We start from the raw sequence: 55,502 nt of genomic DNA on the forward strand, positions 1-55,502 counted from the left end.
AGCAGATCATGCATGCCTCGCAGGTCCGGATCACGCACATTCCCTACAAGGGCGGCGGGCAGCAGCTCAATGACGGCCTGAGCGCGCAGTTCGAAGTGCTGTCCACCAATGCCGGCCCGGCCGTTTTGCAGCACATCAAGGCGGGCAAGTTCAAGGCCCTGGCCGTGGGCGCACCCCAGCGCCTGGAGTCGCTGCCCGGCGTTCCCACGCTGGCCGAACTGGGCTACAAGAGCGCCAACATGACCTCGGTGTTCGGCATCTTCGCGCCCGCTGGAACGCCTGCGCCCGTGCTGCAAAAGCTCAATGCCGAGATCAACCAGGTGCTGGCCCAGCCGGACATGCGCGCCAAGCTGGAGGCCACCGACAACGTGGCCATGGGCGGCAAGGCCGAGGACTTTGCACGCCAGATCGAGGCCGAGTCCCAGTCCAACGCGCGCATCATTCGCGCAGCCGGCATCAAGCTCAATTGATGGAGCGCAGGGTGCCACCGGCGCCCATGCAAAAAGGGCTTGCAGCCGTCATGGCCGCAAGCCCTTTGTCTTTGGTGCCGGATGTGCGGGGCCCGCCTATGCCATGGGCTCGTCCGCCGTGAGATTGTCGGCCCAGGCCAGGGCCTGCAGATGCGCCCAGTTGACCTGGTGGTTGGACAGCTGCAGTGCATTGGCTGCGCGCGCAAAGCCTTCGTCATCGCCGCTTTCGCAGGCACGCGTCAACTCCAGGAAGGGCGCGAACACGCCCTTGTTGTGCACCAGCGCATCGATCACGGGCTGGGGCAGGGCGATGGACTCCAGCGCCTTTTCCATGGGCTGGCCCAGCATCACGTCCAGCAGCGAGAACACGCCGACCACGAAGGCGTTGTCGCACTCCTCGGGCGAGAGCAGCTCGGCCGTCAGCAACTCCATCAGGCGCCCGCGCACCACGGCGGTCTGGCCCACGGCCGGCGGCGTGCCGCCCGCGCGCGAAGTGGTCAAAAGCAGGGCCGCCCAGCGGAACAGCTTCTTGAGACCCAGGATCATCACCGCGTGGCGGAACGAGGTGATCTCGCACGACAGGCCGAAACCCGAGGAGTTGATGAAGCGCAGCAGGTTGAAGGACAGCGTGGGATCCTTCTTGAGCAGGGCTTCGATCTCGTCCGTGCTGGCCTGCTGGCGTACCAGATTGATCAGCTGGATGATGGTGGCCTGCGTGGGGCGGATGGTGCGCGCCTGCACGAGTTGCGGCTGGGCGAACCAGAAGCCCTGGAACAGCCGCACGCCCAGGTCGCGCATGCGCTCGAACTGCTCGGAGGTCTCGACCTTTTCGGCCACGATCTGGGCATTGGTATGGGCGCGCGCGAACTTCACCAGGGTCTCGGCATCGGCCAGTGCGAAGGTCTGCATGTCCAGCTTGATGAAGGCGGCCGCAGGCAGCCAGCTGGCATAGGCGCGGCGCAGCAGGTGCTGGTTGAAGGCCAGGCGGAAGCCGCGCTGGCGCAGGGCCTGGAAGGTGGGCAGGCGTTCCTCGATATCGGCAGCCGTGGCGTTCTCGCCCAGCGTGGGTACCTCCAGCACCACCTTGTCGGGGTGGATCAGTTCCAGGTGGCCGCCGGCCAGGCTGTCATGCGTGCAGTTGATGAAGACTGTCTTCTTGCCCACCAGCGCTTCGGCGCCCGCATACGACAGCGCGTTGAAGAGCAGGGCGGCATCGGAGGCAGCCGTGTGCGCATGCTGGGCCGTGGAGCGGTCGAAAAGCTCATAGCCGAAGACATCGCGCGCCTCGTTGACGATGGCCTGGCGCGCAATGACGGCCACCTGCCCGTCCTCCACCCCGGCTGGCAGGGGGGGCGGCGGAGCGGAGGAGTTGTCGTTGGTAGTCATTTGAAAGCTGAGAAAGATGGATGAGCGATGGCTTTCGATGGCGTTCTATAGCTTATAGCTATAGCGAGCTGTCTGCCAGTTGGTCGGTCCAGGCCAGGGCCTGCAGATGGGCCCAGTTGATCTGCTGGCTGCTCAGGCGCAGCGCGCCTGCGCTGCGGTGGAAGGCTGCATCGTCGCTGGCTTCGCAGGCCTGGGCCAGGATCAGCAGCTCGCCCAGCACGCCTTCGTGGCGCAGCACGGCGGCGGAGACGGCATCGGGCACGGGGATCAGGCTCATGGCCACGTCCTGCGGCAGGTCCAGCATGCTGCCCAGCAGCGAGAAGATGCCGACGACGAAGGCCTGGTCGGAGTCTTCCTCGCTCAGCGATTCCTGGGCCAGCAGCTCCATCAGCCGCCCGCGGATCACGGCGGTCTGGCCGATGGCCGGCGGCGGGCCGCCGTTGCGCGATGCGGTCAGCAGCATGGCCGCCCAGCGGAACAGCTTCTTGAGGCCCATGAGCATCACGGCCTGGCGGAACGAGGTGATCTCGCGCTGCACGCCGAAGCCCACGGAATTGATCAGGCGCATCAGGTTGAAGGCCAGGCCCGCATCTTTCTTGAGCACATCCTCGATGGCATCGGTGCTGGCCTGCTGGCGCACCAGATTCAGCAGCTGGACAATGCTTTGCTGCGAGGGCGACAGCAGCTTGGTGCGCACCACCGTGGGCCGCGCGAACCAGAAGCCCTGGAACAGCTGTATGCCCAGGCGGCCCACCTGCTCATGCTGCTGGGCGCTTTCCACCTTCTCGGCGATCAGCTCGGCGCGCGTGTGGCGGCCGGCAAAATTGACCAGCACGGCCAACTGGTCAGGGGCCAGCACGGACAGGTCGAACTTGATGTAGTCGGCCAGGGGCAGCCAGGCTGCATAGGCGGACTCCAGCACCGTGTGATTGAAGGCCAGGTTGAAACCGCGTGCGCGCAGATTGCTGAGGATGGGCAGGCGGGCCTGTACCTCCTGCTGGGCGGCCAGGCCCAGCGGCGGTATCTCCAGCACCACCTTGTCGGGGTTGAGCAGCTCCAGATGCCCGCCGGCCAGGCTTTCATGCGTGCAGTTGACGAACATCAGCTTGGTGCCAACCAGATCTTCTTCGCCCGCATGCGACAGGGCCGTGAACACCAGGGACACATCCGAGGCCGCCGTATGGTCCGGGTAGGCGCGCGAACGGTTGAAAAGCTCATAGCCGATGATCTGCTGCACCCCGTTGACGATGGCCTGGCGCGCAATCATTCCCCGATCCGTGGACGCGGGGCTGGCCACAGGGGCATCGTTGAAGAGATGGACAGGCAATTCGGTCATGGAGTGTTCGGTCGAAGGGACACGGGAAGCAGCAGATCTGATTGTAGGAATGTTCTGAATAAATATGCCGACAGGCAGTGTCTGCTGGGACAAGTCCGATTGCGGAGTCGGACCCATCCTAGTTTGTAAACCATTGTGTGGCTTCACGAGCGGCCTGGGCCTGTCCGCACGGCGCAGGCAGGCTTTCTTCAGACCTGCTGCAACCAGGCCAGTTCAGTATCGGTGAAGCCTGCGGCGCGGCGTGCGCGTTCGTTGAAGGGCGGGCGCAGGCGCGGCGCCTCGTAGCGCAGGGTCAGCGCCTGGTAGTGGGCCTCGGGCTCCAGGCCTTCGCGCTCGCACAGCCAGCGGTACCAATGATTGCCTATGGCCACGTGGCCCACTTCCTCGCGCAGGATGATGTCGAGGATGTCCACCGCCGCCAGCGCATCGGGCGCGCGCGTGTTGCGCAGCTTGTTCTGGATCTGGGGCGTGGCGTCCAGGCCGCGCGCCTCCAGCGTGCGCGGCACCAGGGCCATGCGGGCCACCACGTCATGGGCGGTCTTCTCGCACATGGTCCACAGGCCCTGGTGGGCCGGGAAATCGCCGTAGTCGTGGCCCAGGTGCGCGCGCAGATGCTCGCGCAGCAGGCGAAAGTGCCTGGCCTCCTCGGCGGCCACCTGCAGCCAGTCCAGGTAGTACTGCTGCGGCATGCCGTCAAAGCGCCAGACGGCGTCCAGCGCCAGATTGATGGCGTTGAACTCGATGTGGGCTATGGCGTGGATCAGCACGGCCCGGCCTTCCGGCGTCGCCGGCGAACGCCTTGCAACGGCGGTGTGGTGGCGCAGCTCGGGCCGCAGCGGGCGGCCCGGCAGGTCCGGCGCGGGATCCGGCAGGGCCGGTGCCTGCGGTGCTATTGAATAAAGCGCCTGCCGCGCATACATGTCCAACGCGGCGGCGGCCTTTTCTTCGGGGTCCGTGAGGCACAAGACCTCAAGGGCGCGGTGACGTAACTCCATCCCTACAATTCTAGGTTTCCTGCCATCACCAATAATTGACGGAGACAAAGACCCATGGCGATCTATGAACTGGATGGAGTGGCCCCTGAAGTGGCGGCGTCGGCCTGGGTGGCCGACAGCGCCGAAGTGGTGGGCAATGTGCAGCTGGCCGAAGACGCCAGCATCTGGTTCGGCGCCGTGCTGCGCGGCGACTGCGAGAGCATCACCATCGGTGAGGGCAGCAACATCCAGGACGCCAGCGTGCTGCATGCCGACCTGGGCAAGCCGCTGGTCGTGGGGCGCCACGTGACCGTGGGCCACCAGGTCATGCTGCATGGCTGCACCATTGGCGACGAGTCGCTGATAGGCATCGGTGCCGTGGTGCTCAACGGCGCGAAGATCGGCCGCAACTGCCTGGTCGGCGCAGGCGCCCTCATCACCGAAGGCAAGGAATTTCCCGATGGCTCGATGATCATCGGCAGCCCGGCCAAGGCCGTGCGCCAATTGACGCCCGAGCAGATCGAGGGCTTGCGCCGCAGCGCCCAACACTATGTCGACAATGCGCGACGGTTCAAGACCGGGCTGCGCAAGCTGGGCTGAGCGAGGCCCGGCACTTTTTTACGGAATCCATCAGCGTGTCTGAACTGCATAAATTCATCTTCGAAGGCCTGCCCGTGCGCGGCTCCATCGTTCGCCTCACCGATGCCTGGCAGGAAATCCTGCAGCGCCGCGCGGGCAACGGCGAGACCGGCGCCTACCCCGCTGCCGTGAGCGAACTGCTGGGAGAAATGGCGGCTGCGGGCGTGCTCATGCAGTCCAATATCAAGTTCAACGGCGCCCTGGTCTTCCAGGTCATGGGCGATGGCCCGGTCAAGCTGGCTGTGGCCGAGGTGCAGTCCGATTTCGGCCTGCGCGCCACCGCCACCCTGATCGGCGACCCTCCCGAAGGCGCCACGCTGGAACAACTGCTCAATGTGCACGGCGGCGGCCGCTGCGCCATCACGCTGGACCCCAAGGGGCGCCAGCCGGGCCAGCAGCCCTACCAGGGCGTGGTGCCGCTGCAGGATGCGCAGGGCCGGCGCTTCACCAAGGTGTCCGACGCGCTGCAGCACTACATGCTGCAGTCGGAACAGCTGGACACCGTGCTGGTGCTGGCGGCCGACGACCAGGTGGCCGCCGGCCTGCTGATCCAGCGCATGCCGGTCAAGGGTGAGGCCAACCTGGCCGCTGCCACCGAAAGCGAGCAGTCGGGCCAGGATGCCATCGGGCTGAACGAGGACTACAACCGTATCGCCACGCTGGCCTCCAGCCTCACGCGCGACGAGCTGCTCACCCTGGATGTGGAGACCATACTGCGCCGCCTGTTCTGGGAAGAGAAGCTGATGCGCTTCGTGCCCCAGCAGGACGAGGAGCATCCGCGCTTTGCGTGCACCTGCAGCCGTGACCGTGTGGCGTCCATGCTGGTGTCGCTGGGCTCCGAAGAGGTGGAGAGCATCCTGGAGGAGCGCGGCAGCATCGAGGTGGGCTGTGACTTCTGCGGCAAGCAGTACGAATTCGATCCCATCGACGCAGCCCAGCTGTTCACCGAGGCCGGCAAGCAGCCGCCGACCTCGACGAACGTCCAGTAAATACGCCCGGCTTCAGTCTCGCCCGCTGCGCAGCGCGTCGAACAATCGCCGCTCGCAGTCCGGGTCGCTGCATTGCTCGCAGCCGTAGGGGCGAAGGCGCGCGCTGCCTTGCGCGGGGCTTGCGGGCAGCCAGGACCAGTCCATTTGCGGAGCCTTGAGCCTGAGCGACTCGGCCAGCTGTTGCCATTGCCGGGCGGTATTGCCGTAGAGCACCACGTAGTCGCGTGACTGGCTTTGCAATTGGTCGCGCCAATGCTGGAGCTGTGCGGCAGGGCCATCGCTCACCCCTTCGTGCTCGGTGACGGAGGCTCTCCAATCCAGTCCCAGCAGGTAGACGGCCCCATGTTCCGGCAGAGACTGCCCCGGCTCGGCCGCCAGGCATTGCCAGTCGGCAGGAGATGCTCCGTGGTGCCGCCAGGCCTGGCGCAGTGCATGGGCCATGGAAAGCGCGAGCGCGGGTGGCGATCCCAGAAGAATCACCGGGGGCGGGGGCAAGCGGTCTGTGTCCAAGTACCTGTCTCGGCTTGCGCGCAGGCCCGGGCAAGGGGCGCAGGCGCCTTGTTGCAAAAGCACAAGGCCGGCATGAAGCCGGCCTTGGTGCAGGAAATCCCAATCCTCAGCGCCGCACGATCTGCACGAAGATCTCGTTGGGCTTGACCATGCCCAGTTCGCTGCGGGCCTTTTCCTCGACCATGGCCAGGCCGTCCTTGAGGTCGTTGACCTCGGAGGCCAGGCGGTCATTCTCGGCTTTTTCCAGCGCGTTGGCCACGTTCTGGTCGTGGATCTGCTGCTGCAGTTCCTTGACGTAGGCCACGCTGCCATGGCCCAGCCACAGCTGCGCGTGCACGGCAGCCAGCAGGGCGAGCAGGACAATGGGGACGACGCGGTTGACCATGGGGGCAGATATCGCTGACAGGAAAAAGGCTTGCAGGCCCGATGGCTTGCAAGCCTAACGCTTTTCAGCGCAGGTTGTAGAAAGCCTCGCGGCCGGGGTAGTGGGCGATGTCACCCAGGTCTTCCTCGATGCGCAGCAGCTGGTTGTACTTGGCGATGCGGTCCGAACGGCTCAGCGAGCCGGTCTTGATCTGGCCGGCATTGGTGCCCACCGAGATGTCGGCAATCGTCGAATCCTCGGTTTCACCGGAGCGGTGCGAGATCACGGCCGTGTAGCCTGCGCGCTTGGCCATTTCGATGGCGGCGAAGGTTTCGGTCAGCGTGCCGATCTGGTTGATCTTGATCAGGATGGAGTTGGCGATCTTCTTGTCGATGCCTTCCTTCAGGATCTTGGTGTTGGTGACGAACAGGTCGTCGCCCACCAGCTGGACCTTGGCGGCCAGGCGGTCGGTCAGGATCTTCCAGCCATCCCAGTCGCCTTCGGCCATGCCGTCCTCGATGGAGATGATGGGGTACTTGTCGCACCAGCCGGCCAGCATGTCGGTCCACTGGGTGGCGGTCAGCGTCAGGTTGCCTTCACCGGCCAGCACGTACATGCCGTCCTTGTAGAACTCGCTGGCGGCGCAGTCCAGGCCCAGGGCGATCTGTTCGCCGGCCTTGTAGCCTGCGTTTTCGATGGCCTGCAGGATCAGCTGGATGGCGGCTTCGTGGTTTTCCACGGAAGGCGCAAAACCGCCTTCGTCGCCCACGGCCGTGCTCATGCCCTTGTCGTGGATGATCTTCTTGAGCGCGTGGAAGACTTCGGCACCCCAGCGCACGGCTTCGCGGAACGAAGGCGCGCCCACGGGGATGATCATGAATTCCTGCAGGTCCAGGCTGTTGTTGGCGTGCGCGCCGCCGTTGATGACGTTCATCATCGGCACGGGCAGCTGCATGCCGCCCATGCCGCCCAGGTAGCGGTACAGCGGCAGGCCAGCCTCTTCGGCAGCGGCACGGGCCACGGCCATGGAGACGGCCAGCATGGCGTTGGCGCCCAGGCGGCCCTTGTTGTCCGTGCCGTCCAGGTCGATCAGGGTCTTGTCCAGGAAGGCCTGCTCGGAGGCGTCCAGGCCCAGCACGGCTTCGGAGATCTCGGTGTTGATGTGCTCGACGGCCTTGAGCACGCCCTTGCCCAGGTAGCGGCTCTTGTCGCCGTCACGCAGCTCGATGGCTTCGCGCGAGCCGGTGGACGCGCCCGAAGGCACGGCCGCGCGGCCCATCACGCCCGATTCCAGCAGCACGTCGCACTCGACGGTGGGGTTGCCGCGGCTGTCCAGCACTTCGCGGCCTACGATGTCAACGATTGCACTCATGGCATTTCCTTTGCGGTTTTTGAAATCGGTGTGCAGGCGGGTTCCGGTGAGGTTGCGCCCTGGTGCTTGCCGGGCAAGCGGTACGGGTGGTCGGTGGCGTGGCAGGCTGCCGCGCCACCGTGCACAGCCATGCTCCGCGGCGCAGTATCTGCGATCGGGCGGCGGCCATTGTGCACAAATTGGGTGGATGGCTTTGTATGCGCTGCGCTCTTGACGGGCCGGGTATCGCTGGCCGCGGTCAGACGCCCTCGACGCAGACCATGCGCATGATGGCCGCGCCTTCGCGGGCTTCGCGGGCACGCAGGTACTCGGGCGTGTCGTAGAAAGCCTTGGCGGCTTCGAAGCTGGGGAACTTGAGGATCACGGTGCGGCCGGGATTCCAGTCGCCTTCGAGCACTTCGACCTTGCCGCCGCGCACGCAGACTTCGGCGCCATGCGCGCGCATGGCCTCGGTGCTCCACTTGCGGTACTCCTCGTACTGCTCGGGCTTGGTGACGGTGACGGACGCAATGATGTAGCCGCTGGCCATGGGTCAGACTCCAAAATCGTTTTCGAGGAAGCCGTTCTTCTTGGTCACGTCGTCGAGCGCGACCAGGGTTTCGAGCAGGGCCTTCATGTGCTTGAGCGGCACGGCGTTGGGGCCGTCGCTGAGGGCGCAGGGAGGATTGGGATGGGTTTCCATGAACAGTCCGGCCACGCCCACGGCCACGGCCGCACGCGAGAGCACGGGCACCATCTCGCGCATGCCGCCGCTGCTGGTGCCGTTGCCGCCGGGCAGCTGCACGCTGTGCGTGGCATCGAAGACAACGGGCGCACCGGTCTCGCGCATGATGGACAGGCTGCGCATGTCCGAGACCAGATTGTTGTAGCCGAAGCTGGCGCCGCGCTCGCAGGCCATGAAGCTGTCCTCGGGCAGGCCGGCCTCCTTGGCGGCGGCGCGGGCCTTGTCGATGACATTCTTCATGTCATGCGGGGCCAGGAACTGGCCCTTCTTGATGTTCACCGGCCGGCCCGACTGGGCCACGGCACGGATGAAGTCGGTCTGGCGGCACAGGAAGGCCGGCGTCTGCAGTACGTCCACGACCTGGGACACGGCCGGTATCTCGGCCTCGGTGTGGACGTCGGTCAGGATGGGGACCTGCAGGTCCTTCTTCACCTTGGCGAGGATCTCCAGGCCCTTGTCCATGCCCGGGCCGCGAAAGCTGGCGCCCGAGCTGCGGTTGGCCTTGTCGTAGCTGCTCTTGAAGATGAAGTGGATGCCCAGGGCCGCCGTGATTTCCTTGAGCTGCCCCGCCACGTCCATCTGCAGCTGCTCGGACTCGACGACGCAGGGACCTGCAATGAGAAAGAAGCGCCGGTCGAGGCCGACGTCGAAGCCGCAGAGTTTCATGGTGGGGATTCCTTGGGAAATGGTGGGCGGCGTTGCGGGGCTCAGGACTTGCGCGGTGCCTTCTGGCGCTCGATCGCGGCCTTCACGAAGGCATTGAACAGCGGGTGGCCGCTCCACGGCGTGGACTTGAACTCGGGGTGGAACTGCACGCCGATGTACCAGGGGTGAACTTCCTTGGGAAGTTCGACGATCTCGGTCAGCTGCTCACGCTGGGTCAGCGCCGAGATCACCAGGCCCGCTTCGCGCAGCTGGTCCAGATACTGGACGTTGGCTTCATAGCGATGGCGGTGGCGCTCGGTGACCACGTCACCGTAGATGCTGTGGGCCAGCGTGCCGGCCTGCACGTCGGAGGACTGCGCGCCCAGGCGCATGGTGCCGCCCAGGTCGGAGTTCTCGTCGCGGGTCTTGACCGTGCCGTCGGCATCCTTCCACTCGGTGATCAGGGCGATCACGGGGTTGGCGGACTTGGGATCGAACTCGGTGGAGTTGGCGCCTTCGAGGCCGGCCACATGGCGGGCGTACTCGATGGTGGCCACCTGCATGCCCAGGCAGATGCCCAGGTAGGGCACCTTGTTCTCGCGGGCGTAGCGGGCCGTGGAGATCTTGCCTTCCACGCCGCGCGAGCCGAAGCCGCCGGGCACGAGGATGGCGTCGTACTGCGAGAGCTTGTCGCGCGCATTGGCGTCGCTGATGGTCTCGGAGTCCACATGGGTGATCTTCACGGCTACATGGCTTTGCATGCCGGCGTGCTTGAGCGCCTCGTTGACGGACTTGTAGGCGTCCGACAGCTCGACGTACTTGCCGACCATGGCGATCTTGACCTCGCCCTGCGGGTGCTCGGTCTCGTGGACCAGGTCATCCCAGCGCTTGAGGTTGGTGGGCGGCGTGTTCAGGCGCAGCTTGTCGCAGATCAGGCCGTCCAGGCCCTGCTCGTGCAGCATGCGGGGCACCTTGTAGATGGTGTCCACGTCCCACATGGAGATCACGCCCCATTCGGGAACGTTGGTGAACAGCGAGATCTTTTCCTTTTCCTCGTCCGGCACGCGGTGCTGGGCGCGGCACAGCAGGGCGTCGGGCTGGATGCCGATCTCGCGCAGCTTCTGCACGGTGTGCTGCGTGGGCTTGGTCTTGAGCTCGCCAGCCGTGGCGATCCAGGGCAGGTAGGTCAGGTGCACGAAGGCCGTGTTGTTGGGGCCCTGCTTGAGGGCCAGCTGGCGCACGGCTTCGAGGAAGGGCAGGGACTCGATATCGCCCACCGTGCCGCCGACTTCGCAGATGGCCACGTCCACGGCATCCGGCGTGCCGATGCCGGCGCCGCGCTTGATGTACTCCTGGATTTCATTGGTCACGTGAGGGATCACCTGCACGGTCTTGCCCAGGTAGTCGCCGCGGCGCTCCTTCTCCAGAACGCTCTGGTAGATGCGGCCGGTGGTGAAGTTGTTGGACTGCTTCATGCGCGTTTCGATGAAACGCTCGTAGTGGCCCAGGTCCAGATCGGTCTCTGCGCCATCGTCGGTCACGAACACTTCACCGTGCTGGAAGGGCGACATGGTGCCCGGGTCCACGTTGATGTACGGGTCCAGCTTGATGAGAGTGACTTTGAGGCCGCGCGATTCGAGGATCGCAGCAAGGGAGGCTGAGGCGATTCCCTTGCCCAGGGAAGACACCACACCGCCTGTGACGAAGACAAATTTGGTCATGTCTTTTATTGGTGGTGGTAAAGCAGGATTATAGATGCGCCGCCGAATTCGCCGCGCCGCGCGGGGCTGCTCGGACGTTGCGGCTCTGCTAAATTGCGCGCCATGACTGAAGTGTTCGCTGGTAAACATCTGGTGCTCGGCCTCTCCGGAGGCGTGGCTTGTTACAAATCTGCCCAGCTGGTGCGCCTGCTGGTACAGGCCGGGGCCACCGTGCAGGTGGTGATGACCGAGGCGGCCGAGCAGTTCATCACGCCGGTGACCATGCAGGCGCTGTCGGGCCGCCCTGTCTACGGATCGCAGTGGGACGCGCGCGAGCCCAACAACATGCCCCACATCAACCTCAGCCGCGAGGCCGACGCGATGCTGATCGCGCCCTGCAGCGCCGACTTCATCGCGCGCCTGGTGCAGGGCCGCTCCGACGAGTTGCTGAGCCTGATGTGCCTGGCGCGCCCCATGGACCGCGTGCCCCTGCTGTTGGCTCCGGCCATGAACCGCGAGATGTGGGCACACCCGGCCACGCAGCGCAACCTGGCGCAGGTGGCCGCCGACGGCGCACTGGTGCTGGGCGTGGGAACGGGCGACCAGGCCTGTGGCGAGGTGGGCGACGGCCGCATGCTCGAGCCCGAGGAAATCATGGAGGAGCTGGCCGCCTTCTTCACGCCCAAGCTGCTGCAGGGCCGCCAGGTGCTGGTCACGGCGGGCCCGACCTTCGAGGCCATCGACCCCGTGCGCGGCATTACCAACCATTCCAGCGGAAAGATGGGCTTTGCCATTGCGCGCGCCGCACGCGAGGCGGGCGCCCAGGTGACCCTGGTGGCCGGGCCCGTGCACCTGCGCACGCCGCGTGGCGTGCAGCGCATCGACGTGCAGTCGGCGCAGCAGATGTTCGATGCCGTGCAGCAGCAACTGCCCCAGGCTGGCGTGTTCATCGCCACGGCGGCCGTGGCCGACTGGCGCCCGGCCACGGCGTCAGACCAGAAGATCAAGAAGGACGGCTCGGGCCAGACCCCCACGCTGACCTTCGTCGAGAACCCCGACATCCTGGCGGCCGCCGCGCAGTCCGAGCCCGCACGCAGCGGACGGCTGTACTGCGTGGGCTTCGCCGCCGAAAGCCATGACCTGCTGCAGCACGCCAGCGCCAAGCGCCTGCGCAAGCAGGTGCCGCTGCTGGTGGGCAATATCGGTCCCGCAACCTTTGGGCGGGATGACAATGCCCTGCTGCTGATCGACGAGTCCGGCACCCAGGAGTTGCCGCACGCCTCCAAGTCCCTGCTGGCGCGCCAGCTGGTGGCCGAGATCGCCCGGCGCCTGCCGCCCGCCCCTTGACACCATCGAAGGCCCGCATGTCACAGAACACCTACGAAGGTCCCCGCCACGGCGACTATGTGCGCTATGTGGATGAGCTGCTGCGCGCCAGCCCCCTGTACCGCTCTGCGGCCCATGGCTGGATGGCGCAGGGACGCAGCGATTTCACCGACGCGGTGGCCACGCCGGGCGCGCAGTCCCAGTCCGTGGTCGAGCGCGTGCGCGAGCAGGTGCAGGCTGCGGCCGAGAAGGCGCGCATCGCCGCGCAGCAGGCGTCGGTGCCTGCCCTGCCGGGGCGCCAGCCGTCTGCAGGCGACAGGAATGGTGGGAGGGCCGATCGCGGCCGGCAGGCGGCGCGGGCACAGCAAGCCCAGGCGTCCTCCGCCGCCAAGGCCGTCAAGAAGACGGTCTTCAAGATAGGTCCGGGCCAGTTGCTGGGTATCGTGATCGGCCTGATCCTGGCCGTGGTGATTCCGGGCATCGGCCCCTTCATCCTGCTGCTCACCATCATCAATGCCATCGTCAAAGGCTTTCGCAGCGGGCTCAAGTCGTCCGGGTGACGGCGCGGGGCACAATGCGCGCTTTGCTTTTCAAGAGAGCCTGCCGTGAGGCGCTCCCCAGATTGTTTCCATGAACGTTGATATCAAGATCCTTGACGCGCGCCTGCGCGAGAACATGCCCGCCTACGCCACGCCGGGAAGCGCGGGCCTGGACCTGCGCGCCTGCATCGATGCGCCGCTGACGCTGGAGCCCGGCCAATGGCAACTGGTGCCCACGGGCATGGCCATGTACCTCAAGGACCCCGGCTACGCCGCCATGATCCTGCCGCGCTCGGGCATGGGCCACAAGCACGGCATCGTGCTGGGCAACCTGGTCGGCCTGATCGACAGCGACTACCAGGGCCAGCTCATGGTCAGCGCCTGGAACCGCTCGGCCACGGCCTTCACGCTGCAGCCCATGGACCGCCTGGCCCAGCTGATCATCGTGCCCGTGGTGCAGCCCAGCTTCAATGTGGTCGAGGAGTTCGAGTCGGCTTCCGAGCGCGGTGCGGGCGGCTACGGCTCCACCGGCAAGCAATAAGGCTTTCCGCCAGACATCGCCCGCAGCTGCGCTGCCAGGGCATCGCTTCAGGGAGGAGTCCGCATGGCCAGGCCATCCCGGCGCACGCGCCATCGCCCATCCGCGTCGTGGACGCGCGTGGTGCTCACGCAGGAAGACCGCATGCGCCGCCGCCTGCAGCAGCGCCACTGGCTGCGACTGCATGCGGCGTTGACGGGCGGCCTCAGCCTGGCCGGCATGTCGCTGCTGAGCCTGGCCTTGCTGCATGCGGGCGTGCACAGCATGGCGCTGCGCTACGGCGTGGCCCTGGTCTGCGGCTATCTGCTGTATCTGCTGCTGGTACGCCTGTGGGCCGAGTGCATGCTGCGCCGCGACTGGGATGGGCCGGATGTGCCCGATGCCGCGCCCGGCGGCAGCGGTTCTTCACCGGCCCGCACGCCCGAGGCTGGCGGATTCGAGAGCGGGCAGGGCGGCTCTTATGGCGGCGGTGGCTCCAGCGGCAGCTGGGACGACGGCGGTGCCATGTCCGAGGCCGCTTCCTCGGCGTCGCAGGGCTTTGACGTGCCCGGCATCGATGGGCTGGACGAAGGCGCTGTCGTCCTGGTGCCGGTGCTGCTGGTGTTTGCGGCGCTGCTGGTCGCGGTCACGGGCGCCGGGTCGCTGCTGTGGCTGGTCTTTGGGGCCGACCTGTTCCTGGCCGTGGCGGTGGAGGTGGCCTTTGCGCTGCTGATGGCGCGCACGCTCTACGTGGTGGAGCGCGAAGGCTGGCTGCTGGCCGCGCTGCGCCTGAGCTGGAAGCCGGTGCTGGGCGCGCTGGTGGCCGCCGTGGCGCTGGGCGCTGCGGCCGACTGGCTGTTTCCCCAGGCAGACACCCTGGTGCAGGTGCTGCGAGCGCTGAGAGGGGGGTGAGCCGCTGCCCTGCGGCCTCCCGCGCTCATGCCTCTCGTCGCGCTCCGGGCAGGTGCAGCTGCATGCGCAGGCCGCCCAGCGGCGAGCGGCTGGCTGCGATGCTGCCGCCATAGGTCTGCACCAGGTCACGCACGATATCCAGGCCCAGGCCTGCGCCGGGCCTGCGCTCGTCCAGGCGCTCGCCGCGCTCGAAGATGCGGCCAAGGTCGGCGTCTTCGATGCCGGGGCCGTCATCGTCCACCGTCAGCAGCAAGGGGCAGCCGGCCTGATCGGGCTCCAGGCCCTGTACTTCCAGGCTCACGGCCTGGGCCGCCCACTTGCCGGCGTTGTCCAGCAGGTTGCCCAGGATTTCCATCAGGTCCTGGCCGTCGCCCAGAAAGTCCCAAGGCTGCGCATCGCCCTTCAGCGCGAAGCGGATGCCGCGGCCGGCGTGCAGCCGCTCCATGGTGCGCACCAGCGAGGCCAGCGGCGGCTCCAGCGGCGTGCGCAGGCCTGTGGCCTGGCGGGCCGCAGCGCGGGCGCGTGCCAGATGGTGGTCCACCTGGCGGCTGGCGCTGGCGACCTGCTCGCGGACCAACTCGGCCAGCGTCCCGCCTTCCTGCGCGGCGGCATTGCCGAGGATGGACAGCGGCGTGTTCACGGCATGGGCCAGATTGCCGGCCTGCGTGCGCGCGCGCTGGACCATGTCGGCGTTCACATCCAGCACATGGTTGAACTCCTGCACCAGGGGGCGCAGTTCCTGCGGAAACCGGCCTTCAAGGCGCGGCGTGGCGCCCTTGCGCACGTCGGCCAGGCCTGTGCGCAGCAACTGCAGCGGCCGCAGCGCCAGGCGCAGCTGCAGCACCACGGCCAGAGCCAGCCCGGCCGCCAGCGTGCCCAGTGCGGCGATCAGCATGGTGGTGAAGCGCTGCATGGGCTCGGCCAGCAGGGCGCTGTCGGCCGCAACGATCAGGCGCAACGGCGGCGCGTCGGCTTCGGGCAATTGCAGGGGGCGTGCCACGGCCACGAGCGGGTGGCCCTGGCCATCGGGCAGCATGCCCGTGCTCAACGCCGTGTCCTCGTGGTGCTCATCCGGGCGACCGGCATCGGCACGGAACTGGCGCCAGTCCAGTGTCTGGTCCCACAGCGAACGAGAGCGCAGCAGGCCGGCCTTCTCGGGCGGACCCGCGCCATCGCTCACCTGGTCGATCTGCCAGTACAGGCCTGACAGCGGCTGCGCCAGGCGCGGATCGCCCACGGCCAGTCCGACTTCGATGCGCCCGCCGGGCAGGCTGTTGACGGCTGCGCTGAGCTGGTCGAGCTGCAGCACCAGCTGCGCCTGCAACTGCTGCGCGATGTGATCGCGGAACAGTCCGCGCAGTCCCCAGCCGGCCAGCAGCACGGCCGCCAGCACCCAGGCCAGCGTGCCGGCCAGCAGGCGCAGGCGCAGCGAATCACCGAGCCGGGATACCTGTCTTTCCTGTGGTGCGTTCATGCAGCGGGCGCGCCTTCCACCAGCCGGTAGCCCAGTCCGCGTACGGTCTCTATGCTGCCGGCCGGCAGCTTCTTGCGCAGGCGGCCCACGAAGACCTCGATGGTGTTGGAGTCGCGGTCGCTGTCCTGCGGGTAGATGTGTTCGGACAGCTCGGTGCGCGATATCACCTGGCCCACGCGCTGCATCAGCAGGGCCAGCACCTTGAATTCATGGCTGGTCAGCGTGAGCGGCTGGCCCGCCACGCTCACACGCGCCTGGCGCGAGTCCAGCACGATGGGGCCGCATTGCCACTGGGCGCTGGCGTGCGGGCTGAGCCGGCGCAGCAGGGCGCGCAGGCGGGCCATCAGCTCTTCCATGTGGAAGGGCTTGGCCAGATAGTCGTCGGCGCCGGCATCCATGCCGGCCACCTTCTCATGCCAGGCGCCGCGCGCCGTGAGGATCATCACCGGCATGACCCGCCCTTGTTCGCGCCAGGCGCGCAACACCGTCAGGCCATCGCGCACGGGCAGGCCCAGGTCCAGCACGGCGGCATCGAACTCCTCGACCTCGCCCAGGTACTGGGCCGTTGCGCCGTCGGCCGCCGTCTCCACCGTATGCCCGGCCTGCTGCAGCGCCTGCACGAGCTGGCTGCTCAGCGTGGGCTCGTCTTCCACCACGAGGATTCGCATCTTTTTCCTAGTCCTTGCGCTTGAAGCTCAGCACCTTGCCATCGCGTGCATCGATCTTGAGCTTGGCCACGCGGCCGCCCGATTGCAGCAGCCGGATCTCGTAGATGAAGCGGCCGTCGTCATGCTCGAACTCGACCTTGATGACCTGGCCCTGGTAGTCGCGCTCGACCTGGTCGAGCACGGTGCGCAGCGGCAGCACGCGGCCTTGCTGCAGGGCCTGGCGCGCGAGTTCATGGTCGCTGTCGCCGGCATCCGAGGGCGTGGTCCAGGAGGCCAGTGCCGCCGCCATCAGCAGCAGCGAGGCCAGCAGCATCCAGGACCTGCGAGGGGTGGAGAAGGATGGAGTGGGCATGGAAAACTTTATAGCCCAGCGTGGATGAACCTCGAATGAACGGCTGCTTCAGCTTGCGTTCATGGCCTGCATCGAACAATGGCTGCACGCCGTCGCAATCCACCGGAAACGAAGGCGCAGCAGCCGGCAGATGCGGCCTTTTCAGATGCATCGCCAGCCCAATCGCCGACCCAATCGCCGGCCCAGTCGCCGGCCCAGTCGCCGGCCCAGACGCCGACCTTCACATGCCAAGGAGAACCTCATGCCTTCCATCCGACAACTGATTTCCCGCGCTGCACGCCATGGCCTGACGGGCCTGGGCATTGTTCTGATCGCCACTGCCGGGCTGGTCGCCCAGATGCAGGCCCAGGCCGCCGCCACGGGCGGTCCTTCGGTGACCGTGCAGGCCGGCGAAGCCGTGGCCACCACGGTGGCCTCCGTGCGCGGCGCCTTCCAGGGGCCGGGCCTGAGCATCCGCGAAGTCTTCGAGCGCATGGAGGTCCTGGGCTACCGCGACCTGCGCGAGATCGAGTGGGAAGACGGCCTCTACCAGGTCAAGGGCCAGACCGGCGATGGCCGTCCCGTGAAGCTCTATGTCGATGGCAACAACGGCAACGTGCTCAGCATTCGCGCACGCAATTGAGGCCGGGCCGGCGGGCTGATTTTTGTCAGCAAGTGTTCAGTCCGGTCGGCGTACATGCAGCCTGGGGCGTTGGAGTGGTATGCAGCCGCAGGCAAGGCCGGCGGCTGCCCTTGATCGATCCACGGACAGTACACAGGAGATTTCCATGCCCCCTTCCATTCATCGCTTGGGCGCCATCGGCACCGGCTGCATTGCAGCGCTGATGCTCAGCGCCTGCGCGGGCTATCCACAGCAGGGCGGATATCCGGGTGGCGGCTACCCTGCAGGTGGCTATCCCGCTGGCGGATATCCCGTCGGGGGCTACCCCAGCGGGGGCTATCCCGCCAGCGGCCAGCCCGGCACGGCCTACCCGGGCGGCGGTGGCTATGTGCAGCAGGGGCGCGTGACCAATGTGCAACTGGTTCAGATCCAGCAGCCCAGCGGCATCGGTGGCTCGGGCATAGGTGCCGGGGCAGTGGTGGGTGGCGTGGTCGGCGGCGTGCTGGGCCGTCAGGTGGGCAAGGGCAGCGGGCGCGACATCGCCACCATTGCGGGCGTGGTGGGCGGTGCCATGGCGGGCAATGCCATCGAGAAGAACACCGGCCCTGGCGACCTGCGCGATGTCTACCGTGTCACCGTGCAGTTGAACGATGGCAGCACGCGCGTGTTCGACTACCAGAGCAATCCGCAGCTGCGCGTAGGCGAAAGCGTGCGTGTGGACAACAACCAGCTGCTGCGCTGAGTACCAGGCTCGCTCCATGCAAAAGGGCTCCCCGAAGGGAGCCCTTTGCCATTTCAGCGCGGCAATTTCAGTGCAGCGTGTCGTTGCCCGGTGCCATGGGCTGGATGCGGAAGAAGCCGGTGCCGGCCGAGCCGCGGCCGATTTCCTCCTCGGTGGCTTCGCGCACGCCTTCGACCTTCAGGTGCAGGCGCAGCGCGATGCCGGCCAGCGGATGGTTGCCGTCCAGCACCACATGCTCGGGATAGATTTCGGTTACCGTGTAGAGCAGGTCGGGCGGCACGGCGCTGCAGCCCTTGGGCAGGGCGCTGGCCTCGAAGCTCATGCCTTCCTCCAGCTCGGCCGGGAACAGGGCGCGCGGCTCCAGGAAGATCAGGCTTTCGTTGTAGTCGCCGAAGGCTTCCTCGGGCTCCAGGTGCAGGTCCAGGACCTTGCCCTGGCCGTGGCCCTGCAGGGCTTCCTCGATGCGCTTGAGCAGGTCGTCGCCGCCGACCAGGAACTCCACGGGCTCATCGAGCACGTCCAGTTCCTCGCCCAGGGTGTCCTTGAGGGTCCAGGTCAGAGCGACCACGCATTGTTCTGTGATTTCCATGGTGTGCAGCTTGTGCGGCCCATGCCGCGGTGGGGAAAAAGAAAGACCGCCGCGCGCGCCCTTGTTTGACGAAGGCATGCCGGCGGCCGCGTTGGCGCGATTTTCCCACGGCGGCCCGGCTGCTGCGCAGGCCGGGCGGCGAGTCCTGCCGATCAGAACGGATAGTGGCGGGGCGCGGTCTGCATGGTGATCCAGCGCGTCTCGGTGAAGGCATCGATGCCTGCCTGGCCGCCGAAGTGGCCGTAGCCCGAGTTCTTCACGCCGCCAAAGGGCATCTGTGCCTCGTCATGCACGGTGGGGCCGTTGACGTGGCAGATGCCGGCCTCGATGCGCGCGGCCACGCGCCAGCCGCGTGCGGTATCGCGGGTGTAGACGGACGAGGACAGGCCGAATTCGTTGTCGTTGGCCATGGCGATGGCCTGCTCCTCGCCGCGTACGCGCACGATGGCCTTGACGGGGGCGAAGGTTTCCTCGCGGAAGATCTCCATCTCGGGCGTGACGCCGTCGATCAGCGTGGCCGCCATCAGGGTGTTGGTGGCCTTGCCGCCGCACAGCAGTTTTGCGCCCTTGGCCAGCGCGTCGTCGATCAGGCGGTTGGCGCGCTCCACGGTGGCCATGTCCACCACCGAGCCCAGCACCACGGGACCCTTGCGCGGATCGCCCAGCGGCAGCGAGGTGGCACGGGCCACCAGCTTGTCCAGGAAATCCCCGGCCACGGCCTCGTCCACGATGATGCGTTCGGTGGACATGCAGATCTGGCCCGAGTTGGCGAAGGCACCGAAGGTGCAGCCGGCCACGGCGGCGTCGATGTCTGCATCGTCCAGCACCACGAAGGGCGCCTTGCCGCCCAGCTCCAGGATGGCGGGCTTGAGGTACTTGGCGCAGGTCTGGCCGATGATGCGGCCCACGCGCGTGGAGCCCGTGAAGTTCACGCGGCGCACGGCCGGGTGGGCCACCATGGCCTCGACCACGGCGCCGGCATCTTCGGGCGCATTGGTCACGAAGTTGACCACGCCGGGCGGCAGGCCGCCTTCCTGCAGGGCCTCGATGATCAGGCCGTGCGTGGCGGGGCACAGCTCCGAGCCCTTGAGCACCACGGTGTTGCCGCAGGCCAGCGGCGTGGCGATGGCGCGCACGGCCAGGATGACGGGCGCATTCCAGGGCGCAATGCCCAGCACCACGCCAGCGGGCTGGCGCACGGCCATGGCCAGGCTGCCGGGCACGTCCGAGGGAATGATCTGGCCATTGATCTGGGTGGTCAGCGATGCGGCCTCCAGGAACATGTTGGCAGCCAGGTGCACGTTGAAGCCGGCCCAGATGCCCGAGGCGCCCGTCTCGGCGGCCATGGCGGCGGCAAAGGCCTCGGTCTTGGCCTCCAGCGCCTGCGATGCCTTCATCAGCATCTGGCGGCGCTCGGTCGGGCCCAGCGCGGCCCAGGCGGGGAAAGCCTTTTGCGCGGCTTCGACGGCGCGCACGGCATCTTCGGGCGTGGCGGCCGGGGCGCACGTGGCCACCGATCCGTCCAGCGGATTGCGGCGCTCGAAGGTGGCGCCATTGCCGGCCTGTGCGGCCTGGCCTGCGATGAGCATGGTTTGTTCGATCATGACTGTCTCCTTGGTATGCGGTTGTGGCCTGGGCGTTTGCGTAGCCGGGCGTGCCGGTCATCGTAGAAGCAGGCGATGGCGCAGGCAGCCCGCTGCGCGCACAAAGCGCATGACGGATCGTGCACAGGCTCCGGGGTTTACCCTTGTCCTGGCTGTCCGCGGGGAAAGCCATGGGGCGCGACGGGCCTGCACTTTCCCATAATCACGTCCATGGCCGCACACAGATCCTTCACCCGTGCGGCGAGCAGGAGAGACCGCACATGACCGATGCCATGGTGTTGAGCACCGACGGACTGCCGCCCGGCGAGACGGCGTCGGCCTGGCACGCCTGGATGTCGCGCCTGTTTGCGGGCCTGGATACCGATGTCTATGGCGATCACCTGTTCGAAGGCCATGTGCGCGTGGCCAATGCCGGCGATGTGGTGCTGACCCGGCTGGAGGCGGGCCGCCACCGCGTCATGCGCAGCATGCAGGGCCTGCGCGCCCATGAGTCCCCCTATCTGAAGATCGTCGCGCCCTGGGAGGGCGTGGCCAGCGTGCGCCAGCACAACCGCGAGGCCAGCGTGCGCAAGGGCAGCTGGGTGATCTATGACACGGCGCAGGAGTACGAGGTCACCAACCCCGAATGGTCCGAACACCTCATCGTGATGCTGCCGCGCCAGGCCATCGTGGACCGGGGCATCCGGCTGGAAGGGCTGATGGGGCGCAATGTGGGCGGCAGCTCGGGCATCGCCCGCATCGCGCTGGAGACCATGCGCAGCACCTACCAGGAGCTGCCCGGCATGGCACCGCACCTGGCGCGCCGCGCGGGCGAGCTGCTGGTGGACATGGTCCACCTTTCGCTGCAGGAGCTGGCCGGGCAGGGCACGGCAGGCACCCAGCAACTGGCGCTGCAGGACCGCATACGCGCCCATGTGGTGGCCCATCTGCGCGATCCGGGCCTGTCGGTGGAGTCCGTGGCTGCCGCGCTCAACTGCAGCAAGCGCCATTTGCACAACGCCTTTGCGGACAGCCAGACCAGCCTGGGCGCCTTCATACAGCACAGCCGGCTGGAGCTGTGCATGCGAGAGCTGCTGCTGCCCGAGCACGCGCAGCGCACCATCACCGAAGTCGCCATGGACTGCGGCTTTGGCAGCAGCGCGCATTTCAGCCGGGCCTTCAAGGCCTATACGGGCCTGGCGCCCTCGGATTTCAGGGCCATGCGCAAGCCGGCCGGCTGACTGCCAAGAAGCCATTGCGGGGCAGCTTGCGCTGGCGCCAGGACAGGGCAATGCCCGCATAGGACAATGCCGCCCTGTCTCTTCGCTCACTTCGGACCATTTCATGGACACCAACACACCGCTTGCCCTGCTGGGCGGGCTTACCGCTTCCCAATTCATGCGCCGCCACTGGCACAAGAAGCCCTTGCTGGTGCGCCAGGCAATCCCGGGCTTCAAGCCCCTGATTCCCCGCGCCAGGCTGCTGGCCATGGCAGGCGAGGACGGTGTGGAATCGCGCCTGATCCAGCAGCAGGACGGTGGCCACTGGAAGCTCAGCCACGGCCCGCTGTCGCGCCGCAGCCTGCCCTCGCTGCAAAAGCCCGGATGGACCGTGCTCGTGCAGGGCGTGGACCTGCACGACGACGGCGTGCACCAGTTGATGCAGCAGTTCCGCTTCGTGCCCGAGGCGCGGCTGGACGACCTGATGATCAGCTTTGCCACCGACCAGGGCGGCGTCGGCCCGCATTTCGACAGCTACGACGTCTTCCTGCTGCAGGCCCATGGCCGCCGGCGCTGGCGCATCGGCCGCCAGAAGGACCTGTCGCTGCAGCCCGATGTGCCGCTGAAGGTGCTCTCGAATTTCGAGCCCGAGGAGGAGTTCGTGCTCGAGCCCGGCGACATGCTCTACCTGCCGCCGAAGTGGGCCCATGACGGCATCGCCGAGGGCGAATGCATGACCTACTCCATCGGCTTTCGCTCGCCCGCGCGCGACGAACTGGCCCGCGAGCTGCTGCTGCGCATGTCCGACGAGCCCGATGAGCCCGAAGTGCCGGTCGTCTACCGCGATCCCGACCAGCCGGCCGTCGAAGCCCCGGGCGAGATTCCCGCCAGCCTGCACGATTTCGCCCGCAAGTCGCTGGAACGCGCGCTGGCCGAGCCGCTGGCGCTGGAGCGCGCTCTGGGCGAGTACATGACCGAGCCCAAGGCCAATGTGTGGTTCGAGCATGGCGAGGAAAACGGCATGTTCGAGAGCGTGGTCCTGGACCGCCGCACCCGCATGATGTATGACGCCAGGCACATCTTCATCAACGGAGAAAGCTATCTGGCCGGTGGCCGCGATGCCACGCTGATGCGCAAGCTGGCCGACACGCGCGCGCTGTCGCGCACCGATCTGGCCAAGGCCAGCGACGATGCGCTGGAGTTGCTGTCCTCATGGTTTGACGCAGGCTGGGTGCGTGGCGGCAAGCTGTCCTGAAGCGGGTAGACGCTGCGCCACAGGCATGCTAAGTTCGGGCATTCACTGTTGACAGCGTGCTGCTGAACAAGGGCGGACTTCGTTAGATTTGTAAAGAATTGTCTTGAGTCCGTCAGTAAATTGACAGTCACCTGCTTTTGTTACACAGTGCATGTCAAGGCAGTCAATTCACTGCCCCATCCGGACTTTGCAAGAGGATTTGTGCGGAATTGTTTTGAAGCTGTCAGTTTCGGTCAGCTTCTGGAAAACCTCCCTATAATCTGACGCGAGTCGAATGAATGTTTTGACGCGGCTTGGCCGTAGCGCTCCGGTTGCCTGCATCCGGTGTCGCAATGGCGGGGCCCTCCTGTTTACTGTCTTCTTACCTACTCTCTAGGAAACTGTGATGAAGAACTCTCTGATCCTGGCTACCGTGATCGCTGCTGCAGCTCTGGCCGCTTGCGGCAAGAAGGAAGAGGCTCCGGCCCCCGCTCCCGCTCCTGCTGTTGAAGCTCCCGCACCGGCAGCTCCCGCTCCCGCAGAAGCCGCTCCTGCTGCTCCCGCCGCCGACGCAGCTGCTCCCGCAGCGCCCGCCGCTGACGCAGCTGCACCTGCCGCTCCCGCTGCTGACGCTGCTGCTGCAGACGCCGCCAAGGCTGCTGCCGACGCTGCCGCCAAGGAAGCCACCAAGCAGTAATCCGGCCTTCGCCGATGGCACAGGCTTAGGCTTGTGCTGCGAAAAAACCGCATCCTTCGGGCTGCGGTTTTTTTTCGTCCACCAGGGCCCGGTCATGCATATCCATGGTCTATGCACGACGGCCCGGATGCAAAAAAGCCACCGGCAAGTGAATGCGCGGTGGCTGCAGGCGAGGGCGGCGGCTGCCGCCTCAATCCCGACGTGAGGATCGCCTACTTCATGTCGTCGGTGATGACGCGCACGATGCGCTGGGCATTGGCCGAGGTCTCTGGCTGGCCCTGGGTGTTGAGCACGGTGACCGTGGACTTGTCGCCCTCGCTGCGCACCTGGATCTGGTACTTGACCGGCGCGGCCGCGTCGGGCGAGCGGCTGAACAGCTTGCTGAAGAATCCCTTGGGCTCGACCTTGGCATCGGGCGCCACATAGCGCACGAAGTAGATGCCGCGGCTGCGGTCGCGGTCTTCCACGGTGAAGCCCGTGCGGTCCAGGGCCACGCCGACACGGCGCCATGCGCGGTCAAAGCCTTCGTCGATCTGCAGCACGGGCTGTCCGTTGGCGGATTCCATGCGCACGCTGCCGGTGGCGGCTGCCGTGGTGGTGTTGGCCTTGGCCACGGCGTCGGCCTGCTCCTGGCTCACGCCGAGCTTGACCATCAGGCGGCGCAGGAATTCGGTTTCCAGTTCCGGATCGGAGGGGCGCGGCTGCCATATGGTCTGGTCCTTCTGGGCGCTGGTGTACACCTCCTGCATGCCGCGGTGCGTGATGTAGACCTCGGTGGAGCCGTCGGCCGAGCGCTCCAGGCGGGTGCGGAACCTGTCGCGCTCGCTGGTGGAGTACAGGCCGTCGAAGACCTTGCCCAGCGTCTTGCGGATCACGTCCTGCGGGATCTTGGCGCGGTTCTCGGCCCAATCGGTTTCGATGATGCCGAGCTGGCGGTCTTCGGTGGTGAAGATGAAGCCGTTTTCCAGCCAGAAGTCGCGCACGGGCTCCCACAGCTGGTCGGCCGGACGCTTGATCACCAGCCAGCGCTGCTCGCCATTGCGCTCGATGCGCACATCGCCCAGGGCGGCGGTGGCCGTTCGGCCCTCTGCCGGCTTTTGCGCCTTGGAGTTGGCTTCCATGGCGGCGGCGGAGACCACGCCGCCGGGCACGGCGTAGCGGGAGTCCGTGGACAGCTGTGTCAGGTCTGGCGGGACTTCCAGGGTGGGCGCCTGCTGCTTGCCGGCGCTCTTGTAGTCGATCTTGCTCTCTTGGAACGTGGTCGTGCAGGCTGTCAGGCCGATGGCCAGGCTCAGCAGGCTCAGACGTGCAATGGGCTGTTTCACGCGAATATCCTTGGTGCGTTCGTTCGGTGGGGCGGGGCGCCTCACAGCAGGCCAGCGGAGCTCAGGGCGGCTTCCACGGTGGCTTCCAGATTCTTGCTCAGGGGTGTCATCGGCAGGCGCATGGCCGGGCCGCAAAGGCCCAGGCGGGCTGCGGCCCACTTGACGGGAATGGGGTTGGCCTCGACGAAGAGGTTCTTGTGCACAGGCATCAGGCGCATCTGGATGTCCATGGCGGTGCGCACGTCGCCGGCCAGGGCCGCCTTGCACAGATCGCTCATCAGGCGCGGCGCCACGTTGGCCGTGACGCTGATGTTGCCGTGGCCGCCGCACAGCATCAGTGCCACAGCGGTCGGATCATCACCGGAGTACACGCCGAAGCCTTCGGGCACTTCACGGATCAGCCACTGGGCGCGTTCGATGTTGCCCGTGGCTTCCTTGATGCCGATGATGGCGGGAATCTGTGCCAGGCGCAGCACGGTGTCGTGCTGCATGTCGGCCACCGAGCGGCCGGGCACGTTGTAGAGCACCACAGGCAGGTCGCCCACCGCTTCGGCAATGGCCTTGAAATGCTGGTACTGGCCTTCCTGCGTGGGCTTGTTGTAGTAGGGCACGACCTGCAGCTGGCTGTCGGCACCGACCTTCTTGGCGTAGCGGGCCAGCTCGATGGCCTCGTGCGTGCTGTTGGCGCCGCAGCCTGCCATCACGGGAACGCGGCCCGCAGCCTGCTCGACGGACACGCGGATGATTTCGCAGTGTTCCTCCACGTTGACGGTGGGGGATTCGCCTGTCGTTCCCACCACGCCGATGCAGTCCGTGCCCTCGGCCACATGCCAGTCGATGAGTTTTCGCAGCGCCGGGTAGTCAACACTACCGTCCTCGTGCATGGGCGTGATGAGGGCAACGATGCTGCCAGTGAGAGCGACGGAGGAGGATGTCATGTCCGCAAGAAAAAACGGGAAAGGATCATTCTAACGAGTGTCGGAGGCAGGCCCAAGGCGGTCGCCTGTAGGGATTCAGGCGATTGCAGCCCCCGACGCCTTCTGATGCGCCAGCATGGCCACGGGTTCCCGGCCTGTTGCATCGGGGCGCAGTGCCGCGATGCGCTGGACCATGCGATCGGGCTCGCCCAGCTGGCCGTGCTCGTAGGCCACGATGTGCCAGCCCGCGCAGGCCTGCAGCAGCTCGCCGGGCGCCAGCAGGAAATCGGGTCGGGAAGGCTTGCCGAAGGCCTCGTTGCCCTGGGCAAAGGTTTCGTACAGCAGCACACCGCCGGGGGCCACGCTGTCCAGCAGCGCCGGCCACAGCGGGCGCCACAGATAGTGGGTCACGACCACGGCGCCGAACTGCCTGCCGGGCAGGGGCCAGGGGCCGTTTTCAATGTCGGCGCACAGCAGCTCGCCCACGCCCTGCAGGCCGGCCAGGGCCTGGGCGTCGCGGTCCACGCCCGTCACTGCATGGCCGCGTGCATGGAACCAGCGCATGTGGCGGCCAGGGCCGCAGGCCACGTCGAGCACGGTGGCCTCGGGTGCCAGAAGATGCGACCAGCGTTGGATCCAGGGTGAAGGCGGCGTGGCTGCGTGCATGTGAAATTTCGGAAATGAATTGAAAGCGGCCGCCATTGTGCCGCCAGGCCTTTGCCGCGCTTCAATTTCAGAAGCAGGCCCAGAGCTGGTCGGCCATGCCCAGCATGAACTCGGGCTGCAGATAGAGCATGAAGACCAGGCCCAGCACCAGCAGCACGGCGGCCCACAGCGCCAGCCTGCGCAGCAGCTGTGGGCGGGGCGTGGTGGCTGTCGTCATGTCAGGCCGCCGCCTGCGCCGCACGCGGCCTTGCCACCGGGGCTTCGCGTATCGGCAGGTTCAGCAGGCCGGCGGCCACGCCCAGGCCGATGGCCAGGTACCAGACCACCTGGTAGCTGCCGGTGTGGTCATACAGATAGCCGCCCAGCCAGACGCCCAGGAAGCTGCCGACCTGGTGGCTGAAGAACACCATGCCGCTCAACATGGACAGATGCTGCACGCCGAAGATCTGGGCCACGGTGGCATTGGTCAGCGGCACGGTGGACAGCCACAGCAGTCCCATGGCGGCCGAGAAGATGTAGACCGACCAGGGCGTCAGCGGCGCGAGCAGGAAGAGCACGATCACCACCGAGCGCGTGAAGTAGATGGTGGACAGCAGGTAGCGCTTGGGCAGGCGCTGGCCCAGGTTGCCGGCCACATAGGTGCCGACGATGTTGAACAGCCCCACCAGCGCCAGCGAGATGCTGGCCACCTGCGGTGCCAGGCCGTAGTCCTTGAGGTAGCTGGGCATGTGCACGCCGATGAACATCACCTGGAAGCCGCAGACGAAGTAGCCAGCCGTCAGCAGCACGAAGCTGGGTGTGCGCAGCGCTTCGGCGACGGCCTGGCCCGCGCTCTGGTCGCGCACGGGCCGGGTATTGCCGGCCGTGAAGCCCGGCTCGCGCAGGCCGAAGGCCAGCGGAATGATCATCAGGGCGCACAGCGACAGCAGCAGCAGGGCGTTGGACCAGCCGAAGTTCGAGATCAGGCTGCCTTCCACGGGCACCATGAAGAACTGGCCGAAGGAGCCCGCCGCCGCCGTCACGCCCATGGCCCAGCTGCGCCGCGCCACGGGAATCTGGCGGCCCAGCACGCCGTAGATCACGGCATAGGTGGTGCCGGCCTGGGCTGCGCCTATCACCACGCCGGCCGTCAGGGCGAACCAGGTTGTCGTGGGCGCCATGGCCATGCCGGCCAGGCCCAGCGCATACAGCAGCGCGCCCACCAGGAGCACGCGGAAGGCGCCGAAGCGGTCGGCCAGCATGCCGCCGAAGATGCCGAGCACGCCCCAGGACAGGTTCTGGATGGCAATGGCCAGCGCGAAGGACTCGCGCGTCCAGCCCATCTCCTGGGTGATGGGCTGCAGCCACAGGCCGAAGCCGTGCCGGATTCCCATGGACAGCGTCACGACTGCGCCCCCGCACAGCAGTATCTGCACCATGGACATGGGTTGGTTGTTTTTGTGCATGCGGCAAACTTTAGCGAAACTCCGGGTTTTGCGCTGCGACGCGTGGGTCGCCCATGCGCCAGCGCGGCACTTCGTAGCCCTTGGCGGCACTGGCCTTTTCGGGATAGTCAATGTCAATGACTGTGAATGTATCCAGCACTGAGCCGGGCCGCGCACTACAATCCGCCCCCATGGCAGTCAAACCATCTCCTACTTCCGCCAGCGAATACTCCGAAGGCTCGATACGCGTGCTCAAGGGCCTGGAGCCCGTCAAGCAGCGTCCCGGCATGTACACGCGCACCGACAACCCCCTGCATGTGCTGCAGGAGGTGATCGACAACGCGGCCGACGAGGCGCTGGCCGGCTTCGGCAAGAAAATCCGCTTCACCCTGCATTCCGACGGCTCCTACAGCGTCGAGGACGACGGCCGGGGCATCCCCTTCGGCATGCACCCCGAGGAAAAGGCGCCCGTGGTGGAGCTGGTCTTCACCCGCCTGCATGCGGGCGGCAAGTTCGACAAGGGCAAAGGCGGCGCCTACAGCTTCTCGGGCGGCCTGCATGGCGTGGGCGTCTCGGTCACGAATGCGCTGGCCACGCGCCTTGAGGCCTGCATCCACCGCGAGGGCAAGGTGGCCACCATCGCCTTCTCGGGCGGCGACGTGGTCGAGCCCCTGCAATCGCGGCCGCTGGCCGCGGGCGAACGCAAGCAGGGCACGACCGTGCGCGTGTGGCCCGATGCCCGCTACTTCGAATCCTCCCAGCTGCCCATGGGCGAGCTGATGCATCTGCTGCGCAGCAAGGCCGTGCTCATGCCCGGCGTGTCGGTGACCCTGGTCAACGAGAAGACGCGCGACACCCAGACCTGGCAGTTCAAGGGCGGCCTGCGCGACTATCTGCAGCAAAGCCTGCATGGCGAGGCCGTCATCCCCCTGTTCGAAGGCGAGGGCTTTGCCGACCGCAACCACGACAGCTTTGCCGAAGGCGAGGGCGCCGCCTGGTGTGTGGCCTTCACCGAGGATGGCGCGCCGCTGCGCGAAAGCTATGTCAACCTGATCCCCACCACGGCCGGCGGCACGCACGACAGCGGCCTGCGCGACGGCCTGTTCCAGGCGGTCAAGGCCTTCATCGAGATGCATTCGCTGCTGCCCAAGGGCGTCAAGCTCATGCCTGACGACGTCTTCGCGCGCGCCAGCTACGTGCTCAATGCCAAGGTGCTGGACCCGCAGTTCCAGGGCCAGATCAAGGAGCGCCTGAACTCGCGCGATGCCGTGCGCCTGGTCAGCGGCTACGTTCGCCCTGCGCTGGAGCTGTGGCTCAACGAGCATGTGGAATGGGGCCGCAAGCTGGCCGAGATCGCCATCAAGGCCGCCCAGACCCGCCAGAAGGCGGGCCAGAAGGTCGAAAAGCGCAAGGGCTCGGGCGTGGCCGTGCTGCCCGGCAAGCTCACCGATTGCGAAAGCCGCGACCTGAGCCTGAACGAGGTCTTCCTGGTCGAGGGCGACTCGGCCGGCGGCAGCGCCAAGATGGGACGCGACAAGGAAACCCAGGCCGTGCTGCCCCTGCGCGGCAAGGTGCTCAACACCTGGGAAGTCGACCGTGACCGCCTGTTCGCCAACAACGAGATCCACGACATCTCGGTGGCCATCGGCGTGGACCCGCATGGCCCCCATGACACGCCCGACCTGTCCGGCCTGCGCTACGGCAAGATCTGCATTCTTTCGGATGCCGACGTGGACGGCTCGCACATCCAGGTGCTGCTGCTCACGCTGTTCTTCCGCCACTTCCCCAAGCTCATCGAGGCCGGCCACATCCATGTGGCGCTGCCGCCGCTGTTCCGCGTCGATGTGCCTGCGCGCGGCAAGAAGCCAGCAGCCAAGATGTACGCGCTGGACGAGGGCGAGCTGACCGCCATCCTCGACAAGTCCGCCAAGGATGGCGTGCCGCGCGAGAAATGCCAGATCAGCCGCTTCAAGGGCCTGGGCGAGATGAATGCCGAGCAGCTGTGGGAAACCACGCTCAACCCCGACACGCGCCGCCTGCTGCCCGTGCAGTTCATGAATCTGGACTTTGCGGCGGCCGAGCAGGTCGTCACCAAGCTGATGGGCAAGGGCGAGGCTGCGGCGCGCCGCGAGCTGATGGAGTTGCACGGCGACGCCATCGAAGTGGATATCTGATCCCCATGCCCCTGCGCCCGGCTGCCCCACAGCACCTTCCGCACCGCCCGCACCCTGCGCGCGCCGCTGCCGCGCGCGCGCTTGCAGCGCTGGGCGCGGCCCTGGCGCTGGGGGGGGGGGCGCAGCCCGCGCATGCCGATCTCTGGGCCTTCGTGGACGAGCGCGGCATCACGCACTTCGCCGCGCAGGCGCTGGACGAGCGCTACAAGCTCTACTTCCGCGGCTCGCTGTATGACAGCACCGAGCAGGGACTCAAGCCCCCGCTGGTGGAAGCCGAGGCCGCTGCCGACGATGACGGCGGCAGCGATGCCGGGCGCAGGCTGCAGGCGAGCACGCGGATGCAAAGCTTCTTCGACATCTCGCCGCGCTACAAGAGCGTGCGCGGCCACCTGCGCAAGGCGGCGGACCACACGGGGGTGGACTACGACCTGCTCAAAGCCGTGATTGCCGTCGAGTCGGGCTTTGACGCGCAGGCCATCTCGCCCAAGGGCGCAGTCGGCCTGATGCAGCTGATGCCGGCCACGGCCCAGCGCTTCGGCGTGGAGGCCAGCCGCCAGCGCAGCGTGCAGCAGCAACTGGCCGACCCGGCCGTCAACGTGCCGGCCGGCGCGCGCTACCTCAACCATCTGATGGGGCTGTTCCCCGGGCGGCTGGACCTGGTGCTGGCCGCCTACAACGCGGGCGAGGGTGCCGTGCGGCGTGCGGGGCAGGCCATTCCTCCCTATCAGGAAACCCGCAATTACGTGAAGGCCGTGCTCGGTATCTACGAGCAGCTGCAGGGCGGGCGCCAGCGTGCGGGCCAGGCAGCGCCGGTGGCGGCACAGCCTGGCACAGCGCCCCGGATACGGATGACCTTGTCCACAGGGCTGCCATCGCCGCGATGAGCGGCCTTCACTGCATTTATTGAGATCACGAATTTCTTCATGAGCGATCAAAACACTCTGGATCTGGCCCAACAGGCGGCCGGCGATGCCCTGGACCTGGGCCAGTACGCACAGCGCGCCTACCTTGAATACGCACTGTCTGTCGTCAAGGGCCGGGCACTGCCCGATGTCACCGACGGCCTCAAGCCCGTGCAGCGGCGCATTCTGTACGCCATGGACCGCATGGGCCTGAGCTACAGCGGCCCCAACCACAACACGGCGGCCAAGCCGGTCAAAAGCGCGCGCGTGGTCGGCGATGTGCTGGGGCGCTTTCACCCGCACGGCGACCAGTCGGCCTACGACGCGCTGGTGCGCATGGCCCAGGACTTCAACCAGCGCTATCCGCTGGTCGATGGCCAGGGCAATTTCGGCAGCCGCGACGGCGACGGCGCAGCGGCCATGCGCTACACCGAGGCGCGCCTGTCCAAGATCACGGGCCTGCTGCTCGACGAGATCGACATGGGCACGGTGGACTTCGTGCCCAACTACGACGGCAGCACGCAGGAGCCGCAGCAGCTGCCCGCGCGCCTGCCGTTCGCCCTGCTCAACGGCGCCAGCGGCATTGCCGTGGGCCTGGCCACGGAAATCCCCAGCCACAACCTGCGCGAGGTGGCCGACGCCTGCGTGGCCCTGATCAAGCGGCCGCAGCTCAGCGACGAGGAACTGTTCCAGATCATCCCCGGCCCCGACTATCCGGGCGGCGGGCAGATCATCAGCAGCGCCTCCGACATCCAGGATGCCTACCGCACGGGGCGCGGCAGCCTCAAGCTGCGCGCGCGCTGGAAGATCGAGGAGCTGGCGCGCGGCCAGTGGCAGATGGTGGTGACCGAGCTGCCGCCCGGCGTCTCGGCGCAGAAGGTGCTCGAAGAGATCGAGGACATCACCAATCCCAAGGTCAAGACCGGCAAGAAGGCGCTGAGCCAGGAACAGACCCAGCTCAAGGCCAGCATGCTGGCGGTGCTCGATGGCGTGCGCGACGAGTCCAGCAAGGATGCGCCCGTGCGCCTGGTCTTCGAGCCCAAGACCGGCAAGGTGCCGCAGCAGGAGCTGGTCACGGCGCTGCTGGCGCACACCAGCCTGGAGTCGTCCAGCTCCATCAACCTGACCATGATCGGCCTGGATGGCCGGCCGGTGCAGAAAAGCCTGCGCCTGATGCTCGAGGAATGGATCGCCTTCCGCCAGACCACGGTCACGCGGCGCAGCCAGCACCGGCTGGCCAAGGTGCTGGACCGCATCCACATCCTCGAAGGCCGTCAGGCCGTGCTGCTGAACATCGACAAGGTCATCGCCATCATCCGGGCCAGCGACGAGCCCAGGCAGGCGCTGATCGATGCCTTTGCGCTGTCCGAGCGCCAGGCCGACGACATTCTGGAAATCCGCCTGCGCCAGCTGGCGCGGCTGGAGGCCATCAAGATCGAGCAGGAACTCAAGGAACTGCGCGTCGAGCAGGGCAAGCTCGAAGACATCCTGGGCAGCGAGAGCGTCATGCGCCGCCTGATCTGCAAGGAGATCGAGGCCGACGCCAAGCAGTTCGCCGATGCGCGCCGCACGCTGATCCAGGAAGAAAAGAAGGTGGTCGCCGAAGTCAAGGTGGTCGATGAGCCCGTGACGGTCATCATCTCGGACAAGGGCTGGGTGCGCACGCGCCAGGGCCATGGCGTCGATGCGGGCACGCTCAGCTTCAAGGCCGGCGACAGCCTGCACGGCACCTTCGAGTGCCGCACGGTGGACCAGCTGCTGGCCTTCGGCAGCAATGGCCGGGTCTATTCGGTGCCGGTGTCGCAGCTGCCCGGCGGGCGCGGCGATGGCCAGCCTGTGACCACGCTCATCGAGCTGGAGGCCGGCACCCAGATCCTGTACTACTTCGCGGGAGCCGAAGGAACGGCGCTGCTGCTGTCGGGGTCGGGCGGCTACGGCTTCGTGGCCATGGTGGGCGACATGGTCTCGCGCCAGAAGGCGGGCAAGGCCTTCGTGACGCTGGCCGACGGCGAGACGCTGTGCGCCCCGTCCACGGCCTACGGCGTGCCCATGGGCGCACGCGCCGAGCCGCAGGAAGGCGAGCAGGGCGCGGGCCTGCTGCTGCCGGCCACGCATGTGATCTGCGCCTCCACGGGCGGCCGCATCCTCACCTTCGAGATCGCCAGCCTCAAGCACATGGCCAAGGGCGGTCGCGGGCTGATGCTGCTCGACCTGGAGGACAAGGACACCCTGGCGGGCGCTGCCGCCTACACGCGCAGCATCCGCATCGATGGACTGGGCCGCGGCGGCAAGGAGCGCAGCGAGACGCTGGAGATCCGCAGTCTCAACAATGCCCGTGGCACGCGCGGCCGCAAGGGCAAGTCGGCCGACCTGGGCTTCAAGCCGCAAAGCGTGACGCGCGTGGAGTAAAGAGCGCAGCTGCCCCTGCAATGCCTTTTGCGAAAGGGGCGGATCAGGGGTTTTCTCTGGGTTTTTCCGGCCTCCGGGCCCTGCTGCAGGCCTCAACATGGAGTCTTCCAACATGAGGGAGACTGGATATGCTGCGACTTCGCATGGCACACAAGCTGTGGCTTGCCGTGGCCGCCATCGTGGTGGCGCTGGTGGGCGTGGTCGGCTTGTCGGGTTATCGCTCGGCCCAGGTCCAGGCCCGGTCCGAGGCCGTCACCCAGGAGATGCAGGCGCGGGTCCAGGCCGCCGTGCGCTGGATGGGGCTGACCGAAACCAATGCGGCCCGCACCCAGGCCCTGGTGGTCAGCAGTGATGCTGCCGTCGAGGCCGAGTTCAAGGACGTGATCAGCGCCACCTCGGCGCGGATCACCGAGGTGCAGAAATCACTGGAAGCCATGCCCCTGTCCGACGCAGACAAGGCGCAGATGGCCAGGATTGCGGCAGCCCGCAAGACCATGATCGAACTGCGTGCCCAGGCACGCCAGCTCAAGGCCGATGGCCGGCAGGAGCAGGCGTTGGCCCTGGTCAAGCAGTCCTACAACCCTGCCGTGGATGCCTATCTGCAGACGCTGCGCGACTTCGTGCAGATGCAGGAGCAGGTGGTGCGCAGCAGCCAGGAAGAGACGGCAGCCTCGCGCAGGCTCACCGTGGGTTTTGCCGCTGCGGCCGTGGGCGTGCTGCTGCTGTGCATCGTCATCGGCGCCCATTTCCTGATTGCCAGCATCCGCCGTCCCCTGGCCCAGGCCAGGGAACTGGCCGAACGCATTGCCGCAGGCGACCTGAGCGCAGCGGCGCAGGGACAGACACAGCGCGCTGACGAATTCGGCGACCTGCTGCGCTCGCTGCAGGCCATGAGCGAATCGCTGTCGGGCATGGTGCAGCAGGTGCGCCAGAGCACGGACAGCATTGCCATCGCCAGTGCCGAGATTGCCACCGGCAACCACGACCTGTCCGTGCGCACCGAGCAGACCTCCAGCAACCTGCAGGAGACCGCGGCCGCCATGGAGCAGTTCACCAGCACGCTGCAGCAAAGCGCCAGCAGTGCGCAGCAGGCCAGCAGCCTGGCGGCGGGCGCGTCACAGGTGGCCCAGCGCGGCGGCGAGGTCGTGGCCCGGGTGGTCGAGACCATGAAGGGCATCAACGACAGCAGCCGGCAGATTGCCGACATCGTCGGCGTCATCGACTCCATTGCCTTCCAGACCAATATCCTGGCGCTGAACGCCGCCGTGGAGGCGGCCCGCGCCGGCGAGCAGGGCCGGGGCTTTGCCGTGGTGGCCAGCGAGGTGCGCACGCTGGCCCAGCGCAGCGCGGCGGCTGCCAAGGAGATACGCCAGCTCATCGGCGCTTCGGTGGAACGGGTGGAGGACGGCGCCCGCCTGGTGGGCGATGCCGGCACCACCATGGAGGGCATCGTGCAGTCCGTGCAGCGCGTGGCCGACACCATCGGCGAGATCACGGCGGCCTCTTCGGAGCAAAGCGCGGGCGTGGCCCAGGTCAATCAGGCCGTGGGACAGCTGGACCAGATGACGCAGCAGAACGCGGCCCTGGTCGAGCAAAGCGCGGCCGCGGCGCAAAGCCTGCGTGAGCAGGCCGAGCAGCTGTCGCGGACGGTGGCGGTGTTCAAGGTGGCGCACCTGGCGCCCTCGCCGACGACGCTCGCAAGGCAGGCTGCGCCGGCGGTGCGCACTGCGCACAGCGCGGCCGCAGCGCCAAGGCGGCCGGCAGCAGCCGTGGCGCCTGCGGCTGTCGGGCCGGTTGCCGCGCGGCCTGCCGCAGCAAGGGAGGCGGCGCCCAAGCTGGCCTCGGCGCCCCGGCCCGCCGCACCGGCAGCCGAGGATGGCCAATGGGAGAGTTTCTAGCCGCCTGCGAGCACGGCGGCGCCGTGCGGCAGCATGCCGATCAGGCCAGTTCGGCGATCAGCTCGATTTCCACGCAGGAGCCCAGCGGGATCTGGGCCACGCCGAAGGCGCTGCGCGCATGCGTGCCGGCATCGCCGAAGACCTGGCCCAGCAGCTCGCTGCAGCCATTGGCCACCAGGTGCTGCTCGGTGTAGTCGCCCGTGGAGTTGACCAGGCACATCAGCTTGACGATGCGGCGCACGCGGCCCAGGTCGCCGCCGGCGGCGTGCTGGAGCGTGCCCATCAGGTCGATGGCGATGGCGCGCGCGGCCTGCTGGCCGTCGGCAGTCTGCAGATCACGGCCCAGCTGGCCTGCCCAGACCTTGCCGTCCTTGCGTGCGATATGTCCGCTCAGGAACACCAGATTGCCCGTCTGCACATAGGGCACGTAGGCTGCCGCCGGGATGGCAGGCGACGGCAGTTCGATGTTCAGGGCCTTCAGTTGTTCGTAAACGCTCATCGTTGATTCCTTCGAGACAAGAAAAATCCGGCGCCAGTGCCGGGGTGGCGGACAGTGTGACACAGCCCCCGTGCACCCTGGCATGTCAGGGCCTGGGCTTCCGTCAGTCTGATTGTTGTCTGAATCCGAGGCGGTGCATGGTGGCTGCGCGGCATCCGCTCCTAGCATGTGTGGATGCACCCTGCGGCAGCTGCCCAAACTCTCTCGCCGTCTTCCTGGACGCCCCTGCTGCTCGGCTGCGTGGCCGGTGCGGCCTGGCAGGTCACGCAGCCGCGCCTGTGGCCGCTGTGGATGTATCTGCTCTTGGCGTGCATGGGGCTGGCAGGCCTGGCATGGAGGGCGTGGCGGGCATGGGCAGGCCGGCGCTGCCGTGTTGTGCAAGGCCTGTGGGCCGCTGTCTGCGCCGCCTTGCTGGTAGGCGGGTTGACAGGCTGGCGTGCCCAGGACTTTGCGGGCCACGCGCTGTCGCCGCAGCTGGAAGGGCGTGACCTGCGCATCGTCGGCGTCGTGGCATCGCTGCCCCAGAACATGGCCCAGGGCGTGCGCTGGCGCATGGCCGTGGAGCAGGCGCAGATCGCGGGCAGCGAAGAGGCCCTGGCGCCGTTTCCCGGGTTGATCGAGCTGTCCTGGTACGCAGCCCGGGGCCGGGCGTCCAAGGGCGCCGCAGCGTCGCTGCCCGTCCTGCGCCCGGGCCAGCGCTGGGACCTGACCGTGCGGCTCAAGCGCCCGCATGGCGCGCGCAATCCCCACGGTTTCGACTATGAGCTGTGGCAGTGGGAGCAGGGCGTGCAGGCCACGGGCTATGTGCGCGAACAGCCAGCGGCGAGCCTGCTGGCCGACACCGGCGCCTACGCCCTGCAGCGCTGGCGCCAGCAGATGCGCGAGGCCATCGTGAACCGGGCAGCCGCACTCGCGCAAGCCATGCAGCGCGTAGGCATGGACCCCGCGCAGTCGCCGCGCATGCTGGGCGTGGTGGCCGCCCTGGCCATGGGCGATCAGCAGGCCATTGCGCGTGACGATTGGACGCTGTTCCGCCATACCGGCGTGGCCCATTTGATGAGTATTTCCGGACTGCATATCACCCTGTTCGCATGGCTGGCTGCGCTGGTCGTGGGGCGACTGTGGCGTTGCAGTGCCCGGGCCTGCCTGTGGTGCCCGGCGCCGCAGGCGGCCCTGCTGGCCGGCGTGCTGCTGGCGGGCGGCTATGCCCTGTTCAGCGGCTGGGGTCTGCCGGCGCAGCGCACGGTGTGCATGCTGGCAACGGTGGCCGCGTTGCGCGTCACAGGGCTGCGCTGGCCCTGGCCCGCCGTGTGGTGCCTGGCGCTGGCCGTGGTTGTCGTGCTCGATCCCTGGGCCCTGTGGCAGGCGGGCTTCTGGCTGAGTTTTGTCGCCGTGGGCGTGCTGCTGGCGACCGATGCACGCATGCAGGGCGCGGTGCGGCCGTCGCTGCCCGCCCGTGCCCTGGCGTTGTGGGGTGAGCAGTGGCGCATCACTCTGGCGCTGGCGCCGCTGGGGCTGATGCTGTTTGGCCAGCTGTCGCTGTCGGGGCTGCTGGCCAATCTGGCCGCGATTCCCTGGGTGACTTTCGTGGTCACGCCACTGGCCTTGCTGGGGGCCTTGTGGCCCCCGTTCTGGACGGGCGCGGCGCTGGCGCTGGCGCCGCTGCTGGAGCTGCTGCAGTGGCTGGACCGGTGGGGCTGGGCCGTGTTGCAGCTGCCGCAGCCGCCGCTGTGGGCGGGGCTGGCTGCGCTGGGTGCAGGCCTGGCGCTGGTGGCTCCGGTGCCGGCCGGATGGCGTTGCTGGGGCCTGGCCATGTGCCTGCCGGCCCTGTGGTGGCCGCCGGCCGCACCGGCACATGGCGAGTTCGATTTGATGGCCGTGGACATAGGCCAGGGCAATGCCGTGCTGCTGCGCACGGCCCGGCACGCCCTGCTGTATGACACGGGTCCGCAGTACGGCATGGACAGCAATGCCGGCGAACGGGTGCTGGTGCCGCTGCTGCAGGCCCTGGGGCTGCGCCTGGATGCGCTGTGGCTCAGCCACCGCGACGGCGACCATACGGGCGGTGCCTTGGCCGTGCATGCCGCGCAGCCGCAGGCCGAGGTCTGGGGATCGGACTCCGTGATCCTGGACCCCGCTCTGGCCGGCCTAGGCGCCGTGCGCCGATGTGAGGCCGGCCAGCAGTGGGAGTGGGATGGCGTGCAGATGCAGGTGCTGCATCCACCCGCGGGCGAACCGCTGCCGGCCGCGCAGGCCCTGGCCCACGCCAATGCGGGCAGCTGCGTGCTGCTGCTGCGTTCGGCATCCGGGGTGCAGGCCTTGCTGGCCGGCGATATCGAGGCTGCACAGGAAAGGGCGCTGGCGCAGGCCGGCGCCCTCACGCCCGTGCAGTGGCTGCTGGTGCCGCACCACGGCAGCCGCACCTCATCGAGCACCGCTCTGGTGCAGGCCCTGGCACCGCGCTGGGCCATGGTGCAGGCGGGATACCGCAGCCGTTATGGACACCCGGTCCCCGAGGTGGTGCGGCGCTATGAGGCCAACGGCTCCAGCGTGGTGCAGTCGGCCCGCTGCGGCGCAGCGCATTGGCGCTCTGCCGATCCCGCACAGCTGGTCTGCGAGCGGGAGCTGGCGCGCCGTTACTGGGACATGCATGTCACGCACGTCAGGCACATCACGCAGAGGCAGGGCGGATAGGACGGGTGCCGATGGCCGCGCAGCCGGCATATGCTGGATACCGCTTGTCCGGATTGAGGTTACCTATCGCTACACTGGTGCGATACGAGGGCTGGCCCGCAGCTTGCTTTACCTCGTACACATGCAGCGACAGGAGGTGACGAATGCATCCATTTGACGAGATGTACACGATGACGCCGTTCGACGGCAGCGATGTGCGCCTGCACTACAAGGACTATGCGCAATGGCTTGCGCGCCAGTCCGAACAGACGCTGCGAGCGCGCAGCGCCGAGGCCGAGATCATCTTCCGGCGCGTAGGCATCACGTTCGCCGTCTACGGCGACAAGGATGAAAGTGGCGCCGGCACCGAGCGCCTCATTCCCTTCGACCTGATTCCGCGCGTCATCCCGTCCCATGAATGGGAGCGCATGCAGGCAGGCCTGGTGCAGCGCGTGACGGCGCTCAACCGCTTTCTGCACGACGTCTACCACGACCAGGAAATCCTGCGCGCGGGCCTGCTGCCGCGCGAGCTGGTGCTGAACAACAGCCAGTACCGCCCCGAGATGCGGGGCCTTGCCGTGCAGGGCGGCATCTACGCCCACATCGCCGGCATCGACATCGTGCGTGCCGCCAATGCCCAGGGCGAGGGCGTGTACTACGTGCTGGAGGACAACCTGCGCGTGCCTTCGGGCGTGTCTTACATGCTGGAGAACCGCCGCATGATGATGCGGCTGTTCCCCGACCTGTTCTCCCGTCATCCCGTGGAGCCCGTGGCCCACTATCCCGACATGCTGCTGGAGACGCTGCGCGCCAGCGCTCCGGCCGGCACGCCCGAGCCCACGGTGGTGGTGCTCACGCCCGGCATGTACAACAGCGCCTACTTCGAACACGCCTTCCTGGCCCAGCAGATGGGCGTGGAGCTGGTCGAGGGCCAGGACCTGGTGGTGGACAAGGACGTGGTCTACATGCGCACCACGCGAGGCCTGCAGCGCGTGGACGTGATCTACCGGCGCGTGGACGATGATTTTCTGGACCCCGAAGTCTTCCGTCCCACCTCCACGCTGGGCTGCCCCGGCCTCATGCGCGCCTACCGCGCGGGCAACGTCAGCATCTGCAATGCGGCGGGCACGGGGGTGGCCGACGACAAATCGGTCTATCCCTATGTGCCGGAGATGATCCGCTTCTACCTGGGCGAGGAACCCATTCTGCAGAACGTGCCGACCTGGCTGTGCCGCAAGCCCGACGACCTGCGCTACGTGCTCGACCACCTGGATGAGCTGGTGGTCAAGGAAGTCCATGGCGCCGGTGGCTACGGCATGCTGATCGGGCCTGCCGCCTCGCGCGGCGAGATAGAGGATTTCCGCCGCGCGCTCATCGCCAATCCCGGCGGCTACATCGCGCAGCCCACGCTGGCGCTGTCCACCTGCCCCACCCTGGTGGAGCAGGGCATCGCGCCAAGGCATATCGACCTGCGTCCCTTCGTGCTCAGCGGCAATCAGGTACGCATGGTGGCCGGCGGCCTCACACGCGTGGCGCTCAAGGAAGGCTCGCTGGTGGTCAATTCATCACAGGGCGGTGGCACCAAGGACACCTGGGTGCTCGGGGCCGGTGAGTCAAACGAGGGAGGACATTGAATGCTCAGCCGTACTGCCGATCATCTGTACTGGATGTCCCGCTACACGGAGCGTGCGGAGAACACTGCCCGCATGCTCAACGTCTCCTATGACACTTCCATGCTGCCCCAGGCGCCTCAGGCGGCGCGCAAGGCCTGGCAGGGCGTGCTGTCCATCAGCGAGCTGATCCCCGCCTATGCCTCCCGCCACGGCGAGGTGCAGCGAGAGGCCGTGCTGCACTTCATGGTGCGCGACGAGAGCAACTCCTCGTCCATCGCCTCCTGCCTGCGCGCTGCGCGGGAGAATGCGCGTGCCGTGCGCGGGGCGCTGACCACCGAGGCCTGGGAGACCCAGAACCAGACCTGGCTGGAACTCAAGCGCCTGCTGGCCGAGGGGGACTGGGAGCGCGATCCGGGCCAGTTCTTCGAATGGGTCAAGCACCGCTCGCACCTGTCGCGCGGCGTGACACTGGGCACCATGCTGCAGGACGAGGCCTTCCACTTCCTGCGCCTGGGCACCTTCATCGAGCGCGCCGACAACACGGCGCGCCTGCTGGACGTGAAATTCCACGCCATCGAGCGCGACTACCATGGCAGCGCGCGCAACGGAGCGTCGGGCAAAGGGGCCACGCCCTTCGACTTCTACCACTGGAGCGCGCTGCTGCGCAGCGTCTCGGCCTTCGAGGTCTACCGCAAGGTCTACCGCGACGTGATCACGCCCGAGCGCGTGGCCGAGCTGCTGATGCTGCGCAGCGACATGCCGCGCTCGCTGCTGGCCAGCATGCTGGAAGTGGTGGCCAACCTGGAAAGCGTGGCCAACGACCAGTCGCGCGAGACCCAGCGCAAGGCGGGCCGCCTGCTGGCTGACCTGCGCTATGCGCGCATCGACGAAATCCTGGCCACGGGCCTGCACGCCTATCTCACGCAGTTCCTGGATCGCGTGCACGACCTGGGTCAGGGCATCAGCCGCGACTTCCTGGTGCCTGCCTGAGCCGCCGTCGCCCAATGAACAAAGCCGCCCTCGGGCGGCTTTGTTCATTGGGGCAGGGCCATTCAGTCCTGCGCGCTGTCCAGCTCCAGCACAACGCCTTCGGCATCGCCGATGGGCAGCACGTCGCAGTTGTCGCCAGGGCCTCCCCGGTCCACCACGATGAAGCGCGCGGGCGCGTTCAGGGCAATCAGCGAGTGGTGCCAGACGCCGCGGCGGTAGTTCACGCCCTGGCGTCCGTTGGTGATGAAGGCGCGCAGGTCGCCGGGCGCCACCTGCTCTCCCAGGGGCGCAACCACCACGATGAAGGGCTGGGCGTCCAGCGGCATGAAGGCCTGGCTGCCCAGGGGATGGCGCTCCATGCTCGTCAGCTGCAGGGGCAGCGCATAGGGGCGGGCGTGGAACAGGTTGATCAGCGCATGGCCCTCGCTGCCGCCCGTGTCCACGCGGGCCAGGGCATGGTAGCGCTCGGTCATGCCGTCATTGATCAGCAGCGGCGTGTGGCCTGCACTGTCGATGACCTCGCCAAACTCGGCAAAGGCTTCGGCGGTCAGCGGTTGGACGCGCAGGCGAAGGCGGGCGGGGCGGGTCTCTGACAAGGTATTCACGAAGTACTGCCTCTTGTTTTCATACTGGTATTACCAGTTTGCTGTTGCCTGGGGATTTTGTCAAACCTGAGTGACGCCAGCCGATGTCCTGTGCATCATTTGCGGTGGTTCGGGTAAATGCGAGTGTGCATTGGCCGGCGGGAAGGGCAACATTCGCTCCGTATTTTCAGACCGGTCATACCAGTTGATCGCAACCCTTCAACCAAGGACTTCCTGATGTCATCACTTCCCGCATCCGCCGAGGCCGCCGGCGCGGCCCCGGCGCTGTCCAGCGAAACGCCGGGCGAGGCAGCCGTCTACCGCAAGGTGGCCTGGCGCCTGCTTCCCTTCATCATGGCCTGCTACGTGGCGGCCTATCTGGACCGGGTGAACGTGGGCTTTGCCAAGCTGCACATGCTGGCCGACCTGCAGTTCAGCGAGGCCATGTACGGCCTGGGCGCGGGGCTGTTCTTCATCGGCTATTTCTTCTTCGAGGTGCCCAGCAACATGCTGATGCACCGCATAGGAGCCAAGGCCACCATCTCGCGGATCATGATCATGTGGAGCCTGATCTCGGCGGCCATGATGTTCGTGACCACGCCCACGCAGTTCTACGTGCTGCGCTTCCTGCTGGGCGCGGCCGAGGCCGGTTTCTACCCCGGCATGATCCTGTACATGACCTACTGGTTTCCCTCGTACCGGCGCGCCCGCATGGTGGCGCTGTTCATGTGCGCGATCCCGGTCTCGGGCATCCTGGGCGGACCGCTGTCGGGCGGCATCATGGACCTGATGCAGGGCGTGGCGGGGCTGCGCGGCTGGCAATGGCTGTTCCTGATCGAGGCCATTCCCTCGCTGATCCTGGGCCTGGCCGTGCTCTGGTACCTGGACAACAGCATCCGCGCAGCGCGCTGGCTGACCGAGGCGGAAAAGACCCTGCTGGAGCGCAACATCGCCCGCGAGAACGCCAGCAAGAGCGATAGCCATGTGACGCTGCGCGCGCTGTTCTCCGACCCGCGCATCATCAAGATGGCCATGATCTGCTTTTGCACCGTCATGGGCCAGTACGGGCTCACGTTCTGGCTGCCCAGCCTGATCCGCCAGTCGGGCGTGGAGGGTGCCTTCCAGATCGGCCTGCTGACGGCCGTGCCGTTTTCGGTGGCCGTGGTGTCCATGAACCTGGTCAGCCGCAGCTCGGACCGCATGCGCGAGCGCCGCTGGCACCTGATCGTTCCGTTCTGCGTGGGCGCGGCGGGCCTGATGCTGTCGGCCATCTTCAGCGGCAACGTCTACGTGTCGCTGGCCGCCCTGGCGCTGGCCGCGGGCGGCAGCCTGGCAACCTCGCCACTGTTCTGGAGCCTGCCCACGGCCATCCTGTCCAGCGCAGGCGCTGCGGCCGGCATTGCGCTGATCAACTCCTTCGCCAACCTGGCCGGCTTCATCAGCCCCTACATGATCGGCCTCATCAAGGATGCGACGCAGAGCACCAATGCGGCCATGTTCGTGCTGGCCGGCGTGCTGCTGTTCGGGGCCTTCCTGACCTATACCGTGCCCGCCAAACTGGTCAACAAGTAGCGCCGGACAGGGCGCGTGAACCGGCGGGCGAGGCGCGCAGTCGCTAAGATCGGCGCACCGCCCCCGGGCCAGAGATCCGCCAACGCATGGAACCCAGCACCGCCATCAGCACACCCGCCGGCAACCCTGCCAGCACCGCCGTTGCCGGCAATGCCGCCCGCGTGATCCGCGAGTGGATCGAGGGCGGCGTGTATCCGGTGGGCTCGCTCCTGCCTTCGCAGCGCGACCTGTCGGAGCAGTTGGGCATCAGCCGCACCTCGCTGCGCGAGGCGCTGTCCACGCTGCAGGGGCTGGGCCTGGTCGTGGCCCGGCCTGGCAAGGGCATGTACGTGACCGAGGCGCCCGAGGCTGCGGCCGCAGACGCCTGGCGCTTTGCCGACTCGCATGCGCTCACCGATGTCTATCAGCTGCGCTACGCGCTGGAGGGCTTTGTGGCGCGCCTGGCGGCCCTGGTGGTGCAGCCTGAGGATGTGCAGGCCCTGCAGGCCAATCTGCAGGCCATGCAGCAGAGCATAGAGCGGGCCGATTTCGTGCAGGCCACGCGACTGGATTTCGAGTTCCACCTGCAGATCGCCACCATCTCGGGCAACCATGCCATCGCCGACGTGCTGCGCGGCAGCGGCGAGGTCATGCAGGAAAGCCAGCGCCTGCCGTTCTACAAGCGGGGCGCACGGCATGCGACCACCGAGGAGCATGCGGCCATCATCGATGCCCTGTCCCGCGGCCATCCCGAACTGGCCCAGCAGGCCATGGCCACCCACATCGTGCAGGCGGCCCAGCGCGCGGGCGTGCACTTTCCCACCGGCCTGTAGGCACGCCAGCCCGTGCCTGATCGGCCGGGTTTTTGGCCTTACCATCATCGGCACAGCGCATTTTTTCCCTATCTACAGACCGCCCGGATGCCGATCCATGACAAGCCAAGGAAATGAACTCTGCATACTGGCAGACGCCCTAGAGGCGCAGCGCGAAGGACTCTTGCAGACATGGCGCAAGGCCGTCAGGCGGGACCCGGCGCTGACCGCTGGTGAGGCGCTTCCCCGAACCCAGCTGAACGATCACATCCCGGCTGTGCTGGCCGCGTTCGAGCAGCAACTGCGGACACTGGGCGGTGCACCGGCAGACACCACCGAGCCGCCGGGCGATGGCGAGCAGGCCGCCGCCCACGGCCTGCACCGCTGGCAGCAGGGCTATGACCTGCATGAAGTCGTGCGCGAGCTGGGGCTGCTCAACGAAGTCATGGTGGCGCAGCTGGAGGACTATGCCCAGGGGCGCCCTGATGCGCACGTCGCCATGCCCGTTGCGCGCAAGGCCTGGGCCGCCACCTATACCCGCGACGTTCAGGACAGCAGCACCCAGTATTTCCGCCTGCAGCAGCAGGAGGCCGAGGGCCATGTCCGGGACCTGGAAGCGGCGCTGCATGACCTGAGCGCGCTGGACCTGCAGCGCTCGCAACTGTGGGAGCAGGTTGCGCATGACCTGCGCAGCAACGTCGGCGTGGTGGCCAATGTGACGCATGGCCTGGGCATGCAGCATGCGCCGGCGCAGTCGCGCGAGAAACTCCTGCGCATGCTGGACCGCAACGTCCAGTCGCTGCGACATCTGCTGGATGACGTGACGGAGCTGGCCAAGCTGCACGCCGGGCGCGAGCATCGCCAGCTGACCTCCTTTGACGCAGCCCAGGTGATCACCCATCTGTGCGAGGGACTGCAGGCCCTGGCCAACGAGCGCGGCCTGTACCTGCACCTGCAGGGGCCGGGGACGATGCCGGTGGAGGGGGATGCCTTGAAACTGCGCCGCATCGCGCAGAACCTGGTGCTCAACGCGCTCAAGTACACCCAGGAGGGCGGCGTCACGGTGAAGTGGGCCCTTGGTGATGGGGAGGACCAGCGCCGCTGGATGCTCTCCATCGGGGATACGGGCCCCGGCATGGAGCCGGCGGCGCCCCTGGTTGCCGCCCTCAAGCACGCCACGGACCTGGACCCTTCGGGCCATCTGACGTCGGCGGCCTCCGCAGAGGTCCGCGCCGGGGGCGAGCCACGGCCCGGCGTCGCGGCGGCCCGCTACCGCAGCGGCGCAGGCGAGGGGATAGGCCTGTCCATCGTCAAGCGGCTGGCGGAATTGCTGGACGCCACGATCGAGGTGCAGTCGGCCGCGCAGACCGGCACGACCTTTCTGCTTCTGTTTCCGCTGCGATATGCCGACGAGTGACCGATAGCTGGGCCAGGAGATGAAAAAAACGGGCACACAGGCCCGTCGTTTCGCGTGCGGGGCGCGGCCTGTGCCGCCGCCCCTGAGTCCGGTGCTCAGGACTCTTCGTCCATCTGCGACTGCAGATAGTTCTGGATGCCGACCTTGTCGATCAGGTCCAGCTGGGTTTCGAGGTAGTCGATGTGCTCCTCGGTATCGTCCAGGATCTTTTGCAGCAGATCGCGCGAGACGTAGTCGCGCACGCTTTCGCAGTGGGCGATGCCGTCCTTGATGGTCTGCTGCGCGGTTTTCTCGCTGCTCAGGTCGCAAGCCAGGGCTTCGGGCACGTCCTCGCCGACTTGCAGCTTGCCCAGATCCTGCAGGTTGGGCAGGCCGTCGAGCACGAAGATGCGGTCCATGAGCCAGTCGGCGTGCTTCATCTCGCCGATGGACTCCTTGTATTCCTTCTTGGCCAGCTTGTCGAAGCCCCAGTGCTTGTACATGCGGTAGTGCAGGAAGTACTGGTTGATGGCCGTCAGCTCGTTCTTGAGCTGGGCTTGCAGCCAGGTGATGACTTGGGCGTCGCCTTGCATGGGGAACTCCTTTGTTGTACGTGGGGGACCGCGCCGATCGGCGGCCGCTATAGGGGTGGATTGTCTAGGGTTTCTGCGTCAGATCAAGCAAACCCCTGTTATCACGCATTGGCTGCTTATGAGGCGCGTTCTCGTTTGCGGGCCGGCATGCTGACGCGTCTGCGGGGTTGCTGCATTGCCTTGTCATATTTCGGCCCAAAATAGCCTCTTCAGGCCGGTGGCGGGCTGGTCAAGCCCGCAGGCCTGGAGACAAGGATGTTAACATAGTTTTTGGCAATCGGATGAATTCAATCAATTCATTGGATCAATCGATGGCCTGGGCCTAGACTTCGTCCTGTGTTCACTCACCAACCACAAAGGAAACAGCAATGTCCGTGATCAACACCCAAATCAAGCCCTTCAAGACGCAGGCCTTCAAGAATGGCAAGTTCATCGAAGTGACCGAAAAGGACGTCCTGGGCAAGTGGGCCGTGTTCTTCTTCTACCCCGCTGACTTCACCTTCGTGTGCCCCACCGAGCTGGGCGACGTGGCCGACCACTACGACGAACTGCAAAAGCTGGGCGTGGAAGTGTTCTCCGTGTCCACCGACACCCACTTCGTGCACAAGGCATGGCACGACGCGTCGGACACCATCCGCAAGATCAAGTACACGATGCTGGGCGATCCCACCTGGGAAATCAGCAACAACTTCGAAGTCCTGCGTCCCGGCCAGGGCCTGGCTGACCGCGGCACCTTCATCGTCGACCCCGATGGCGTGATCCAGGCCGTGGAAATCACCGCCGAAGGCATCGGCCGCAACGCCGTCGACCTGCTGCGCAAGGTCAAGGCTGCCCAGTATGTCCGCAACCACCCCGGTGAAGTCTGCCCCGCCAAGTGGGAAGAAGGCGACAAGACCCTGGCTCCTTCGCTCGACCTGGTCGGCAAGATCTAAGCGGTACACCGCTTCCTGTTCACAGTTGAACTGTTGAAGACGCCCGGGTGCCTGGCGCCCGGGCTTTTTTTTCCGAAAATTCGTATTTCCCTAGGAGTCCGACATGCTTGACAACAACCTGAAAGCCCAATTGCAGGCCTACCTGGAGCGCCTGCAGCGTCCGGTGGAGCTGGTGGCTTCGCTGGATGACAGCCAGGGTGCGCGCGAGCTGAAGGAACTGCTGCTGGAAATCCGCGAGCTGAGCGACAAGATCACCGTCGTCGAGCACAACGACGCCGAGGTGCGCAAGCCCTCGTTCCTGATCACCAATCCCGGCGTGGACAGCGGCGTGCGTTTCGCAGGCGTCCCCCTGGGCCATGAATTCACCTCGCTGGTGCTGGCCCTGCTGCAGGTCGGCGGCCATCCGTCCAAGGAATCGGCCGAGTTGCTGGAGCAGGTGCGCAACATCGACGTGCCGCTGCACTTCGAGACCTACTACTCGCTGTCCTGCCACAACTGCCCGGACGTGGTGCAGGCGCTGAACCTGATGTCCGTGCTCAATCCCAAGATCAGCCACACCGCCATCGACGGCGGGCTGTTCCAGAAGGAAGTCGAGCAGCGCGAAGTCATGGGCGTGCCCACGGTCTTCGTCAATGGCGAGCGCTTCGGCCAGGGCCGCATGGAGCTGGCCGAGATCGTCGCCAAGGTCGACACCGGCGCCGCTTCGCGTGAAGCGGCCAGGATTTCCGCCAAGGACGCCTTCGACGTGCTGATCGTCGGTGGCGGCCCCGCCGGCGCGGCCGCTGCCATCTATGCGGCACGCAAGGGCATCCGCACCGGCATTGCCGCCGAGCGCTTCGGCGGCCAGGTGCTGGACACCGTGGACATCGAGAACTTCATCTCGGTCTCCAAGACCGAAGGCCCTCAGCTGGCCGCCGCCATGGAGCGCCATGTGCGCGACTACGAGGTGGACATCATGAACCTGCAGACGGCGTCCAAACTGATTCCGGCTGCCACGGAAGGCGGGCTGATCGAGGTGCAGACCGCCTCGGGCGCCAGCCTCAAGGCCAAGACCGTCATCCTCTCGACCGGCGCGCGCTGGCGCAACATGAACGTGCCTGGCGAGGACAAGTACCGCACCAAGGGCGTGACCTACTGCCCGCACTGCGACGGACCGCTGTTCAAGGGCAAGAATGTGGCCGTCATCGGCGGCGGCAACTCGGGCGTGGAAGCGGCCATCGACCTGGCCGGCATCGTGCGCAGCGTGACGCTGCTGGAGTTCGCCAGCGAGCTCAAGGCCGATGCCGTGCTGCAAAAGAAGCTCAAGAGCCTGCCCAATGTGACCGTCATCCTCAACGCCCAGACCACCGAGGTCAACGGCGACGGCAAGAAGGTCACCGGCCTGACCTACAAGGACCGCACGACGGAAGAGGTCAAGACCGTGGCGCTGGAAGGCATCTTCGTGCAGATCGGCCTGCTGCCCAACACCGACTGGCTCAAGGGCACGGTGGAGCTGACCCGCTTCGGCGAGATCGTGATCGATGCCAAGGGCCACACCAGCGTGCCCGGCGTGTTCGCCGCAGGCGACTGCACCAACGTGCCGTACAAGCAGATCATCATCGCTGCCGGTGCCGGCTCCACGGCTGCGCTGTCGGCCTTCGACCACCTGATCCGCCACTGAGCTGAACAGGCGTGAGAAAGGGCCCGGATGCCTCGGCATCCGGGCCTTTTTTCATTCCGGCGCTGTCAGGCGCGTGCCTTGCCGGCGCAGGTGGCACACAGATGGCTGTCCAGCAGCCCGGTGTGCCAGCAGGGATTGCGCCAGGGCCTATGCGCCAGATCAAATCAATGAATGAGAACTATTCGCATATAATTTTTCTTCATCCAGCCAGCACATGACGCGCCAACGGCTGGCGGGCCGACCGCCAGCCGCTGCAACCAGAAGCCAGCTCTCGCACATCCATGTTGATCAGAGAGAGAGGGCTTCGCAATGGCTTACGACTTCGCAATGCAATCATGCGCCCGGCGGGCGCGCCATCCCCTGGCCGCCGCCTGCGCGCTGCTGTGCGCCTCCGCTGCCCTGGCCCAGGAGCCGGGGCAGGCCGCCGCAGACGCGGCAAATGCCGCAAACGCCGGAGATGCCGACACGCAATTGCTGGCGCAGGCCGCACCCGGGGCACGGACCCGTGCCCCGGCCCTCAAGGAGATGGTGATCAGCGCTTCGCGCGAGGTGCAGGACCCTGACACCCTGCCCATGAGCATTGACGTGATCGACGCCGGCCGCATGGAACGCGAGCAGGCCAGCGACATCCGCGAGATGGTCAACCTGCTGCCCAATGTCGATGTGCCGCGCGCCCCGGCGCGCTTCTCGCTGGCGGCCTCGTCGGCCGGGCGTGACCAGAACAGCGGCTTCAACATCCGTGGCCTGGATGGCAACCGCGTGCTCATGCTGGTCGATGGCGTGCGCCTGCCGCGCAGCTACAGCTTCAGCGCCAACAGCTTCGGCCGCGACTACCTGGACCTGGGCCTGGTGCAGCGCGTGGAAATCCTGCGCGGCTCCACGCCCGCGCTGTATGGATCGGACGGCATGGGCGGCCTGGTCAACTTCGTGACCGTGCAGCCGGATGATCTGCTGGGCAAGGACAAGCGCATCGCCGGCCGCGTGGCTGCCGGCTATGACGGCTCGGACAACGGCCGCAAGCTGGGCGCCACCGTGGCGGGCCGAGCCAGCCCCGAATGGGCATGGCTGCTGTCGGCGGGCCTGGGCCGCTCCCGTGCGCTGGAGAACATGGGCACGAACAACGTGACGGGGGCGGCGCGCACCACGCCCAATCCCGAGAAAGACCGCAGCGAGTCGCTGATGGGCCGCCTGGTCTTCACGCCCAGCGCCATACAAAAGCATGTCTTCACCTTCGAGAACGTGGACAAGCGCGCCGACTACGCCCTGCTGTCCGCGCGCTCGGCCACCGTGGCCAATTCCGACTCGCGCACCGACATGAAGCGCTGGCGGGCCAGCTGGCAGGGCCAGTGGCAGCAGTTGGGCACGGCGCTGGCCGACGAACTGCAGCTGATGGCCAGCTACCAGAAGTCCGACGCGCGCGAATTCGTCACCGAGACGCGCATCGGCCTGCCGTACCGCGAGCGCGACGTGACCTATGACGAGGATGCGATCCAGCTGCACGCCCAGGCCAGCCGCCTGCTGCGCTGGAGTTCTTCGGCCAGCGGCAAGTTCACCTACGGGCTGGACTACCTCCGCAACAAGGTTGTCAACGCGCAAAGCGGCATCACGCCGCCCGTGGGCGAGAGCTTCCCGCTCAAGCGCTTCCCCGACACCACCGAAAGCGCCACCGCCCTGTTCGCCCAGGCCGAACTGCACAACGGCCCCTGGAGCGTGACCCCGGGCCTGCGCGCCGAGCACTACAGCATCAAGCCCCGGCAGAACGGCTTTGTGCCCACCGTGGTCAGCAACTCGGACTCCGCGCTCTCGCCCAAGCTGGGCGTGATGCTGCAGGCCAGCCCGGTCTGGTCCGTCTATGGCAACTATGCGGCAGGTTTCCGGGCGCCCAACGCCGGGCAGATCAACGCCTTCTTCGAGAACCCGGTGGCGTTCTACCGCAACATTCCGAATCCCGACCTGCGGGCCGAAAAGAGCCAGACCTTCGAGCTGGGCCTGCGCGGGCGCATGGACAGGCTGCGCCTGGACGCCGCCGTGTTCACGGGACGCTACAAGGACTTCATCGTCGACCAGCAACTGGTTGCGGGCCAGCCCGGCAACGCGGCCAACCCCGCCATCTACCAGTCCATCAACGTGGGCCGCGCCCGCATCAGCGGCTTCGAACTCAAGGCCGGCTACGACTGGGGCCGCTGGGCCGGCGGCGACTGGCAGACGCGCCTGGCCTACGGCTACACCGACGGCAAGGACACGCAGTCCGACAAGCCGCTGGACACCATCTCGCCCCAGCAACTGGTGCTGGGCGTGCGCTACGAGCGCTCTGTCGTGGGCGTGCAGTTCAACGTCTCGCACTGGAGCGGCAAGAAGGCCGGCGACGTGTCCAACGGCAGCACGGCCTGGCTCAGCCCCTCGGCCACGGTGCTGGACCTGAGCGCGCAATGGCGCATCCGTCCCGACCTGCGCCTGAACGCCGGCATCTACAACCTGACCGACAGGAAGTACTGGCGCTGGTCCGATGTGCGCGGCCTGCTGGCCACCACGGCGATTGCCGACGCCTACAGCCAGCCGGGGCGCCATGCGCGCGTCTCGCTGATCAAGGATTTCTGAAGCCCGGCGCCTGAAGGCCAGGCGCCGCGACCCGTGTCCCAACGATGTTTTGCAACGCAAGGAGAGCCCCATGCACCGTACCGAGAGTGAAAGCCTTGCCCGTGACGAGGAATACCTGCTGGCCGAAGGCGAGGCCCAACTGGCCGCCACGCTGGCGCTGATGACCGGCTTCGGCCACGGTTGCTGCGAGGCCCACCGGCCCGCCATTGCCGGCAAGGTGGCCGATCAACTGCAGGGCCTGTCCGGCGACAGCAGCTTTTCGCCGGACATGCGGGCCTTGCTGCAACGCCTGCAGCGGCGCTGGCAGGCGGTCTCCGAGGCCAGCGCCGCGCAGCGCGCACCCCGGGCCGAGGCGGCGGCCGAGACCCGCCATCCCTCCGTTGCCCACGCGCTCTGGCATGCCCCTTTGGAGACCCTGCAATGATCACCACCGCCGCCGCAGCCTGCGATGACCTGCTGATTCCCGTCAATGCGCCCGACGTGCGCCAGCGCTTTGCCCAGGCACGCCAGAGCGGCCTGCGTGCCAAGGAGGCCGCCGAATCCATGGGCCTGCCCGAAGGCGCCGCCATCGGCGCCCACGCGGGCCTGCATGACGGCGGCCTGCAGGTCGTGCCGCTGCGCGCGCAGTGGCTGCAGGTGCTGCGCGCGCTGCAGGACTGCGGCACCGTGATGGCGCTCACGCGCAATGAGTCCACGGTGCATGAGAAGACGGGCGTGTACCAGAAGCTCTCGGCCAGCGGCGGCGTGGGATTGGCGCTGGGCCGCGAGATCGACCTGCGCCTGTTCTTTGCCCAATGGCATGCCGGCTATGCCGTGACCGAGCAGCCCGCCCAGGCTGGAAGGCCGGCCACGCACAGCCTGCAGTTCTTCAATGCCCACGGCCGCGCCGTGCACAAGGTCCATGCGCGCGAGTCCACCGACATGGCAGCGTGGGATGCGCTGGTACGGCGCTTTGCCGAGCCCAGCGCGGGCTACCTGTTTCGCCATGCCAGGCCCAGAGCGCTGCCGCAGTCCGACAAGGTCATCGACGTGCACGGCCTGAGCGCCGCCTGGGATGCCCTTCAGGACACGCATGAATTCTTCGACCTGCTGCGCCGGTTCGGCGTGGAGCGCCAGCAAGCCTTCCGCCTGGTCCCCGGCCATTGCGCGCGGCTGGCACCCGAGTCCGTGGCCCAGTTGCTGGGCGATGCGGCGGTGGACGGGCTGCCCATCATGGTCTTCGTGGACAGCGGCGGCTGCATCCAGATCCATACCGGCCCCGTGCACAACATCCAGCCCATGGGCACGCCCGGCGGCGCGCAATGGATCAATGTGCTGGACCCGGGCTTCAACCTGCATCTGCGCTGCGACATGATCGCCAGCGTCTGGGCCGTGCAAAAGCCCACGGCCGATGGCGTGGTCACCTCGGTCGAGGCCTTCGACGCGCAGGGCGATCTGATGGCCATGTTCTTTGGCGAGCGCAAACCGGGCCTGGCCGAACTGCCGGGATGGCGCGAGCTGGTGGCGGGCTTGCCGCGCTTGGCAGTGCAGACACTGGCCTGAGCGGCCCAGGCCCTGGAAAGAGCCGGCCGGGCCGCCTCAGAGATGCACGGTGGCGGCCACCAGCCTGCCCACCAGCGGACGCACCACCATCACGCAGACAAAGGCCACGGGCATGGCCAGCACATAGGTCTGCATCACGCGCCGCAGGTAGTCGGCGCCCAGGCCGCTGTTGGCGCCGACGATGGCGCAGCACATCAGAAACGCCATGATGGCCGACATGTAGAAGGCAAAGACGATGGGCGCGAAGCGGCGGTGCAGCTTGCGGCTGCGCGGCGCCGCAGGGGTTGCGGGAGCGATGGAGGCAGAGGTATCGGGCATGAAGGCGTATCCGGTCAGGCCGCTTGTCGATTCGGCGCGGCAAGTGCGCAACTGTAGGCAAGGCCCGGGCCGCCGTGTAGAGGGCTGCAGCTTGGTGCACTCGTAAGCTATATTGATGAATTGATTTTTCATCCATAGGTTTTTGTGCCTAATCTGCGCTCCATCGAGACCTTCGTCAAAGCCCTGGAAGGCGGCTCCATCGCCTCGGCCGCGCGCCAGCTGGGTATTTCTCCTGCAGCGGCCAGCCAGAACATCGCCCGGCTGGAGCGCGAACTGGGCACGCGCCTGATCACGCGCACCACGCGCTCCATGGCGTTGACCGAAGCCGGCGAGCGCTATCTGGCGCGCGTGGGCCCTGTGCTGCAGGAGCTGGAAAAAGCGCAGTCCGACCTGTCGCAGCTGCATGGCGAACTGCAGGGCCGGCTGCGCATCGCCTGCATGGCCGCCTTTGGCCGCCATGTGCTGGCGCCGCTGCTGCCGGCCTTTGCCGCGCGGCATCCCCGGCTGGAGCTGGAGTTGCTGGTGGTGGACCGGCAGGTGGATGTGCTCAAGGAAGACGTGGACATCAGCGTGCGCTACCGCGATGTGCTGGAGCCCGGCATGGCCGTGCGCCAGCTGGCGGCCGTGCCGCGCGTGCTGTGCGCCTCGCCGGCCTACCTGCAGGCCCACGGCAGGCCGCAGACCGCGCAGGACCTGCTCGACCATGCCTGCCTGCTGTACCGGCGCGAGGCCGATGGCCGCTTCATGCGCTGGCCGTTTTCACGCGACGGCAAGCGCGTGGACCCGCAGCTGCGCGTGACCGCCATCGCCAGCGATGTCGATGCACTCACCGAAATGGCCGTGGCCGGTGGCGGCATCGTCTGGATCGGCAGCTTCATCGCCCACCGGTACATGCGCGAAGGGCTGCTGCAACCGCTGGCCCTGGGCCCGGCGCGCAAGGGGCAGCTGCACTTCGATGACACCACGCTGGATTTCTTCGCCTGCTTTCGCGACCGCCAGTACGTGCCGACCAAGGTGCGTGCCCTGGTGGACTACCTGGTCGAGACGCTGCCGCAGCAGCCCATGCTGCGCTGGAACGCCTCGGCCTGAGACAGGGTTCAGTGCCCCAGGTGCTGGGGCAGGACTTCCTGCAGGATCGTGGTGGCGATTTCCTCGATGGACTTGGTGGTGCTGGACAGCCACTGGATGCCGCTGCGGCGCATCATGGACTCGGCCTCGGCCACCTCGTAGCGGCAGTTGGCAAGGCTGGCGTACTTGGAGTCGGGCCGGCGCTCGTTGCGGATGCTGGACAGGCGCTGGGGGTCGATGGTCAGGCCGAACAGCTTCTTGCGGTAGGGCACCAGGGCGGGCGGCAGCTGCTTGCGCTCGAAATCCTCGGGAATCAGCGGGTAGTTGGCCACCTTGAGACCGAACTGCATGGCCAGGTACAGGCTGGTGGGCGTCTTGCCGCTGCGCGAGACGCCGACCAGGATCACGTCGGCGCCCGTCAGGTCCTGGTGGGTCTGGCCGTCGTCATGGGCCAGCGTGTAGTTGATGGCCTCCATGCGCTCCAGGTATTCCTTGCTTTCGCTGATGTCGGCGAAGCGGCCCACGCGGTGCAGCGACTTCTGGCCCAGCTCCAGCTCCAGCGGCCGCACGAAGGTGCCGAACATGTCGAATACCTTGCCCTTGCATTGGCTCTCGATCAGGTCGAGCATGTCCTGGTTGACCAGGGTGGTGAAGACGATGGGCTTGTGGCTTTCCGACTCGGCCACATGGTTGATCTGCCGCACGGCCTGGTGGACCTTGTCCATGGTGTCCACGAAGGGGATGCGGACCAGGCGCGACTTGGTGTCGAACTGGGCCATGATGGCCGTGCCAAAGGTCTCGGCTGTAATGCCAGTGCCATCGGAGATGACGAAGATGGTGTGGGTGTGCATGGTGGTCGGGCTCTGGACAGGGGGCTGCCGTCGGTTCACGGCAAACGCCTACAATGGCGCCCATTATTCCCAATTTCCCATCCATGCTCGCTGCCGGCCTCCAACCAGAACAGCAAAGCCTCGCGCACGCCTGCGTGGGTGGATCGACCGTGCCCGGCTTTGGCAGCCGGGGCGGCGCACTACGGTTTTCAACTTCTGGAGCTTTCCCATGTCTCAACTGTTCGAGGCCACCGCCCTCGTCGTTCCGTTTGAACAACTGAGGATGACCGATGTCGAGTCCGTAGGCGGCAAGAACGCCTCGCTCGGCGAAATGATCTCGCAGCTGCCGCAGGGCGTGCGCGTGCCCACGGGCTTTGCCACCACGGCCCATGCCTTCCGCCAGTTCCTGGCCCACGACGGCCTGGCCGACAAGATCAGTGCCAAGCTGGCCGCCCTGGACGTGGAGGATGTCCGCGCCCTGGCCCAGGTCGGTGCCGAGATCCGTGCCCTGGTCGAGAACCAGCCCTTCCCGGCCGATCTGGAACAGGCCATCCGCGAGGAATTC

The 55,502-nt window shown here is 67.0% G+C and carries 53 protein-coding genes (2 of these 53 only partly in view); 29 read left to right on the top strand and 24 right to left on the bottom strand.

Going from position 1 to position 55,502, the window contains the following annotated elements; genetic code table 11:
* Positions 1-470, top strand: partial view of a Bug family tripartite tricarboxylate transporter substrate binding protein gene (locus tag DTS01S_RS05820; RefSeq protein ID WP_016447652.1) — the end only. It extends 529 nt beyond the left edge of the window; the window shows 470 of its 999 coding nt (coding positions 530-999); the start codon falls outside the window, past its left edge; the stop codon is at positions 468-470.
* A 96-nt stretch (positions 471-566) separates the two neighbouring features.
* Here the strand turns inward: DTS01S_RS05820 and DTS01S_RS05825 are convergent, their stop codons facing one another.
* The 3 genes from DTS01S_RS05825 to DTS01S_RS05835 all read right to left on the bottom strand — a co-directional run bounded on the left by DTS01S_RS05825 (position 567) and on the right by DTS01S_RS05835 (position 4,187).
* Positions 567-1,856, bottom strand: a complete 1,290-nt coding sequence (locus DTS01S_RS05825) for an EAL and HDOD domain-containing protein (RefSeq protein ID WP_016447651.1) — start codon at positions 1,854-1,856, stop codon at positions 567-569.
* A 58-nt stretch (positions 1,857-1,914) separates the two neighbouring features.
* Positions 1,915-3,192 (bottom strand): EAL and HDOD domain-containing protein, encoded by a 1,278-nt coding sequence (locus DTS01S_RS05830; protein WP_016451246.1) that lies wholly within the window; start codon positions 3,190-3,192, stop codon positions 1,915-1,917.
* 188 nt (positions 3,193-3,380) lie between these two features.
* Complete coding sequence (locus DTS01S_RS05835) at positions 3,381-4,187, bottom strand: ferritin-like domain-containing protein (RefSeq protein WP_016451247.1); 807 nt, start codon at positions 4,185-4,187, stop codon at positions 3,381-3,383.
* A gap of 54 nt (positions 4,188-4,241) precedes the next feature.
* Between DTS01S_RS05835 and DTS01S_RS05840 the strand changes: the two genes are divergently transcribed.
* Both DTS01S_RS05840 and hslO read left to right on the top strand, forming a co-directional pair.
* The gene (locus DTS01S_RS05840) at positions 4,242-4,766 is read left to right on the top strand and encodes a gamma carbonic anhydrase family protein (RefSeq protein ID WP_047219405.1); all 525 of its coding nucleotides are present in this window, start codon (positions 4,242-4,244) and stop codon (positions 4,764-4,766) included.
* 35 nt (positions 4,767-4,801) lie between these two features.
* Positions 4,802-5,794 carry an Hsp33 family molecular chaperone HslO gene (hslO, locus tag DTS01S_RS05845; protein ID WP_017404370.1) on the top strand — a complete coding sequence of 331 codons (993 nt, stop codon included), beginning with the start codon at positions 4,802-4,804 and terminating at the stop codon, positions 5,792-5,794.
* A 12-nt stretch (positions 5,795-5,806) separates the two neighbouring features.
* Here hslO and DTS01S_RS05850 read toward each other — a convergent pair whose 3' ends face one another.
* From DTS01S_RS05850 to DTS01S_RS05875, 6 genes are all read right to left on the bottom strand, one after another.
* Positions 5,807-6,235 (bottom strand): hypothetical protein, encoded by a 429-nt coding sequence (locus DTS01S_RS05850; RefSeq protein ID WP_017404371.1) that lies wholly within the window; start codon positions 6,233-6,235, stop codon positions 5,807-5,809.
* Between the two features lie 175 nt (positions 6,236-6,410).
* The gene (ftsB, locus tag DTS01S_RS05855; protein WP_017404372.1) at positions 6,411-6,689 is read right to left on the bottom strand and encodes a cell division protein FtsB; all 279 of its coding nucleotides are present in this window, start codon (positions 6,687-6,689) and stop codon (positions 6,411-6,413) included.
* A 64-nt stretch (positions 6,690-6,753) separates the two neighbouring features.
* Complete coding sequence (gene eno / locus DTS01S_RS05860) at positions 6,754-8,040, bottom strand: phosphopyruvate hydratase (RefSeq protein WP_012206907.1); 1,287 nt, start codon at positions 8,038-8,040, stop codon at positions 6,754-6,756.
* A 238-nt stretch (positions 8,041-8,278) separates the two neighbouring features.
* Entirely contained in the window at positions 8,279-8,569 is a 291-nt protein-coding gene (locus tag DTS01S_RS05865; RefSeq protein ID WP_016447644.1) for a DUF1330 domain-containing protein, read from the bottom strand.
* Positions 8,570-8,572: 3 nt separating this feature from the next.
* Positions 8,573-9,430 (bottom strand): 3-deoxy-8-phosphooctulonate synthase, encoded by an 858-nt coding sequence (kdsA, locus tag DTS01S_RS05870; protein ID WP_017404374.1) that lies wholly within the window; start codon positions 9,428-9,430, stop codon positions 8,573-8,575.
* A gap of 41 nt (positions 9,431-9,471) precedes the next feature.
* Positions 9,472-11,130 carry a CTP synthase gene (locus DTS01S_RS05875; protein WP_016447642.1) on the bottom strand — a complete coding sequence of 553 codons (1,659 nt, stop codon included), beginning with the start codon at positions 11,128-11,130 and terminating at the stop codon, positions 9,472-9,474.
* 102 nt (positions 11,131-11,232) lie between these two features.
* Here DTS01S_RS05875 and coaBC point away from each other — a divergent pair, with 102 nt between their 5' ends.
* From coaBC to DTS01S_RS05895, 4 genes are all read left to right on the top strand, one after another.
* A complete protein-coding gene (gene coaBC, locus DTS01S_RS05880) occupies positions 11,233-12,456 on the top strand; it encodes a bifunctional phosphopantothenoylcysteine decarboxylase/phosphopantothenate--cysteine ligase CoaBC (protein WP_026062130.1) in 1,224 nt (407 codons plus the stop codon).
* A gap of 17 nt (positions 12,457-12,473) precedes the next feature.
* Positions 12,474-12,995 carry a hypothetical protein gene (locus DTS01S_RS05885; RefSeq protein WP_017404377.1) on the top strand — a complete coding sequence of 174 codons (522 nt, stop codon included), beginning with the start codon at positions 12,474-12,476 and terminating at the stop codon, positions 12,993-12,995.
* A 70-nt stretch (positions 12,996-13,065) separates the two neighbouring features.
* Positions 13,066-13,515: a dUTP diphosphatase gene (dut, locus tag DTS01S_RS05890; RefSeq protein ID WP_017404378.1), complete on the top strand. Its 450-nt coding sequence runs from the start codon at positions 13,066-13,068 to the stop codon at positions 13,513-13,515.
* A 63-nt stretch (positions 13,516-13,578) separates the two neighbouring features.
* Entirely contained in the window at positions 13,579-14,403 is an 825-nt protein-coding gene (locus tag DTS01S_RS05895) for a hypothetical protein (protein ID WP_026062131.1), read from the top strand.
* Positions 14,404-14,428: 25 nt separating this feature from the next.
* Here DTS01S_RS05895 and DTS01S_RS05900 read toward each other — a convergent pair whose 3' ends face one another.
* From DTS01S_RS05900 to DTS01S_RS05910, 3 genes are read right to left on the bottom strand one after another with little or no spacing between them, the layout of a single operon-like run.
* The gene (locus tag DTS01S_RS05900; protein ID WP_017404380.1) at positions 14,429-15,877 is read right to left on the bottom strand and encodes a sensor histidine kinase; all 1,449 of its coding nucleotides are present in this window, start codon (positions 15,875-15,877) and stop codon (positions 14,429-14,431) included.
* On the bottom strand, positions 15,874-16,545 hold the full coding sequence (locus DTS01S_RS05905; protein WP_017404381.1) for a response regulator transcription factor: 672 nt from the start codon (positions 16,543-16,545) through the stop codon (positions 15,874-15,876). The genes DTS01S_RS05900 and DTS01S_RS05905 overlap by 4 nt, the downstream gene beginning before the upstream one ends.
* Before the next feature lie 7 nt (positions 16,546-16,552).
* Positions 16,553-16,858: a PepSY domain-containing protein gene (locus DTS01S_RS05910; RefSeq protein ID WP_016447635.1), complete on the bottom strand. Its 306-nt coding sequence runs from the start codon at positions 16,856-16,858 to the stop codon at positions 16,553-16,555.
* A 280-nt stretch (positions 16,859-17,138) separates the two neighbouring features.
* Here DTS01S_RS05910 and DTS01S_RS05915 point away from each other — a divergent pair, with 280 nt between their 5' ends.
* Together DTS01S_RS05915 and DTS01S_RS05920 are read left to right on the top strand one after the other, a co-directional pair.
* Positions 17,139-17,519, top strand: a complete 381-nt coding sequence (locus tag DTS01S_RS05915; RefSeq protein ID WP_061287431.1) for a PepSY domain-containing protein — start codon at positions 17,139-17,141, stop codon at positions 17,517-17,519.
* Positions 17,520-17,664: 145 nt separating this feature from the next.
* Entirely contained in the window at positions 17,665-18,240 is a 576-nt protein-coding gene (locus DTS01S_RS05920; protein WP_061287432.1) for a glycine zipper 2TM domain-containing protein, read from the top strand.
* A gap of 67 nt (positions 18,241-18,307) precedes the next feature.
* On the opposite strand, the gene DTS01S_RS05925 is transcribed toward DTS01S_RS05920, so the two are convergent.
* Positions 18,308-18,829, bottom strand: a complete 522-nt coding sequence (locus DTS01S_RS05925; RefSeq protein ID WP_043789867.1) for an FKBP-type peptidyl-prolyl cis-trans isomerase — start codon at positions 18,827-18,829, stop codon at positions 18,308-18,310.
* Between the two features lie 152 nt (positions 18,830-18,981).
* The gene (locus DTS01S_RS05930) at positions 18,982-20,433 is read right to left on the bottom strand and encodes an aldehyde dehydrogenase (RefSeq protein ID WP_061287433.1); all 1,452 of its coding nucleotides are present in this window, start codon (positions 20,431-20,433) and stop codon (positions 18,982-18,984) included.
* A 260-nt stretch (positions 20,434-20,693) separates the two neighbouring features.
* On the opposite strand from DTS01S_RS05930, the gene DTS01S_RS05935 reads away from it, so the two are divergent.
* The 3 genes from DTS01S_RS05935 (at position 20,694) to DTS01S_RS29435 (ending at position 23,563) form a co-directional block, all read left to right on the top strand.
* Positions 20,694-21,653 carry an AraC-like ligand-binding domain-containing protein gene (locus DTS01S_RS05935; RefSeq protein ID WP_061287434.1) on the top strand — a complete coding sequence of 320 codons (960 nt, stop codon included), beginning with the start codon at positions 20,694-20,696 and terminating at the stop codon, positions 21,651-21,653.
* A 103-nt stretch (positions 21,654-21,756) separates the two neighbouring features.
* Complete coding sequence (locus DTS01S_RS05940) at positions 21,757-22,887, top strand: cupin domain-containing protein (RefSeq protein ID WP_046239715.1); 1,131 nt, start codon at positions 21,757-21,759, stop codon at positions 22,885-22,887.
* Between the two features lie 385 nt (positions 22,888-23,272).
* On the top strand, positions 23,273-23,563 hold the full coding sequence (locus tag DTS01S_RS29435) for a hypothetical protein (RefSeq protein WP_074920994.1): 291 nt from the start codon (positions 23,273-23,275) through the stop codon (positions 23,561-23,563).
* Positions 23,564-23,775: 212 nt separating this feature from the next.
* On the opposite strand, the gene bamC is transcribed toward DTS01S_RS29435, so the two are convergent.
* The 5 genes from bamC to DTS01S_RS05965 all read right to left on the bottom strand — a co-directional run bounded on the left by bamC (position 23,776) and on the right by DTS01S_RS05965 (position 27,916).
* Positions 23,776-24,888, bottom strand: coding sequence for an outer membrane protein assembly factor BamC (gene bamC, locus DTS01S_RS05950; protein ID WP_016447628.1), 1,113 nt, complete (start codon positions 24,886-24,888; stop codon positions 23,776-23,778).
* A 41-nt stretch (positions 24,889-24,929) separates the two neighbouring features.
* Positions 24,930-25,826: a 4-hydroxy-tetrahydrodipicolinate synthase gene (gene dapA / locus DTS01S_RS05955; RefSeq protein ID WP_016447627.1), complete on the bottom strand. Its 897-nt coding sequence runs from the start codon at positions 25,824-25,826 to the stop codon at positions 24,930-24,932.
* Positions 25,827-25,901: 75 nt separating this feature from the next.
* Positions 25,902-26,471: a class I SAM-dependent methyltransferase gene (locus tag DTS01S_RS05960; protein ID WP_017404390.1), complete on the bottom strand. Its 570-nt coding sequence runs from the start codon at positions 26,469-26,471 to the stop codon at positions 25,902-25,904.
* Positions 26,472-26,538: 67 nt separating this feature from the next.
* Positions 26,539-26,688 (bottom strand): hypothetical protein, encoded by a 150-nt coding sequence (locus DTS01S_RS30840; protein WP_016447625.1) that lies wholly within the window; start codon positions 26,686-26,688, stop codon positions 26,539-26,541.
* Between the two features lies 1 nt (position 26,689).
* A complete protein-coding gene (locus DTS01S_RS05965; RefSeq protein WP_017404391.1) occupies positions 26,690-27,916 on the bottom strand; it encodes an MFS transporter in 1,227 nt (408 codons plus the stop codon).
* Between the two features lie 170 nt (positions 27,917-28,086).
* Between DTS01S_RS05965 and DTS01S_RS05970 the strand changes: the two genes are divergently transcribed.
* From DTS01S_RS05970 to DTS01S_RS05985, 4 genes are all read left to right on the top strand, one after another.
* On the top strand, positions 28,087-30,069 hold the full coding sequence (locus DTS01S_RS05970; RefSeq protein ID WP_016447623.1) for a DNA topoisomerase IV subunit B: 1,983 nt from the start codon (positions 28,087-28,089) through the stop codon (positions 30,067-30,069).
* A gap of 5 nt (positions 30,070-30,074) precedes the next feature.
* On the top strand, positions 30,075-30,953 hold the full coding sequence (locus DTS01S_RS05975) for a lytic transglycosylase domain-containing protein (protein ID WP_061287436.1): 879 nt from the start codon (positions 30,075-30,077) through the stop codon (positions 30,951-30,953).
* Positions 30,954-30,992: 39 nt separating this feature from the next.
* A complete protein-coding gene (parC, locus tag DTS01S_RS05980; protein WP_016447621.1) occupies positions 30,993-33,380 on the top strand; it encodes a DNA topoisomerase IV subunit A in 2,388 nt (795 codons plus the stop codon).
* Between the two features lie 128 nt (positions 33,381-33,508).
* Positions 33,509-35,278 carry a methyl-accepting chemotaxis protein gene (locus tag DTS01S_RS05985; protein WP_061287437.1) on the top strand — a complete coding sequence of 590 codons (1,770 nt, stop codon included), beginning with the start codon at positions 33,509-33,511 and terminating at the stop codon, positions 35,276-35,278.
* A gap of 40 nt (positions 35,279-35,318) precedes the next feature.
* Here the strand turns inward: DTS01S_RS05985 and DTS01S_RS05990 are convergent, their stop codons facing one another.
* Entirely contained in the window at positions 35,319-35,777 is a 459-nt protein-coding gene (locus DTS01S_RS05990; protein ID WP_012206880.1) for a RidA family protein, read from the bottom strand.
* 174 nt (positions 35,778-35,951) lie between these two features.
* On the opposite strand from DTS01S_RS05990, the gene DTS01S_RS05995 reads away from it, so the two are divergent.
* The 3 genes from DTS01S_RS05995 to DTS01S_RS06005 all read left to right on the top strand — a co-directional run bounded on the left by DTS01S_RS05995 (position 35,952) and on the right by DTS01S_RS06005 (position 41,053).
* Positions 35,952-38,471, top strand: coding sequence for a DNA internalization-related competence protein ComEC/Rec2 (locus DTS01S_RS05995; RefSeq protein WP_061287438.1), 2,520 nt, complete (start codon positions 35,952-35,954; stop codon positions 38,469-38,471).
* 143 nt (positions 38,472-38,614) lie between these two features.
* The gene (locus DTS01S_RS06000) at positions 38,615-40,084 is read left to right on the top strand and encodes a circularly permuted type 2 ATP-grasp protein (protein WP_016447617.1); all 1,470 of its coding nucleotides are present in this window, start codon (positions 38,615-38,617) and stop codon (positions 40,082-40,084) included.
* Entirely contained in the window at positions 40,085-41,053 is a 969-nt protein-coding gene (locus DTS01S_RS06005) for an alpha-E domain-containing protein (RefSeq protein ID WP_016447616.1), read from the top strand.
* Between the two features lie 62 nt (positions 41,054-41,115).
* Here DTS01S_RS06005 and DTS01S_RS06010 read toward each other — a convergent pair whose 3' ends face one another.
* Positions 41,116-41,658, bottom strand: a complete 543-nt coding sequence (locus DTS01S_RS06010; RefSeq protein WP_061287439.1) for an ureidoglycolate lyase — start codon at positions 41,656-41,658, stop codon at positions 41,116-41,118.
* Between the two features lie 216 nt (positions 41,659-41,874).
* On the opposite strand from DTS01S_RS06010, the gene DTS01S_RS06015 reads away from it, so the two are divergent.
* The 3 genes from DTS01S_RS06015 (at position 41,875) to DTS01S_RS06025 (ending at position 45,417) form a co-directional block, all read left to right on the top strand.
* Entirely contained in the window at positions 41,875-43,209 is a 1,335-nt protein-coding gene (locus tag DTS01S_RS06015) for an MFS transporter (RefSeq protein WP_061287440.1), read from the top strand.
* An 86-nt stretch (positions 43,210-43,295) separates the two neighbouring features.
* Complete coding sequence (locus DTS01S_RS06020) at positions 43,296-44,021, top strand: FadR/GntR family transcriptional regulator (RefSeq protein ID WP_016447613.1); 726 nt, start codon at positions 43,296-43,298, stop codon at positions 44,019-44,021.
* Between the two features lie 97 nt (positions 44,022-44,118).
* Positions 44,119-45,417, top strand: coding sequence for a sensor histidine kinase (locus DTS01S_RS06025; protein ID WP_061287441.1), 1,299 nt, complete (start codon positions 44,119-44,121; stop codon positions 45,415-45,417).
* A 95-nt stretch (positions 45,418-45,512) separates the two neighbouring features.
* Here DTS01S_RS06025 and bfr read toward each other — a convergent pair whose 3' ends face one another.
* Positions 45,513-45,989, bottom strand: coding sequence for a bacterioferritin (gene bfr / locus DTS01S_RS06030; protein ID WP_016447611.1), 477 nt, complete (start codon positions 45,987-45,989; stop codon positions 45,513-45,515).
* A 368-nt stretch (positions 45,990-46,357) separates the two neighbouring features.
* Here bfr and ahpC point away from each other — a divergent pair, with 368 nt between their 5' ends.
* The 5 genes from ahpC to DTS01S_RS06055 all read left to right on the top strand — a co-directional run bounded on the left by ahpC (position 46,358) and on the right by DTS01S_RS06055 (position 52,721).
* Complete coding sequence (ahpC, locus tag DTS01S_RS06035; RefSeq protein ID WP_016447610.1) at positions 46,358-46,921, top strand: alkyl hydroperoxide reductase subunit C; 564 nt, start codon at positions 46,358-46,360, stop codon at positions 46,919-46,921.
* A gap of 103 nt (positions 46,922-47,024) precedes the next feature.
* A complete protein-coding gene (ahpF, locus tag DTS01S_RS06040; RefSeq protein ID WP_016451263.1) occupies positions 47,025-48,581 on the top strand; it encodes an alkyl hydroperoxide reductase subunit F in 1,557 nt (518 codons plus the stop codon).
* Positions 48,582-48,890: 309 nt separating this feature from the next.
* Positions 48,891-51,179, top strand: coding sequence for a TonB-dependent hemoglobin/transferrin/lactoferrin family receptor (locus tag DTS01S_RS06045; RefSeq protein ID WP_061287442.1), 2,289 nt, complete (start codon positions 48,891-48,893; stop codon positions 51,177-51,179).
* A gap of 70 nt (positions 51,180-51,249) precedes the next feature.
* Positions 51,250-51,603: a hypothetical protein gene (locus tag DTS01S_RS06050; RefSeq protein WP_016447606.1), complete on the top strand. Its 354-nt coding sequence runs from the start codon at positions 51,250-51,252 to the stop codon at positions 51,601-51,603.
* Positions 51,600-52,721, top strand: a complete 1,122-nt coding sequence (locus tag DTS01S_RS06055) for a hemin-degrading factor (RefSeq protein ID WP_017404638.1) — start codon at positions 51,600-51,602, stop codon at positions 52,719-52,721. Before DTS01S_RS06050 ends, DTS01S_RS06055 begins: the two co-directional genes overlap by 4 nt.
* Positions 52,722-52,757: 36 nt before the next feature.
* Here the strand turns inward: DTS01S_RS06055 and DTS01S_RS06060 are convergent, their stop codons facing one another.
* Positions 52,758-53,039, bottom strand: a complete 282-nt coding sequence (locus tag DTS01S_RS06060; RefSeq protein ID WP_016447604.1) for a DUF2798 domain-containing protein — start codon at positions 53,037-53,039, stop codon at positions 52,758-52,760.
* Between the two features lie 144 nt (positions 53,040-53,183).
* Between DTS01S_RS06060 and DTS01S_RS06065 the strand changes: the two genes are divergently transcribed.
* Positions 53,184-54,128, top strand: coding sequence for a LysR family transcriptional regulator (locus DTS01S_RS06065; RefSeq protein WP_043791855.1), 945 nt, complete (start codon positions 53,184-53,186; stop codon positions 54,126-54,128).
* Between the two features lie 8 nt (positions 54,129-54,136).
* Here the strand turns inward: DTS01S_RS06065 and ppsR are convergent, their stop codons facing one another.
* Positions 54,137-54,958 carry a posphoenolpyruvate synthetase regulatory kinase/phosphorylase PpsR gene (gene ppsR / locus DTS01S_RS06070; protein ID WP_016447602.1) on the bottom strand — a complete coding sequence of 274 codons (822 nt, stop codon included), beginning with the start codon at positions 54,956-54,958 and terminating at the stop codon, positions 54,137-54,139.
* Between the two features lie 208 nt (positions 54,959-55,166).
* Here ppsR and ppsA point away from each other — a divergent pair, with 208 nt between their 5' ends.
* Positions 55,167-55,502, top strand: the 5' portion of a protein-coding gene (gene ppsA / locus DTS01S_RS06075; protein ID WP_043791857.1) for a phosphoenolpyruvate synthase. It continues 2,055 nt past the right edge of the window; only the first 336 of its 2,391 coding nucleotides appear in the window; its start codon is at positions 55,167-55,169; its stop codon lies off the right edge, out of view.

The sequence above is a fragment of the Delftia tsuruhatensis NBRC 16741 genome (assembly GCF_001571325.1).
Classification (GTDB): domain Bacteria; phylum Pseudomonadota; class Gammaproteobacteria; order Burkholderiales; family Burkholderiaceae_C; genus Comamonas; species Comamonas tsuruhatensis.

Bases quoted from the DNA above. Each gene is read 5' to 3' on its own strand.
- DTS01S_RS05985 (WP_061287437.1), top strand. From the start codon at position 33,509: ATGCTGCGACTTCGCATGGCACACAAGCTGTGGCTTGCCGTGGCCGCC.
- ahpC (WP_016447610.1), top strand. From the start codon at position 46,358: ATGTCCGTGATCAACACCCAAATCAAGCCCTTCAAGACGCAGGCCTTC.
- ahpF (WP_016451263.1), top strand. From the start codon at position 47,025: ATGCTTGACAACAACCTGAAAGCCCAATTGCAGGCCTACCTGGAGCGC.
- DTS01S_RS05960 (WP_017404390.1), bottom strand. From the start codon at position 26,471: ATGCACGCAGCCACGCCGCCTTCACCCTGGATCCAACGCTGGTCGCAT.
- bfr (WP_016447611.1), bottom strand. From the start codon at position 45,989: ATGCAAGGCGACGCCCAAGTCATCACCTGGCTGCAAGCCCAGCTCAAG.
- DTS01S_RS05935 (WP_061287434.1), top strand. From the start codon at position 20,694: ATGACCGATGCCATGGTGTTGAGCACCGACGGACTGCCGCCCGGCGAG.
- eno (WP_012206907.1), bottom strand. From the start codon at position 8,040: ATGAGTGCAATCGTTGACATCGTAGGCCGCGAAGTGCTGGACAGCCGC.
- DTS01S_RS05875 (WP_016447642.1), bottom strand. From the start codon at position 11,130: ATGACCAAATTTGTCTTCGTCACAGGCGGTGTGGTGTCTTCCCTGGGC.
- DTS01S_RS05920 (WP_061287432.1), top strand. From the start codon at position 17,665: ATGCCCCCTTCCATTCATCGCTTGGGCGCCATCGGCACCGGCTGCATT.
- DTS01S_RS05835 (WP_016451247.1), bottom strand. From the start codon at position 4,187: ATGGAGTTACGTCACCGCGCCCTTGAGGTCTTGTGCCTCACGGACCCC.
- DTS01S_RS05840 (WP_047219405.1), top strand. From the start codon at position 4,242: ATGGCGATCTATGAACTGGATGGAGTGGCCCCTGAAGTGGCGGCGTCG.
- DTS01S_RS05915 (WP_061287431.1), top strand. From the start codon at position 17,139: ATGCCTTCCATCCGACAACTGATTTCCCGCGCTGCACGCCATGGCCTG.
- DTS01S_RS06045 (WP_061287442.1), top strand. From the start codon at position 48,891: ATGGCTTACGACTTCGCAATGCAATCATGCGCCCGGCGGGCGCGCCAT.
- DTS01S_RS05970 (WP_016447623.1), top strand. From the start codon at position 28,087: ATGGCAGTCAAACCATCTCCTACTTCCGCCAGCGAATACTCCGAAGGC.
- DTS01S_RS05910 (WP_016447635.1), bottom strand. From the start codon at position 16,858: ATGCTGCTGGCCTCGCTGCTGCTGATGGCGGCGGCACTGGCCTCCTGG.
- kdsA (WP_017404374.1), bottom strand. From the start codon at position 9,430: ATGAAACTCTGCGGCTTCGACGTCGGCCTCGACCGGCGCTTCTTTCTC.
- DTS01S_RS05885 (WP_017404377.1), top strand. From the start codon at position 12,474: ATGTCACAGAACACCTACGAAGGTCCCCGCCACGGCGACTATGTGCGC.
- DTS01S_RS06005 (WP_016447616.1), top strand. From the start codon at position 40,085: ATGCTCAGCCGTACTGCCGATCATCTGTACTGGATGTCCCGCTACACG.
- DTS01S_RS05940 (WP_046239715.1), top strand. From the start codon at position 21,757: ATGGACACCAACACACCGCTTGCCCTGCTGGGCGGGCTTACCGCTTCC.
- DTS01S_RS06055 (WP_017404638.1), top strand. From the start codon at position 51,600: ATGATCACCACCGCCGCCGCAGCCTGCGATGACCTGCTGATTCCCGTC.
- DTS01S_RS05965 (WP_017404391.1), bottom strand. From the start codon at position 27,916: ATGCACAAAAACAACCAACCCATGTCCATGGTGCAGATACTGCTGTGC.
- DTS01S_RS05900 (WP_017404380.1), bottom strand. From the start codon at position 15,877: ATGAACGCACCACAGGAAAGACAGGTATCCCGGCTCGGTGATTCGCTG.
- DTS01S_RS05925 (WP_043789867.1), bottom strand. From the start codon at position 18,829: ATGGAAATCACAGAACAATGCGTGGTCGCTCTGACCTGGACCCTCAAG.
- DTS01S_RS05975 (WP_061287436.1), top strand. From the start codon at position 30,075: ATGCCCCTGCGCCCGGCTGCCCCACAGCACCTTCCGCACCGCCCGCAC.
- ppsR (WP_016447602.1), bottom strand. From the start codon at position 54,958: ATGCACACCCACACCATCTTCGTCATCTCCGATGGCACTGGCATTACA.
- DTS01S_RS05990 (WP_012206880.1), bottom strand. From the start codon at position 35,777: ATGAGCGTTTACGAACAACTGAAGGCCCTGAACATCGAACTGCCGTCG.
- dut (WP_017404378.1), top strand. From the start codon at position 13,066: ATGAACGTTGATATCAAGATCCTTGACGCGCGCCTGCGCGAGAACATG.
- DTS01S_RS05825 (WP_016447651.1), bottom strand. From the start codon at position 1,856: ATGACTACCAACGACAACTCCTCCGCTCCGCCGCCCCCCCTGCCAGCC.
- coaBC (WP_026062130.1), top strand. From the start codon at position 11,233: ATGACTGAAGTGTTCGCTGGTAAACATCTGGTGCTCGGCCTCTCCGGA.
- DTS01S_RS05895 (WP_026062131.1), top strand. From the start codon at position 13,579: ATGGCCAGGCCATCCCGGCGCACGCGCCATCGCCCATCCGCGTCGTGG.
- DTS01S_RS05905 (WP_017404381.1), bottom strand. From the start codon at position 16,545: ATGCGAATCCTCGTGGTGGAAGACGAGCCCACGCTGAGCAGCCAGCTC.
- DTS01S_RS05995 (WP_061287438.1), top strand. From the start codon at position 35,952: ATGCACCCTGCGGCAGCTGCCCAAACTCTCTCGCCGTCTTCCTGGACG.
- DTS01S_RS05850 (WP_017404371.1), bottom strand. From the start codon at position 6,235: ATGGCCCATGCACTGCGCCAGGCCTGGCGGCACCACGGAGCATCTCCT.
- DTS01S_RS06025 (WP_061287441.1), top strand. From the start codon at position 44,119: ATGACAAGCCAAGGAAATGAACTCTGCATACTGGCAGACGCCCTAGAG.
- DTS01S_RS06000 (WP_016447617.1), top strand. From the start codon at position 38,615: ATGCATCCATTTGACGAGATGTACACGATGACGCCGTTCGACGGCAGC.
- DTS01S_RS05830 (WP_016451246.1), bottom strand. From the start codon at position 3,192: ATGACCGAATTGCCTGTCCATCTCTTCAACGATGCCCCTGTGGCCAGC.
- DTS01S_RS05865 (WP_016447644.1), bottom strand. From the start codon at position 8,569: ATGGCCAGCGGCTACATCATTGCGTCCGTCACCGTCACCAAGCCCGAG.
- dapA (WP_016447627.1), bottom strand. From the start codon at position 25,826: ATGACATCCTCCTCCGTCGCTCTCACTGGCAGCATCGTTGCCCTCATC.
- DTS01S_RS29435 (WP_074920994.1), top strand. From the start codon at position 23,273: ATGAAGAACTCTCTGATCCTGGCTACCGTGATCGCTGCTGCAGCTCTG.
- ftsB (WP_017404372.1), bottom strand. From the start codon at position 6,689: ATGGTCAACCGCGTCGTCCCCATTGTCCTGCTCGCCCTGCTGGCTGCC.
- DTS01S_RS06020 (WP_016447613.1), top strand. From the start codon at position 43,296: ATGGAACCCAGCACCGCCATCAGCACACCCGCCGGCAACCCTGCCAGC.
- DTS01S_RS30840 (WP_016447625.1), bottom strand. From the start codon at position 26,688: ATGACGACAGCCACCACGCCCCGCCCACAGCTGCTGCGCAGGCTGGCG.
- DTS01S_RS05930 (WP_061287433.1), bottom strand. From the start codon at position 20,433: ATGATCGAACAAACCATGCTCATCGCAGGCCAGGCCGCACAGGCCGGC.
- DTS01S_RS06050 (WP_016447606.1), top strand. From the start codon at position 51,250: ATGCACCGTACCGAGAGTGAAAGCCTTGCCCGTGACGAGGAATACCTG.
- parC (WP_016447621.1), top strand. From the start codon at position 30,993: ATGAGCGATCAAAACACTCTGGATCTGGCCCAACAGGCGGCCGGCGAT.
- DTS01S_RS06060 (WP_016447604.1), bottom strand. From the start codon at position 53,039: ATGCCCGATACCTCTGCCTCCATCGCTCCCGCAACCCCTGCGGCGCCG.
- DTS01S_RS06015 (WP_061287440.1), top strand. From the start codon at position 41,875: ATGTCATCACTTCCCGCATCCGCCGAGGCCGCCGGCGCGGCCCCGGCG.